Consider the following 54,349-nt stretch of genomic DNA (forward strand, 5'->3'; position numbering starts at 1 on the left):
ATACTCTTCGGGCAGGATGGCCATGGCCAGCGCGATGCCCGACAGCAGAGCCGGCACCCATTGACCGGTGCGCCAGCCCAGGGTGAGCACCATCACCACGCACAGCACGCCCACCAGACTGGCCAGCACCCGGACCAGTTTGGCGGTTTGTCGCTGCAAAGGTGTATCGGCTTCGCGTACCTGATTCAAGGCCAGCCCAATCTGACCGATCTGGCTGCGCATGCCGGTGGCTGTGACCACCAGTCGGCCGCTGCCGCGCACCACAAATGTGCCGCCGTGCACGCAGGAGGCTGTTGGCGGTTGGGAGGACAAGTCGCTGCCTGCCGGCAATGCCTGCACAGGGCTTTTGTCTACCGCGACCGATTCACCCGTCAACAGGGATTCGTCCATTTGCAGGTTGTTGGCCTGCAGCAGCCAGCCGTCTGCGGCGACCCGGTCGCCTTCGGAGAGCAGCAAACTGTCCCCTGCGACGACTTCGTTGGCCGGAATCTCTTGCATTTGCCCATCGCGCAGCACAGGCATGCGCTTGCGTGAGCTGGCGCAGGGCTTCGATGGCGGCCTCGGAGCGGCCTTCTTGGTAAAAGCTGAGCACCAGCACAGCCAGCACAAACACCGACAGCGTCAGTCCTTCTGCCAGATCACCCAGCAGCACGTACAGCAGCGCCGCGCTGACCAGCAAGGCGAACATGGGCTGGCGCAGCGTGTCGGCCAAGCGTCGCCACACGGTGCGACGTGTGCCCTGCGCCACTTCGTTGGGGCCATCTTCTGCCAGCCGTGTGCGGGCCTGGGCTGTTGTCAGCCCTTGGGCGGTGTTAAGGTGTTCGGGTGGGTGATCGGCTGCCATGGTCATCGGCCAGTTTGAGAGCGCCCACGCCTGCATGTATTGACCGTCGTCAAGGCAAGCCCATGGTGTCGCTCAATGCCTGCCCCAGCCTGATCAAGGAGATCCCATGAACCCCCAAATTCAGGAATTTTTGGACCGTATCCAGCAGCTGGAAACGGCCATTGAGCAAGAGGCCAAAAGCCGTCGCCAGCAGTGGCAGGCCGATTTTGAAGAGCACAAGGTGCGCTTTGAAAAAGAAGTGCTGGCCCAGCAAAAGCGCTTCAAAGAGGGTTTGCTCGGGTATGTGCTCACCGCCGATTGGCGGCATGTGCTGTGTGTGCCCTTCATTTACCCGGTGTTGCTGCCCATGCTGCTGTTCGATGCCTTCATCACGCTCTACCAATGGGTGTGTTTCCCCTTGTGCGGCATCCCCCGGGTCAAGCGCTCGGCGTATTTTGTGTACGACCGCACGCATCTGGCCTATCTGAACTGGCTGGAAAAAATCAACTGCGCGTACTGTTCTTATGGCAATGGCCTGATGGCTTACGGCCGTGAGGTGGTGGCCCTGACCGAAAAATACTGGTGCCCGATCAAGCATGCCCGCCGTAGGATGCAGGCGCATGCGCACTACCACGGCTTTGCCGATTACGGCGACGCCGAAAACTACCGCGCCGAATTGGCCCGTTTGCGTGAGGAACTCCGGCAGATGCGTGCCAGCGAGGCAGCACCCCCTGCCTGACCCCGAGGAATACCTTCGGCTTGTGTCACGTCATCGACACCCTGAGGACGCGCAGGTGAATAAAGTCAGGGCCATGAAAACATTTGCAAACTTGGCCGAATTGGCCGCTTGTATTGGCCAGGATGTGGCGGCGACCGAATGGGTGACCATCACCCAGCAACAGGTCAACCAGTTCGCCGAGGCCACGGGTGATCACCAGTGGATCCACGTCGACGTGGAAAGGGCCCAGCAAGGCCCCTTTGGTGCCCCCATCGCGCATGGCTTTTTGACCTTGTCCTTGTTGTCTCAGTTCTTTGACAAAACCATTCAGGTCACTGCCAAAAGCATGGGCGTCAATTACGGCCTGAACAAGGTCCGTTTCATGGCCCCGGTGCCGGTGGGCAGCCGTTTGCGGGCGCACCTGCATTTGCATTCGGCCACGCCCATCGAGGGCAATGGACTGCAGCTGCAGTGGAACGTGACGGTCGAGCGCGAGGGCAGCGACAAACCAGTGTGCGCTGCCGAGTCGCTGGTGCGCATTTACGCCTGAGCACTCGGGCTTGGCGCAGGGCTGGCCCCGGCAAAGCCATGTTGCCGCCAGGCTTCGAACACGGTCACAGCCACCGCATTGGACAGGTTCAGGCTGCGCTGGCCTTCGCGCATGGGCAGCTTGATGCGCTGTGCCGGTGCAAACTGTTCGCGCAGCTCGGTTGACAGGCCCCGCGTTTCCGAGCCAAAGACCAGCCAGTCGCCTGGTGCAAAAGCCACACCGTGGGCAGCGCGGCTGCCACGTGTGGTCAGGGCAAACATGCGTTCGGGGTTGGGTTTTTCCTGGGCCAGAAATGAGGCCCAGTCTGCATGGCGGCGCAAATCGGCGTACTCGTGGTAGTCCAGGCCTGCGCGGCGCATGTGTTTGTCGTCCATCGAAAAGCCCAGGGGCTCGATCAGGTGCAGCGTGCAGCCGGTATTGGCCGCGAGGCGGATGACGTTGCCGGTGTTCGGCGGGATTTCGGGCTCAACCAAGACGATATGGAACATGGCCGGTATTGTGCCTTGGCCTTCAGGATTCGCCCCCTGTTTCGGTGCGTGCCAGCACCAAGGCGCTGACCTGCGCCGCTCCCGCTGCGCGCAGCACCCCGGCTGCCATGTGCAGGGTGGCGCCACTGGTCATCACGTCGTCGATCAGCACCACCTTCTTGCCCCGTAACTGTGCGGCCCGCAAAGGCTCTACCGCAAAAGCGCCCACCAGATTGGCCAGCCGATCTGCCCGGGGCAAGGTGCGCTGCGAGGGTGTGTCGCGCGTGCGCAGCAGCATGCGGGCGTCGGCTTTGTGTGGGCTGAGTTGGCGGGCCAGCAGCCAAGATGGGTTGTAGCCGCGTTCGGCCAGGCGCTGGGCCGACAGCGGAATCGGCAGCACCCAGTCGGCTGCGTCCAGTGTGTCTTCGGCCAAGGGGGTGCTCAACATCAGGGTGGCCAAGGGTGCGGCCCAGCCGGGTTGCTGCTGAAACTTGAAGCGGGCGATCAGGTCCGACCAGGGCCAGGCATAGGCGGTGGCCGTCAGACACAGGGCCAGAGGAGCCGGTGTTTTCAGGCAAGCACCGCAGCGCTGTTCAGGGTGGGGCAAGGGCAGGGCGCAACTGGGGCAGCGGTGCTCGGGTTGGGCAAAGCGGCTGATGCAGGCCTCACACAACGGCGACTGGGGCCAGCTTTGGCAGATGGCGCAGCGGCTGGGCAGCCAAGCCCAAGCCAGGTCGGGGCGAGGCGACCAGAGCTTTGAGCCTATCCCTTGGAACCATTTGGGCCACATGAAATCAATATACTGCCGCCACCCCCTGACCACAAGGCGAACCTGTCGTTGGCCTGAAGCAGGGGACATCTTTCTCCTTGGCCATGTCTGCACCTGAACGCCCCCCCTCACTCGACCCTGTTGCTGCTGCCCGTTGGTTGGCGCATCCGGTGGGCCAGGCTTCGCCCTGGTTGCACGAAGAAGTGGCCTCCCGCATGCAGGAGCGGCTGGATTTCATCAAGCTGCAGCCCGAGCGCTGGGTCCATTGGGAGCCATTGCGAGGCGGCTTGTTGGCGCAGCGGGCTTTGCAAAAGCGCTATCCAAAAGCCCAGACCTGGCTCTGCAGCGAGCGGGAGGGGGTGGCCCTGGCTGCGCAAAAGGCGGTTCAGGGGCGTTGGTGGCAGGCCGAGCGTTGGTGGGGACCCCGCGTCGAGCGGGGCTTGCCGCCGCACGGTCAGGCCCAGATGGTGTGGGCCAACATGCTGCTGCACACGTGTGCGCAACCTCAACAAATGCTGAAAAACTGGCACAACACCTTGGCTGTGGACGGTTTTTTGATGTTTTCGTGTTTGGGACCCGACAGCCTGCGGGAGTTGCGCGATGCCTATGCTCGGCAGGGCTGGCCCGAGCCCGCCCACGAGTTCACCGACATGCACGATTGGGGGGACATGCTGGTCGAGGCGGGGTTTGCCGAGCCGGTCATGGACATGGAGCGCATCACACTGACCTATGAGTCACCGCAGCGCATGCTCGACGACTTGCGGGCTTGGGGGCGCAATCTGAACGTCAATCGCTTTGCGGGTTTGCGGGGGCGCCTCTGGCGAGCACAGCTCGATCAGGCCTTGCTGTCACTGGCTCGGCCTGAGGCGGGTGGGCGTTTGTCGCTCAATTTCGAGATTGTGTATGGCCATGCGCTCAAACCCCGGCCACGCGCTGCCGTGAGTGCCCAAACGGAAATCGGTCTGGATCAGATGCGCCAAATGCTGCGCAGCGGCAAACCCATATCCGACAAAGTTTGAGTTGAATCAAAACCCCCGTTTATCTCGGGTAAAATCCGTCGGGTTTTAGCCAGAATGCTTGCCTCAAGAGTGTTAGGTTATTGAAAGTTGACGCGTGTCAAATCCAGCTTACCAGTTTGCACAAGAGTCCGGACCGGCCATTCAGTGGCAGTTGCGACGCAATTGTTCGGTAACACCTGCCCAGTTGGGTTGGCTTTACCTGTCTTTGTGTGTCGTGTCCTTGGGCATCGGTGTGTTCTTCTGGGTGCAAGGGGCCACTTTGGTTCTTGCGTTCGCAGGACTGGAAATTGCGTTGGTCGGTTTGGCCTTTTTGGCCTATGCCCGGCATGCGACCGATGGCGAGTGGATTTCACTGCAGGGCACCAGCCTGGTGGTGGAAAAAGAATCAGCCGGGCGCCGCGAGCGTGCAGAGTTTTCGCGTCAGTGGGTGAGGGTTGAGCCCAAATCCGGCGATCACAGCCTGATCGAGTTGTCAGGCCAGGGTCGTTCGATCGAGGTGGGGCGCTTTGTGCGACCCGAGTTGCGCCAAGTTTTGGCGCGAGAAATCAGAAGGGCATTGCGTTCAGCGTGATGTCCGGTGATGAACAGGGCCTGGCCTGGTTTGTCAATGGTGTGAGTTCAACAGAGTCTTGGAAGTTAGTGAGAACCATGAAGAATATTTCCAACCAATTGGCTTCGCTGCTGTCGCGCGCGGGCATTTTTGCAGGCGCTTGGGTGGCTACCGCTGCACTTGCTGTCAATGACTTGCCAGGCGGCCCTGCTGTCAACCAACTCAATTTGCATCCGCCGGTCACCAAAATTGCCGAAGAGCAGCAATGGCTGCATTGGTTCATGTTGATCATCTGCACCGTGATCTTCATTGCCGTGTTTGCGGTCATGTTCTATTCCATCTGGAAGCACCGCAAGTCGGTGGGCCACAAACCTGCCACCTTCACCGAGTCCATCACGGTCGAAGTGATCTGGACGGCTGTGCCTTTCCTGATCGTGATCCTGATGGCCTTGCCGGCCACCAAAGTGCTGGTAGCCCAAAAAGACACCACCAACGCCGATCTGACGGTCAAAGTCACTGGCTACCAGTGGAAATGGGGCTATGACTACATCAAGGGCCAGGGCGAAGGTCTGAGCTACATCTCCACACTCGATTCGTCGCAGCGTGCCATGTCCGACGCTGGTAAGCCGCAAGGCGACAACTACCTGCTCAAGGTTGACAACCCACTGGTGGTGCCTGTCGGTCAGAAAGTGCGCGTGATCACCACCGCCAACGATGTGATCCACGCATTTGCAGTGCCGGCCTTCGGTATCAAACAAGATGCGATCCCTGGCTTCGTGCGCGACACTTGGTTCCGCGCCGAAAAAACAGGTGATTTCTATGGACAGTGCCAAGAGCTGTGCGGCAAAGAGCACGCCTACATGCCGATCCACGTGAAGGTCTTGTCGGCTGCTGACTACGCTGCCTGGGTCGACACCGAGAAGAAAAAGCAAGCGGCCAAAGCCGATGACCCAGCCAAAGTCTGGGCGCTGGACGACCTCTCCAAGCGCGGTGAAAAGGTTTATGCGGCCAACTGCGCGGCCTGCCACCAGGCCAACGGCAAAGGTGCGGGTGCCATCAAGGCTGTGGACGGCTCTGCGGTCGTGCTCGATGCCGACAAGTCCAAGCAAATCGCGGTGATGCTGAACGGTCAAAACAACGGCGCCATGCCCGCATGGAAACAGCTGTCGGACACCGAAATCGCCGCTGTGATCACTTACACCAAGAACAACTGGTCCAACAAGACCGGGCAAATCGTGCAGCCGGCTGAAGTTCTGGCCGCTCGCAAATAAGCCGTACCGTATCCCAATCAAAGGAAATCAAGATGAGTGCCGTTCTAGACCATCACGATCACGCCCATGACGACCACGGTCACGCGCCTGCGGGCTGGCGTCGCTGGGTGTATGCCACCAACCACAAAGACATTGGTACCTTGTACCTGTTGTTCAGCTTTGCCATGCTCATGGTCGGCGGCGTCTTGGCGCTGGGTATCCGCGCCGAGTTGTTCCAGCCTGGCTTGCAAATCGTGAACCCTGAGTTGTTCAACCAGTTCACCACCATGCACGGCATCATCATGGTGTTCGGTGCCATCATGCCGGCCTTTGTGGGCTTTGCGAACTGGATGCTGCCGCTGCAAATCGGCGCGTCCGACATGGCCTTTGCCCGCATGAACAACTTCAGCTTCTGGCTGATGATTCCGGCCGCCTTGATGTTGGTGGGCTCATTCTTCATGCCTGGCGGCGCACCCGCAGCCGGCTGGACTTTGTACGCGCCTTTGACCCTGCAAATGGGGCCATCGATGGACGCGGGTATTTTTGCCATGCACATCCTGGGCGCTTCGTCCATCATGGGCTCGATCAACATCATCGTCACCATTCTCAACATGCGCGCTCCTGGCATGACTTTGATGAAGATGCCCATGTTCGCTTGGACATGGTTGATCACCGCTTACTTGCTGATTGCTGTGATGCCTGTGTTGGCTGGCGCGATCACCATGACCCTGACCGACCGCCACTTTGGCACCAGTTTCTTCAACCCCGCTGGTGGTGGTGACCCGGTCATGTACCAGCACATCTTCTGGTTCTTCGGTCACCCCGAGGTGTACATCATGATCTTGCCGGCCTTCGGCATCATCAGCCAGATCGTGCCTGCATTCGCTCGCAAGAAACTGTTCGGCTACGCCTCCATGGTCTACGCCACATCGTCGATCGCCATTTTGTCGTTCATCGTGTGGGCTCACCACATGTTCACCACCGGCATGCCAGTGACGGGTCAGTTGTTCTTCATGTACGCCACGATGCTGATCGCCGTGCCCACGGCAGTCAAGATCTTCAACTGGATCGCGACCATGTGGCGTGGCTCCATGACCTTTGAAACCCCGATGCTGTTTGCGGTGGGCTTCATTTTCGTGTTCACCATGGGCGGTTTCACCGGCCTGATTTTGGCCATGGCGCCGATCGACATCCAGTTGCAAGACACTTATTACGTGGTGGCCCACTTCCACTATGTGCTGGTGGCGGGTTCGCTGTTTGCGCTGTTCGCCGGTGTTTACTACTGGATTCCCAAGTGGACGGGCGTGATGTACCACGAGACACGCGGCAAGATCCATTTCTGGTGGTCACTGATCTCCTTCAACGTCACGTTCTTTCCGATGCACTTCTTGGGCTTGGCCGGTATGCCCCGTCGTTATGCCGACTACCCCATGCAGTTCACCGACTTCAACATGATCGCCTCGGTGGGTGCCTTCTTCTTTGGCTTTGCACAGGTTTACTTCTTCCTGTTCATCGTTTTGCCTGCCATGATGGGCAAGGGCGAAAAAGCACCGCAAAAGCCTTGGGAAGCTGCGGAAGGTTTGGAGTGGGAAGTGCCATCGCCTGCACCTTTTCACACCTTTGAGAACCCTCCGAAGCTGGATGCCACCGCGACCCGCGTGATCGGTTGATGCCCATGGCCCTGACCCCTGAACAAAGAAAAAGCAATGTCCGCCTGGGCCTGATCCTGGCCTCGGTGGCACTGACGGTGCTGTTGGGATTCGTGGCCAAGTTGCTGTTGTTGAATTCTTGAAAGACCCTCAATGAACCTGCGTGGTGAAAATCTGAAGATGGTGGGCAAGCTGGCGGTGGTGACCGCGGGCATGTTCTGCTTCGGTTACGCGCTGGTCCCCATTTACAAGGCCATTTGCGAAATCACAGGCATCAACATCTTGTCGATATCCGAGACCCAGGTCCCGGGCAACGCCAAGGCGGGCAAAGCCGCTGAGGTGTTGCGCAACAGCCAGGTCGATACCAGCAGAACCATCACCGTCGAGTTCGACGCCAATGTGCGCGGCCCCTGGGAGTTCAAGCCGGAAAAACGTTCCATGCAGGTTCACCCTGGCGAACTCAGCACCGTGATGTACGAGTTCCAGAATGTGCAAAACCGCCGCATGGCCGCTCAGGCCATTCCCAGCTATGCACCGCGCAACGCGGCCAACCACTTCAACAAGCTCGAGTGTTTCTGTTTCAACCAGTACACCCTGGAGCCCGGCGAGAAAAAATCCTGGCCCGTCGCCTTTGTGATCGACCCCAAGTTGTCCAAAGACGTGACCACCATCACGCTGTCCTACACCTTCTTTGAGGTGGGCGGCAAAACGCCGGCGGCTCCGACAGCGCCATTGGCCGCTGCCGTTCAGCCCTTGCCCCTCAAGACAGGTCTGGGATCATGAGCCAGCCAGAGGTGCCCGTGTCCAAAACGCCCTGGTTGCGCACCATTCAGGCCGTTCTTTGGTCCTTTGTCGGTCTTCGCAAGAATTCCGAGTACCAGCAAGACATTGAAAAGCTCAACCCGTTCCACATCATCGGTGTGGCCATTGGTGCGGCATTGTTGTTTGTTCTGGGGCTGATTGCCCTGGTCAATTGGGTTGTGGTTCAGCCCACCGGCCTTTAACCGCCAAAGATAAGATTTCGATAGAAGAGAGAGCAGGAGTTCCCATGAGTTCAGCAGCACACGGCAGCACGCCTTATTACTACGTACCGCACGAGTCACGTCACCCTGTGATGTCGGCCATTGGCTTGTTTTTCGTCATCCTGGGCGCAGGCCAGTGGATCAACGGCGCTGAATGGGGCATGTATTGCCTGTTCTTCGGCCTGGCTTGGTGGTTGATCGTCCTGTACCAGTGGTTCTCTGAGGCCGTGCACGAAAGTGAAACCGGCATGTACGGCCGCAAAATCGATCTGTCCTACCGCTGGAGCATGACCTGGTTCATCTTCTCGGAAGTGATGTTCTTTGGCGCTTTCTTCACCGCACTGTGGTGGGCCCGTTCGCATTCGATTCCTGCGCTCGGCAGCCTGGAAAACGCATTGCTTTGGCCTGACTTCAAAGCCGCTTGGCCCAGCGTGGTGGCCGGTGCGACCACTTCGCCAGCCGGTTTTGTCGAGCCCTTCCAAACCATGGGCCCCTTCTGGTTGCCGACCATCAACACCGCTTTGCTTTTGACTTCGGGCGTGACGCTGACCATTGCTCACCATGCTCTGCAAGTGGGCAATCGCAGCAAAACCATCATGTTCATGTGGATGACAGTGATTTTGGGCTTGGTTTTCTTGTTCGTTCAAGGTTATGAATACGCCCATGCTTGGGGTGACCTGAACCTCAAGTTGTCATCCGGCATTTATGGCTCCACCTTCTACATGTTGACCGGCTTTCACGGTTTCCACGTGTTCGTGGGCATGTTGATGCTCTTGTTCATCACCTTGCGCTTGCAAAAAGGCCACTTCACCAAAGACCGTCACTTCGGCTTTGAAGGCGCGGCCTGGTACTGGCACTTTGTGGACGTGGTGTGGCTGGGCCTGTACATCCTGGTGTATTGGATGTAAGCCTGCCACCGGCCAACAAAAAAGCGCCTCAGGGCGCTTTTTTGTTGGGGGAAATCGGGTGCCCAGCGCTGGATCAGATCCCCTGCGCGGTCTGCCAAATGCAGAAAAAATCAGGCCCCGGGCGGAATGCCTGTTGGCTGGATCCAGCCCATCTTCCAGGACAACAGCACGCAAAGGAAGAGGACAATGGACAAACCGACACGGAAAGCCAGCGCGGTGGCCATCGTGCCTTTTTTGGGCGCTTGGCCCTCCACGGGCGGGGCGCTGCCCCGCATCATGTACATCAGGGCCGAGCCCAGACTGAGCAATATGGCGACAAACGCGATGGCGACAAGAATTTTCATACGCACATTATCCAATGACTGACAAATCCCTTCACTGGAAAAGATGGCTGGTCCTGGCGGTGGCTGCCTTGGGTGTCGCCAGCACGATTTCGCTGGGCCTCTGGCAGCTCGGCCGTGCCAGCGAGAAAACCGCTTTGCAGGACGCGCGAACGCAGCAGGCGGCCAAAGCGACGCTGGATGGCCGAAGCCTGAGTGGTGGGTCTGAAAACGTGGCACAACGCCTCGATTTGATTCACCGCCGCATGGCCTTGACCGGACGTTGGCTGCCTGCCTACACGGTGTACCTGGACAACCGGCAGATGAACGCCAAGCCAGGTTTTTTTGTGCTCACGCCGTTGCAGATCGACGGATCGGGTGATGTCTTGTTGGTGCAGCGCGGCTGGGCGCAGCGCTCGTTCACTGACCGCACCGCATTGCCCCCTGTGCAAACACCAGAGGGCGCCGTTCAAGTGCAAGGGCATTTGGCCCCATGGCCATCAAGGCTCTATGACTTTGGCGGTGCCGAGACAGGCCCGATACGGCAAAATCTCGACCTGACTGCTTACCGGCAAGAAACGGGTTTGAAGGTGCTTGAAGTCACCTTGCTGCAGTCGGGCGGGCCCTCCGAAGGTCTGCTGCGCGAATGGCCCGTGGTGGCCAGTGGGGTTGAAAAACACCACGGTTACGCATTTCAATGGTTTGGCCTGAGTGGTCTGATCGCATTACTTTATGTCTGGTTCCAAATTGTCCAACCCCGCCGCCAAAAACGATCTGCCTGACAGCCCCCTGGCCATGACGGTGCACGACATGCCCAGCCCGGGCGCCTTGGTGCAAGCCGATGCCCAGCGCACGCGAATGGGCCGCTGGAAAATGATCGCCATGCTGTTGGTGTGCGCCTCTCCAGTCATTGCCTCTTATTTCACCTACTACGTGCTTCGCCCAGAAGGCCGTCGTGTGTATGGCGAGTTGATCCAGCCGCAAAAAGACATGCCGCAGATCAGCGCCCAAAACCTGCAAGGTGAGCCGGTGACGCTGGCCAGCCTCAAAGGCCAGTGGTTGCTGGTGACAGTGGCGTCGGGCGATTGCGACGAGCGCTGCCAGCAAAACTTGTATTTCCAGCGGCAGTTGCGTGAAATTTTGGGCCGTGAAAAGGACCGACTTGACCGTGTTTGGTTGGTTATTGACGACGCCCCTGTTGCCCCCGGCCTCTTGCCCGCTTTGAACATGGCGCACGTGCTGCGCCTGGATGCGGCCACGGTGCAAAGCTGGATTAGCCCGGCCCAGGGCCAGAAGTTGCAGGACCATCTGTACGTGGTCGATCCGATGGGCAACTTCATGATGCGTTTCCCGGCCAACATGGACGTGCCCGGTGCCTCCAAAGCCAAGCGCGATCTGGATCGTTTGCTCAAGGCGTCTTCGTCTTGGGACCAGGCGGGACGCTGAAGCATGACCGAAGTGGACCTGTACAACCTCGAACCCATTTTGGAGTTGATGGCCGTTGGCTTGGCCGTGGCTTGTTTGCCATTGGGCTGGTGGCTGTGGCGGCAGCGCAGCGCCTCGCCATCGGGGCGGCTCAAGGCCCTGACCCTGATCACGCTGTTTCTGACCTTTGATCTGGTGCTGTTCGGGGCCTTCACCCGCCTGACCGACTCTGGCCTGGGATGCCCGGATTGGCCGGGGTGCTATGGCAGCGCCACGCCGATCGGGGCCAAGGTCGAAATCACGGCGGCCCAAACGGCCATGCCCAGCGGACCGGTCACGCACAGCAAGGCCTGGATCGAGATGGTGCACCGCTATCTGGCCACTGGGGTGGGTGTTCTGATCCTGACGTTGGCCGCCATGACCTGGTGGCTGCGCCGTCAAAGCCGGGAGGTCAGTCCCTGGTTGCCCACTGTGACCTTGCTTTGGGTCTGCATGCAAGGGGCGTTCGGCGCCCTCACGGTGACCATGAAGCTCTTTCCGGCCATCGTCACCTTGCACCTGATGGGCGGCATCGGCTTGTTGGTTTTGTTGATGGCGCAAGCCGTGCGCTATGACGGCGCAGGCGCACAACCCTTGCCATCGCCCTTGCGCTGGGCTTTGTGGGCCGGCTTTGTTTTGCTGGGGATTCAAATTGCCTTGGGTGGCTGGGTCAGCACCAATTACGCCGTATTGGCGTGCCCCGATTTCCCCACCTGTCATGGCCAGTGGGTGCCCGAGATGAATTGGCAAGGCTTTGGCCTCTGGCGAGAGCTGGGGTACACCCCAAGCGGTGAGCTCTTGCCATTTTCGGCGTTGGCGTCGATCCATTTTGTGCACCGCTCGGCCGCTTGGCTGGTCTTGGCGGTGCTGCTGTGGGTGGGCTGGCGTTTGCGGGTACAGCCTGGCTTGGCTGTGGCTGGGCGTTGGTTGCTGGGTCTGTGTGCCTTGCAGTTCGCCACCGGCTTGAGCAATGTGGTGCTGGGCTGGCCCTTGCTGGCCGCTGTCATGCACACCGGGGGGGCTGCTGCCATGGCCTTGACCCTGACCTGGGCCTTGAGTGTCAGCCGGGCTGATAATTCAGGGCCTTCTCTTCTTTCCAAAAAGCTAGCCGAATGACCGTCGCCACTGCCCGTTTGCCTCTGACTGCCTGGCAACAGTATCACGCGCTGACCAAACCGCGTGTGGTTCAGTTGATCGTTTTTTGTGCCCTGATCGGCATGGTGCTGGCTGTGCCCGGCGTGCCCAGCGTGGCCGAGCTGAAACTGGGTCTGTGGGCCTGCATCGGCATCTGGTTGGTGGCGGGCGCGGCTGCGGCCTTCAACTGCCTGGTTGAAAAAACCATCGACGCCAAAATGAAGCGCACCGCCTGGCGACCCACCGCCAAGGGTGAACTCAGTGACCAGCAGGCCTTGCTGTTTTCGGGCGTGCTTTGCGCCTTGGGCTCGGCCGTGTTGTACGTGCTGGTCAACCCACTCACCATGTGGCTCACCTTTGCCACCTTTGTGGGCTACGCCATCATCTACACCGTCATCTTGAAACCGCTCACACCACAGAACATTGTGATTGGCGGGGCCAGCGGTGCCATGCCGCCTGTGCTGGGCTGGGCGGCCATGACCGGGCAGGTCGGACCGGAAGCCTTGATCCTGTTCCTGATCATTTTTCTGTGGACGCCGCCGCACTTCTGGGCGCTGGCGCTCTACCGCGTCGAGGACTACCGCAAATCGGGCCTGCCCATGCTGCCTGTGACGCACGGCAACGAGTTCACGCGGCTGCAAATCCTGCTGTACACCATCGTGCTCATGGCGTCCTGCTTGATGCCCTTTGTCTACGGCATGAGCTCCTGGCTTTACTTGGCCGCTGCGGTGGTGCTGAGCATCGGCTTCATTGGCTATGCGGTGGCCCTGTACCGCGCTTACTCTGACGAGTTGGCCCGCAAGACTTTCCGTTTTTCCTTGATCCACTTGAGCGCTTTGTTTGCCGCCTTGCTGCTGGACCATTACATTTTTTAAGGCTAGACCATGACGCGCAGAGTTTTTGCAAAAGCCGCTTGGCTGCTGGCTGTGTCCGTTGCCGTGGGGTCTTTGGCCGGTTGTGGTCAAGACAAACCCGCTTTTCGGGGGGTGGACATCACCGGGGCCGATTACGCCCAAGGCTTTGAGCTGCGTGACCAAAACGGCCAAGTGCGCACGCTCCAAGATTTTGCGGGCAAGGCGGTGGTGGTCTTTTTTGGCTACACCCAATGCCCCGATGTGTGTCCTACCGCTTTGCAGGAAATGGCCCAAGCCAAGCAGTTACTGGGTCCCGACGCTGACAAGCTGCAAGGCGTCTTCATCACCGTTGATCCGGAACGCGATACCCCAGAGTTGCTCAAGGCTTACATGGCCAACTTTGGTCCGGACTTTGTGGGCTTGCATCCCACGCCTGAGCAACTGCCCAAAGTGACCAAAGACTTCAAGATCTATTTCAAAAAGGTCGAGGGCAAAACCCCCACGAGTTACACCATGGACCACTCTGCGGGCAGTTTCACCTTTGACCCCCAAGGCCGCATCCGCTTGTACAACCGCCACGCCAGTGGAGCCGAGGCGCTGGCCACCGATGTGAAGATTTTGCTCAGCGGCAAGTGATTCCGGGCTCCAAGGCCCAAAGCTGAACACGCCGCTTCGGGGGCCGATTCAGGGCTTCAATTCAACTCGATTTTCTGGCTGCGGATGATGTCGCCCAGCGCTTTCGTGTCGGACGCAATCCGGTTGCGCAAACCTTCAGGCGATGAGCCCACGACTTGCCAGCCTTGCTGGAACAAACGCGCACGCATTTCCGGCTCACGCACGATCTCGCTGACCAAGGCCGACAGTTGGCTGGCCACTGCCGCAGGCATCGAGGCCGGTGCGGCCAACGCATTCCAGATTTCCAGCTGGTAGTCCTTCACCCCGATCTCCGACAGGCTGGGCACCTCGGCGGCCACGGGGCTGCGCCCGGTGCTCGATGCGCCAATGGCACGCAGTTTGCCGCCACGCACTTGCGCCGCCGACAGTGCGGGTGGCAGCAAGGCCAGTTGCACCTGGCCACCGAGCATGGCGGTGATGATCTGCGGGTTACCGGGATAGGGCACATGCACGGGCGCAATGCCGGCTTTGGTCTTGAGCAGCTCCATGCCCAGGTGCGCCACGGTGCCGACACCGGGTGAGGCGTAGCTGAGTTTGTCTCCCGCTTTTTGGGCTTGGCTCAGCCACTCGGCTGCGGTTTGGCCAGGCGCCACTCCGGGTCCTGACGCGGGCACAGTCAGGACCAAAGGCGCTTTGCCGATCAGGCTGATGGGTGCGAGGTCTTTGAGTGGGTCATAAGGCACCTTGGGGTTCAGGATGCGGGCAATGGTCATGTTGCCATTGATCATCAGGCCCAAGGTGTGGCCGTCGGTGGACTTGGCCACGAAGTCGGCGGCGATGTTGCCGCCTGCGCCCACTTTGTTCTCGACGATCACGTTGTGGCCCAAGACTTTGGCCAGCGGTTCAGCCAAAGCCCGGGCTGTCAGATCGGGGCTGGAGCCGGCCGGGAAACCCACCACCAAGCGCACAGTTTGCGTGGGCCATGCTTTGGCGGCGTTGGCCGAAGGATTGGCCCAAGACGGCGTCAGACCCCAAGCCACAGCAGCAGCGAGGGCTTGGGCCAAATGGCGGCGAGAAAAACCAGCGGGAGAGCGAGCAGTCATGGTGGTGTCCTAAAAATCACAGCCCAGACTTTAGCGCACTGCCGGCGAAAAAATACCCGGGCGATGCCGGGTATCCGAATCAAAGGCGGCCCACAAGGCCTGTGGTCAAGCAAACTCGACCAGCGCCTTTTTCATCTTCTTCATGGCCGCGACTTCGATCTGGCGGATGCGCTCGGCGCTCACGCCGTACTCGTCGGCCAGGTCGTGCAGCGTCATGCCGCCCGAGCCGTTGTCATTCACTTTGAGCCAGCGCTCTTCCACGATGCGGCGGCTGCGCTCGTCGAGCACATTCAGCGCAGTGGCGAGTCCATCGCTGGCCAGCACGTCGCGCTGGTGCGCTTCGATCATGGCGGTGGGCTCGTGGTTCACATCGGCCAAGTAAGCGATGGGGCCAAAGGCCTGTTCGCCATCGTCTGAGGGGGCCGGATCCAGCAGCACATCGCCGCCAGACATGCGCATTTCCATCTCACGCACTTCCTCGCGCTTGACGTTCAGGCTGTTCGCCATCGCATCCACTTGGTCGGGCGTCAGGGTATCGCGGTGCGTGCCTTCGTCGGCATCGGACTTGTAGCCTTGCTTCATTGAGCGCAGGTTGAAAAACAATTTGCGCTGGGCTTTGGTGGTGGCCAACTTGACCATGCGCCAGTTTTTCAGGATGTACTCGTGGATTTCGGCCTTGATCCAATGCAGCGCGTAGCTCACCAGACGCACGCCCTGGTCGGGGTCAAAGCGTTTGACCGCTTTCATCAGGCCCACATTGCCTTCCTGGATCAGGTCGCCGTGGGGCAGGCCGTAGCCCAGGTACTGGCGCGACACCGATACCACCAGTCGCAAGTGCGAGAGCACCAGCTTGCGGGCGGCTTCGAGGTCGTCGTTGGCCTTGAGCTGGCGGGCGGCCTCTTGCTCTTCCTCCAGGGTGAGCAGGGGCATGCGGTTGACCGCAGAAATGTAGGCGTCCAAGTGGCCGAGCGAGGGCACGACCGCCCAGGGGTTGCTCAGCGCGATGGCTGTGGCGGGCGAACCAGTTTGAATGTTCATACCAGAACTCCTTTCAGAATACCCCAATATTAGCACTCTCTGGTCAAGAGTGCTAAAGGGTGGCGTCCCAGGGCCTAGGGTCCTCGGGTTTTCCCTGATTTTGTGGGGGGCTGCCGGGCGCGTCTGTGCGCTGGTCAACGGCGCAGGCTGGGCTGTTCAGCTCAGCAGGGCCTGGGCAAACTCGCGGGCGTTGAAGGTTTCCAGGTCTTCCAGCTTCTCGCCCACGCCAATGAAGTACACGGGAATGGGCTTTTCGCGGGCGATGGCGCACAGCACCCCGCCCTTGGCGGTGCCGTCCAGCTTGGTCACGATCAGGCCGGTGAGGCCCAGGGTGTCGTCAAAGGCCTTGACCTGGGCCAGGGCGTTTTGGCCGGTGTTGCCATCGATCACCAGCAGCACCTCGTGCGGTGCGGTGCCGTCGGCCTTTTGCACCACCCGTTTGATTTTTTTCAGCTCTTCCATCAGATGCAGCTGGGTGGGCAGGCGTCCGGCCGTGTCCACCAGCACCACATCTCGGCCCCGCGCGCGGCCTGCGCTCACGGCGTCAAAGCTCACGGCGGCCGGGTCGCCGCCTTGCTGGCTGATGATCTCGACCGTGTTGCGGTCGGCCCAAACGGCGAGCTGCTCTTTGGCCGCGGCGCGGAAGGTGTCGGCCGCGGCCAGCAGCACGCTCAGGCCCTCGTCCGCCAGGTGCTTGGTCAGTTTGCCAATGGAGGTGGTTTTGCCCGCCCCGTTGACGCCGGCCACCATGATCACGGTGGGGTGGTGGTCGCCAATGGCCAGAGGCTTTTGCAAGGGTTGCAGCAGCTCGGTGATGGCATCGGCCAACAAGGTTTTGACTTGCGATGGCTCGGTGGCCTTGGCTTCTTTCACCCGCCGTTTGAGGTCTTGCAGCAAATGCTCGGTCGCTTTCACGCCGGTATCGGCCATCAGCAAGGCGGTTTCCAGCTCTTCATAGAGTTCGTCATCGATGCGCGTGCCGGTGAAGACGGTGGTGATGCTGGCGCCCGTTTTGCGCAGGCCGGCCTTCAGGCGGTCGAGCCAGCCCTGGCGGGCGGTGGGGGCGTCAGGGGTTGCTGCTGTCGGACTGGGTGGGGGCGCTAAGGGGGTGTTGGCAGGCGCTGTTGGCTTGCCGGCCAGGGGTGCTGAAACAGGGGGTGGAGCAGCGTGTGGTGCAAGCGCTGGAGCCGATGGGACCTCGGCAGGTGGGGATTTTTTTTTGAAGAAACTGAACATGGCGTGGATTTCAAGGATCATGCATTCTATGAAACCGAACTTTCTCTTGGGACTTTCCTGGGCAGCAGCCCTGCTGGCCAGCAGCTTCAGCGCCACGGGGCAGGCCCCGCAAGGCCAGGGCAGCGCCCAACCCACTGGCCAGACCCCAGCGGTCAGCGTGGCCCAGGTGCAGACCTTCACCTTGGCCAATGGCATGAGCTTGTGGGTCAAGCCCGATCGCCGCGCCCCCACCGCGGTGCACATGGTGTGGCTGCGCGTGGGCTCCATGGACGAGGTGGACGGCACCAGCGGCGTGGCCCACGTGCTCGAGCACATGTTGTTCAAAGGCACGCCCACCTTGGCTGTGGGTGAGTTTTCAAGGCGCGTGGCCGCTTTGGGCGGGCGCGAAAACGCCTTCACCGCCAAGGATTACACCGGCTATTACCAGCAAATCCCATCGAATCAACTCGAAGCCGTGATGCGTCTGGAGTCGGACCGCTTTGCCAACAACCAGTGGCCCGATGCCGAATTCGCCAAAGAGCTGGAGGTGGTGAAAGAAGAGCGCCGCCTGCGCACCGACGACAACCCCCGGGCCCAGTTGCACGAAATGCTCTCGGCCACGGCCTTGTCGGCCTCGCCTTACCGCCGCCCCATTGTCGGCTGGATGAGCGACTTGGAGGCCATGACGGCGCAAGACGCCCGCGATTTTTACCGCAAGTGGTACACCCCGGCCAACGCGGTGGTGGTGGTGGCGGGCGATGTGGACCCGCTGCAAGTCAAGGCGCTGGCCGAGACGTATTACGGCACCATCCCGAGCAGGGCAGTGCCTGAGCGCAAGCCCCGGGAAGAGCCTGCGCAGCAAGGTCTGCGCCGTTTCGAATTCAAAGCCCCGGCCGAGCAGTCGTATGTGGCACTGGCCTTCAAGGTACCGCGCCTGGCCAGCCTGGCGGTCTCGCCCGAACACGACGATGCCCTGGCCTTGACGGTGCTGGCCGCCGTGCTCGATGGTTACAGTGGCGCCCGACTGGACCGTGCGCTGACCCAAGGCGACAACCGCTTGGCCGACAGCGTGGGGGCCTACAACGGCCTCATGGGCCGGGGCCCGCAGTTCTTTTATCTGGAAGGTGTGCCGGCCAAGGGCCAAAGCCCCGAGGCGCTGGAAGCGGCCTTGCGTGCCCAGGTGCAACGCGTGGCGACGGAAGGTGTCAACGAGGCCGAGCTGCAGCGCGTCAAAACCCAATGGGTGGCCAGCGAAATCTACAAGCTGGACTCCGTCTTCAACCAGGCCCGCGAGTTGGGCGTGGCTTGGACGCTGGGCTTGCCGCCGGACCACGGCACGCAGTTGATCGCCCGGCTGCGGCAGGTCACGCCTGCCCAGGTGCAGGCCGTGGCGCAAAAGTATTTTGGAGACGACAGCCTCACCGTGGCCACTTTGCGGCCGCAGCCTCTGTCGGGCCAGCCCCGGGCGCGCCGTGCCCTGCCCGGTGCACGCCATTAAAGCGCTGTGCCATTCAAGCGCCTTGTCATGAAAGCCCAAACCCCCATGTCCCTGATCCTTTCCTTGAACGCATTGGCTTGGAGGCGCTCGACCTTGGCGCTGGCCTGTTGGGCTGCGGCCAGCTGGGCACAGGCCTCATTGCCCATCCAGCACTGGACCCAGCCCAGCGGTGCACGCGTGTATTTGGTCGAAAGCCACGCCATCCCCATGGTCGATGTGCAGATCGACATCGATGCCGGCAGCCGCCGCGACCCGGCAGCGAAGGCGGGCCTGGCCTCGGTCATGGCCGGGCAAATGGCCAACGGCACACGTGCCGAGCCACCAGTGCAAGGGAAGGGCCAAGGCCTTTACCCCCAGGCCATGGACGAAAACCAGATCGGTGAGGCCTGGGCCGACCTGGGCGCCAGCTTTGGGGTCAGTGCAGGCGGTGACCGCATGAGCTTTGGCCTGCGCAGCCTGAATTACCCCGACTTGCTGGACAAAGCCGTGGCCTTGGCGGCGCGGCAAATGGCGCACCCCGCTTTCCCAGAGGCCATGTGGCTGCGCGACCGCGAACGCCTCAGCGCCTCCATCCGTGAATCGCTGACCAAGCCCGGTACGGTGGTGCAGCACCGCTTTGCGCAAGCCGTGTACGGCCCGCACCCCTATGGCCAACGGGTCACGCCCGAGAGCTTGTCGCGCATCGGCGTGCAAGACTTCAAAAACCTGCACGCTCAGGCCCTGCGGGCGTGCCGCGCCACGGTGAGCGTGGTGGGGGCTTTGAGCCGCGCTCAAACCGATGCCTTGGTGCAGCGCCTGCTGGCGCAGTGGCCCCGCGAATCAGGCTGCCAGAGCTTGCCAACCGTGCCCGAAGTGGCCCCTTTGGCCGCCGCGCAAAACCTGAACCTGCCCTTTGACTCGGCCCAGGCCCATGTGCTGATGGGCCAGCCCGGCTACAAACGCACCGACCCCGACTTTTTTGCCCTGTTGGTGGGCAACCACATTTTGGGCGGCGGTGGCTTTGTTTCACGCCTGACCGAGCAGGTGCGCGAAAAACGCGGCCTGAGCTACAGCGTCTACAGCGCATTTGCCCCGGGTCTGCACGCCGGAGCTTTCATGGTGGGCCTGCAAACCCGACCTGATCAGGCCAAGCAAGCTGTGGCCGTGGCCCAAGAGGTGGTGCAGGGCTTTGTGCGCCAAGGCCCCACCGAGGCCGAGCTGCAAGCGGCCAAATCCAACCTGGTGGGCGGCTTTGCGCTGCGCATCGACAGCAACCGCAAGCTGCTGGACAACGTGGCCAATATTGCTTGGAACCGGTTGCCTTTGGACTACCTGAACACTTGGACGCGGCAGATCGAGCGCGTCAGCGCCGCCGATGTGCAACGCGCCATGGCCCGGGTCCTGCAGCCCGAGCGCATGGTCACGGTGGTGGTGGGCGGTCAACCCTGAAGGGCAAGAACAAGATGGGTTTCAAGGCTTTGGCCCTTTACACTCGCAAGCTATGTCCTTTGCCCCATCCAAACGTCCACCGCTGAGCGGCGCGGTCCGTCATGCCGCCGCAAAAAAGCCCAAGAATCCGGTGCCCAAAGGCCCGTCCTCCCATGAGATTCGCATCATCGGTGGGCAATGGCGCCGCACCCGGCTGAAGGTGATGGACAAACCCGGTCTGCGGCCCACGCCCGACCGCGTGCGTGAAACTTTGTTCAACTGGCTGGGCCAGGACCTGAGCGGCTGGCGCTGCGTGGACGCGTTTGCCGGCACCGGCGTGCTGGGGCTGGAGGCCGCCTCGCGCGGCGCGGCCCATGTGCTGATGGTCGAGCAAGACGCCATGCTCGTGCGCGATTTGGAGGGCCATGTCACCCGCCTCAAAGCCAGCATGGTCAGCGTGCAGCGCGGTGATGCGGTGAGCACTTTGGGCCGTTTGCCTGCGGGCAGTGTGGACCTGGTGTTCATCGACCCGCCCTTTGACGGCCCTTGGTTTGAACCGGCCCTCAAAGCCGCCACCCGGGCCGTGCCCGTGGGTGGCTGGATTTACCTGGAAGCGCCGGTGGCCTGGCCTGCCGAGGCGCTGGCGGCTTTGGGCCTGCAGTGCGAGCGCCACCTCAAAGCGGGTGCGGTGCATGCGCACTTGTTGCAACGCACGAGCCCCGTGGCTGGGCCCACCCCATCCGCTACCCCGATCGAAGGAGACACGCCATGAGCCGACCTGCCCACACCGCTGTGACCGCTGTTTACTCCGGCACGTTTGACCCACTGACCTTGGGCCATGAAGACGCGATCCGCCGCGCTGCGCAGATGTTTGACCAGGTCATCATCGCGGTGGCCCGGGCGCACCACAAGAACACGATGTTCACCTTGGACGAGCGGCTGGCGCTGGCGCAAACCGCGTTGGCCGATTGCCCCAATGTGAAGGCCCTGCCTTTTGATGGCTTGATCGTGGAGTTTGTGCGCGCGCAAAACGCCCAGGTCATCGTGCGCGGCCTGCGTTCGGTGACCGATTACGACTACGAAACCCAAATGTCGGGCATGAACCGCCACCTCGCCCCGGAAGTGGACACGGTGTTCTTGCACACCAGCGCGGGCGTGCAGCACATCAGCAGCACCTTGGTGCGCGAAATCGCCAAACTTGGCGGCGATGTCTCGGGCCTGGTGTCCACCCCCGTGCTCAACGCCTTGCAGGGCAAGGTCGCGATCAAGCATTGACAGCGGCCTGAAAACCATCGCGCACGGGGCGCACGCCTACCCATTCACAGCTGCGCGCCTTCGACCAAAAAGCGCACCCGCTTTTGGCCCTGCCACTCGTCGGCGTCCAGCCGGTAAGCCAACTTCACCCGTGCTGGCAGTGGCTCGGTGCGGCCAAACCAGATGCCGTCAACCGGCTGACCCTGGTGCTTCATCTTGAGCGACAGGTGTTTTTCTCCCACCAGCCGTTGAGACACGATCTCGATCTCTTCGCAAAACACGGGCGGCGCAAAGCCCTGGCCCCAGACCTCGTGGTGCAGCATGTCCACCAGATCCACCCGGCGGTATTCGGCGGGCAGCGGCCCATCGGTCTCCAAGCGGCGCTGAAGGGTGGCCGCGTCCAGCCACTCCAGGGCGACTTGGTTGAGCGTTTCTTCGAACACATCCAGGTGCTCTTCGGCCACCGTGCAGCCTGCCGCCATGGCGTGACCGCCAAAGCGAAGCAACACGCCCGGGGCACGTTTGGCCACCAGATCGAGCGCGTCGCGCAAATGAAAGCCCGCAATCGAGCGGCCCGAGCCCTTGAGTTCATGCTCTTTGCCCGGGGCGCTGCTGGCCGCGAACACAAAGGTGGGGCGGTGCAGCTTGTCCTTGATGCGCGAGGCCACGATGCCCACCACACCTTCGTGAAAATCCGGGTCAAACACGCAAATGGCGGGCGGCGGCTCCTCACCTTCGTCGAACAGCGACTCGGCCATCTCCATGGCCATCTCGCGCATGTCGCCCTCGATCACGCGGCGTTCGCGGTTGATCGCATCGAGCTGCCGGGCCAGCTCGTCGGCGCGGCCCGTGTCGTCGGTGAGCAGGCACTCGATGCCCAGCGTCATGTCGGCCAGGCGTCCTGCGGCGTTGATGCGCGGGCCCAGGGCAAAGCCAAAGTCAAAGGTGGTGGCCTTGGCAGTTTCGCGGCTGGCCACTCGCATGAGCGCGGCCATGCCGGGTGGCAAAGCGCCCGCCCGAACCCGGCGCAGACCTTGGGCCACCAACCGGCGGTTGTTGGCGTCAAGCCGGACCACATCGGCCACCGTGCCCAAGGCCACCAAGGGCAGCAGGGCGTCCAGCCGGGGCTGGTTGCTGGCGTCGAACACGCCACGCTGGCGCAGCTCGGCGCGCAGGGCCAGCAGCACATAAAACATGACGCCCACACCGGCGATGGATTTGCTGGGGAAGCTGCAGCCGGGCTGGTTGGGGTTGACGATGACCTCGGCCGTGGGCAGTTCACTGCCGGGCAAATGGTGGTCGGTCACCAGCACTTGCAGGCCCAGCGCTTGCGCCGCTTGCACGCCCGCCACACTGGCGATGCCGTTGTCCACCGTGATCAGCACATCGGCGCCTTGGGCGTGCACCCGCTCTGCGATGGGGGGTGTCAGGCCATAGCCGTCCACCACCCGGTCGGGCACCAAATAGCCCACGTTTTGCGCACCCAGCATGCGCAGGCCGCGCACGCCCACGGCGCAGGCGGTGGCCCCGTCGCAGTCGTAGTCGGCCACGATGCACAGGCGTTTGTTCTGAGCCATGGCATCGGCCAAGAGTTTGGCGGCTTCTGTGGTGCCCAGCATCTCGGCCGGGGACAGCAGCAGGTTCAGGGCGTCGTCAAGTTCGTCTTTGGACAGCACGCCCCGGGCGGCATACAGCCGGGCCAGCAGAGGGTGGATGCCCGCTTGTTCCAGCGCCCAGGCGCTGCGGGGAGGGACATCTCGGGTGAGCAAATTCATGGGGAGATCAGGCGGTGAGCAGGGCTTGAAGTGTCGCTGCAGGGGAAGATTTTTGAAACAGTCGGGTGATCCGCTGGTGCCAGGCCGCTGGCGCGGCCGTGTAAGTGTGGGCCGTGTGTTCGCTGCACAGGCTGAGCGTGCCTTGGCCCGTGGCCTTGACGTGTTGCAACAAGTCGGCCACGGCCGTGGCATCGAGCTGCTGCCAAGCTTGTCGCCAAGTCTGCAGATCGCCATTCAAGGCGCTGGACCGCAGGGCGTCCGACACGGTCAAGGGCTGGGCTGCGGCGGGTGGGGGGGCAGGCAGCTTGCCTGCGCCATGCAGCCAAAAGGCGTTGACGGTGTGCTGTCTGCGGGCCTCGCGGGCGTCGTTCACGGGATGGTTGTAGAGCAGCATCTGCATCTCGCTTTGCAGGCGTTGCAGGGGGCGGGCAGCGGGGTGCTGGGGCATCCAGTCTTTCACGTTCTGGCCGATCACCCGGTCGAGCGAGGCGGTGGGCAGATTGGCCAGCAGCGCCCCTTGGGCGTGCCAGCGCAAGGCGCTGTGCCAGGTCACCTGCAAGCCGTCTTCTTGCAAAAACGGCTGCATGGCTTGCAGCAATTGCTGCGATTCATCGTCGCTCAAGCGCAAATGCGCGGGGTCGGCCATCACCACTTGGTCCATGCCGATCTGCCAGTGGCAGGGGGTCATCCAGGCTTGGGGGGCTGCGCTGTGCTGGCCTTGCAGCGCTAGGTGCCAAGCGGCCCAGGGCAGGGTGGGGGCGTCAAGCGGCCAGCCCAGGGCCTGGGCTTTCAGGCGCTCGTGCGGCAGGTGCAGCGGTGGGGTTTCAGGTTCTTGGAGCACCTGCTGGCGTTGCATCAGCGGCAGCAGGGCTTGCAAATGGGGCCACTGCAAACCGGCCCAAACCTCGGGGCCGATGAGGGCGTGGCTGGCGGCGAAGGGAATGATCAGGTGCATGGGGCCTGATTGTCGCAGGCCACCCGATGACCTTGAACCGCTGGACTTGGGGGGTCTTCAGGCGGCGTTCATGCCGAAGATCACCGCCCAAACCGCGCGCTTGTTTTGTCAATCCAGTTGGGCAACCCGTCTTCGAGGCTTTTGGCGGCGTGCCGGGGGCGATGGGGTTCTATTCACAGTTTTTGGTCCGTGGGGGTTGGACGGCCGGAGGTCAAGGCCACTGGGCTGAGCGTCAAGCCCAGTCATCTCCAGCGTCCCCAAAAATGTCGCCCACATCTTCAGCTGAAGCCTGTGGCGACACCAGACCGGGTAAGTCTTCCTCTGCGGCGTGGCCCAAAGAGGATGCGGCGTTGGACTCGGGCGAGGACTTGGACTGCCCCATGAGGCTTTGCATGCCCTGAAACAACAAGCCCCCCGCCACCACGCCTGCCGCGGTGGTCGCCATTTGGGTCATCATGCCGCCGCCCCAAGCGCTGGTGGGTGCGGCTTGGGCGGGCATGGCCGCTGGGCGTGCGACCGTGGGTGCGCGGGTGGCGAAAGGGGCTGTAGGGCTTGGCATGGTCGGTGCGGCTGTTTCCGCACCCCGGCCCCAGCCCTGCGCACCTGTCATCCAAGACCCCTGGGTGGCCGGTGCAGGCACTGGGGCGGCCTGGTTTTTTTGGAGTTCGGCCAATTGCGCCAACTGCTGCATGCATTGCGTCTCCAATTGCTGGATACGGGATTGGGCCGCCTCCAGCGCCAAACCCAAACCCATGGCCCGCTGCACCAGCAAATAAGCGGCATCGGCTTGGGCACTGACCGCTTCACGGATCAGCTGGTCTGCCGTGGTGTCTTTCGGGTCGGCTCGGGTCTGGCGCAAAGCGCTCAAAAATTGCTGCAACTGGTCACGTTCTGAGGCGTTCATCGGGTCACCTTTGGGGCCAAGGAAGGCCCATTATGGGTAAACCCAGTGGACCAGGTGCAGGCTGGATTTGAATCCGCAGACTCAAGAGGGCATGCGGGGTTTTGTGGCAGAGGCACCTGGTCGCGATGGGCCTGTCATCCCAACCGGCCAGGGCCAGGGCTTCAAAGGCACAATGACAGCCAACTCAAAAAAACCGGAGACCCGATGAAAGAGACCCCGTATGCCTGGGTGGTGGTGTGGGCCACCTTTGTGTGCCTGGCCGTGATCTTTGGGGTGTCGTATTCGTTTGCAGCGTTCTTTGAGTCGTTTGCGGCCGAGTTTTCTGCGCAGCGGGCCGATGTGTCCTGGATTTTTGGCCTGTCGGGCTTTGTTTATTTTGTGTTGGGCGCAGGCGGCGGCGTCTTGGCCGACCGCTTTGGCCCGCGCAAGGTGTGCTCGGCCGGCATGGTGCTGATCGCCTCGGGTTTGCTGGCCACCAGCTGGGCCACGTCCTTGCTGGCGGTGTATCTGAGCTATGGTTTGCTGGTGGGATTGGGCATTGCCTTGGTCTACACCCCATCGATTGCCAGCGTGCAGCCTTGGTTCACCACCCGCCGGGGGCTGGCCGGGGGCTTGGCCAGCTCGGGCGTGGGGGCGGGCACCTTGCTGGTGCCTGTGCTGGTGGCCATGGCGATTGGTCCCATGCCGTGGCGCCAAGCCATGCAGTGGCTGGCCTTGGGGGTGCTGGTGCTGGGCTTGCTGGCAGCGGGTTTGCTGCGGCGCGCGCCGGCAGCTCAGTCGCCGGGGGCGGGCGGTTCCGCCACGGGTCTGACTTTGCGCGAAACCCTGCACAGCCCAAGTTTTCGCTGGCTGTACCTGGCCACCGTGCTGGCCTCACCGGTGATGTTCATCCCGTTTGCGCACGTGTCAGCTTCGGCCCGAGATTTGGGCCTGGGCGAGGCCTTTGCGGTCGGCTTGGTGGGCTTGATCGGTGTGGGCAGTCTGATTGGGCGCTTTGCCATTGGCCTGCTGGCCGACCGGCTCGGCCGGGCGCAGACGCTGGTGCTGATGCAGCTGTCCATGGGCGCGTCGTATGCGCTGTGGGGGCTGGCCGGGGGGCAGGGGCTGCTGCTGGTGTTTGCCCTGTGGTTTGGGCTCAGTTATGGCAGCATCGTGTCGCTCTTGCCCGCCATTTGCATGGATTACTTTGGTGGCCGGTCGGTGGCCAGTGTGGTGGGCACGCTCTACAGCGGCGCGGCCCTGGGCAATTTGCTGGGGCCCGTGCTGGCCGGAGCGGCGTTTGACTGGAGCGGGCATTATCTGGGTGTGATGGCGGTGTGCGGCGCTCTGTCGCTCATGGCCACCTGGGCCTCAGGGCAGATGAAACGCAGCGGCCATGTGAAGTATTGAGCCAAGAAAGACTGACCTCATGAACAACGATTTGCACGCGCTGCGGCGCATCCTCCAAAGTTGCCACACCATCGCCGTGGTGGGCTTGTCTGCCGAATGGCACCGCCCCAGTTACTTTGCGGCCAAGTATATGCAGACGCACGGCTTCAGGATCGTGCCGGTCAATCCCCGCTATGCGGGCAGCCAAGTGTTGGGCGAGACTTGCTACGCCAGTTTGGGCGACATCCCTTTCCCGGTCGACATGGTCGATGTGTTTCGCCGCAGCGAAGATGTGCTGCCGATCGCCGAGCAAGCCGTGCAGATCGGCGCGCGGTGCCTGTGGCAACAGTTGGGGGTGGCCAACGCGCCAGCCCAAGCGCTGGCCCTGCAGGCGGGGCTGGATTCGGTGAGCAACCGCTGCGTCAAGATCGAACACGCCCGCTTGTTTGGAGGCCTGAACTGGGTGGGCGTGAACACCGGCATCATCTCGGCGCGGCGGCTGGTGTGAGGGCCGACACCATGGGCCCTTGCCATTTTTGAACCGACTTTTCATACCGACTGCCATGACCGACCGCCAATTTCACCCTGAGACCCTGGCCATCCACGCCGGACAGATTCCCGATGCGGCCACGGGGGCCCGCGCCCTGCCGATTTACCAGACCAGCAGCTTTGTGTTTGACAGCGCAGAGCACGCGGCATCGCTCTTCAACTTGCAAACCTTTGGCAATGTCTATTCGCGCCTGAGCAACCCCACCGTGGCTGTGCTGGAAGAGCGCGTGGCCGCGCTCGAAGGCGGGCGCGCCGCGGTGGCCAGTGCCTCGGGCATGGCGGCCGAGACGATGGCGCTGATGACCATCTTGCAGTCGGGCGACCATGTGGTGGCGGCAGGGGCTTTGTACGGTGGCTCGGTCACCCTGCTGGCCGTGAGCCTGGCCAAGTTCGGCATCGAGACCACCTTTGTGGACGCGACAAAGCCCGAGGCCTTTGCCGCCGCCATGCGCCCCAACACCCGGGCGGTGTATGCCGAAAGCCTGGGCAACCCCAGCATGGTGGTGCTGGACATTGCGGCCGTGGCCGAAGTGGCCCATGCGCATGGCGTTCCGCTCATCATCGACAACACCGTGCCCAGCCCGATGTTGTGCAACCCGCTGGCGCTGGGGGCTGACATCGTGGTGCATTCGGCCACCAAATACCTGGCCGGCCACGGCACCACGCTGGGCGGCGTGGTGGTCGAAGGGGGGAAATTCCCTTGGGACAACGGCAAGTTCCCCGGCATGACCGAGCCCTCGCAGGGCTACCACGGCGTCAAGTTTTACGAGACCTTTGGTGACTTTGGTTTTGCCATGCGCTGCCGCATGGAAAGCCTGCGCGTGTTTGGCGCAGCGCTCAGCCCCATGAGCGCCTGGCAAATCCTGCAAGGTGTGGAAACACTGCCCTTGCGCATGCAAAAACACTGTGACAACGCTTTGGGCGTGGCGAAGTTCTTGCAGGCCGACCCGCGTGTGGCCTGGGTGAACTATCCCGGCTTGCCCGACCACCCACAGCACGCCCTGATGCAACGCCAGATGCGCGGCGCCTCAGGCCTGTTGGCTTTTGGTGTGAAAGGCGGGCTGGCGCAAGGCGTGACCTTCATCGAGTCGGCCCAGTTCATGAGCCACCTGGTCAACATTGGCGACACCCGCACCCTGATCAGCCACCCGGCCAGCACCACGCACCGCCAACTCGACGAGGCCCAGCAACTGGCGGCCGGCGTGCCGCCCGACATGGTGCGTATTTCTGTGGGCCTGGAAAATCTGGACGACATCTTGTGGGACATCGACCAGGCGCTGGACAAAGCCAGCCGCTGAGGCGGGCCGTTGCGGCGGCCCCCTGGCGGGGCCGTCGGGTCCATTCGTCACAATAGAGGCCTATGGCTTTTTTCAAAAACATCCCCTATGAGCTGGTGCTGGGCTGGCGCTACACGCGCGCAGGCCGCGCCACCCGGCGAAACGGTTTCATTTCCTTCATTTCTGGGGTGTCCATGATGGGCATTGGTCTGGGGGTGGCGGCGCTCATCATCGTGCTGAGCGTGATGAACGGCTTCCAAAAAGAAGTGCGCGACCGCATGCTGGGGGTGGTGTCGCACATCGAGGTTTATGCCGCCGATGGCGCGGCCGTGGCCGACTTGCCCGCCTTGCTGGCCCGCCTGAAGGCGCACCCGCAGGTGCTGGGCGCGGCACCCTTCATCACCGCACAGGCCTTGCTGGCCAGAGGCGAGGACATGAAGGGCGTGCTGGTGCGTGGCATCGATCCGGCGCTCGAGCCCGAGGTCAGTGATTTGTCCAGCGACACCCAAGCCGGAGTGCTGCAGCGCCTGAAGCCTGGCGAGTTCAGCTTGGTGCTGGGGCGCGATTTGGCCAACAACCTGGGCTTGCAAAGCGGCGACCCGGTGACCCTGGTGTCGCCGTCTGGCCAGGTCACCCCTGCGGGTGTTGTGCCGCGCATGAAGCAAATGGGCGTGGTGGGCACCTTCTCGTCGGGCCATTACGAATACGACTCGGCGCTGGCACTGATGCAGGTCGAGGACGCCGCCCGCATGTTCCGGCTGGAGGGCCCGAGTGGCGTGCGCTTGAAGCTGCGCGATTTGCACCAAGCACGAGAAGTCGCGCGCGACTTGCAACTGGACTTGGGGCCAAGCTTTTTCGTGCGCGACTGGACCCAGCAGAACAAAACCTGGTTTGCCGCTGTGCAGGTCGAAAAACGCATGATGTTCATCATCCTCACGCTCATCGTGGCGGTGGCGGCTTTCAATTTGGTCAGCACGCTGGTCATGACGGTGACCGACAAACGCGCCGACATTGCGATCTTGCGCACGCTGGGGGCCAGCCCGCGCAGCATCATGGGTATTTTTGTGGTGCAAGGCGCCACGGTGGGCGTGATCGGCACGGTCAGTGGTTTGGCGCTGGGTCTGCTGGTGGCCTTCAACATCGACGTGATCGTGCCCGCCTTGGAGACGCTGTTCAACGCCAGCTTTTTGCCGCGCGACATTTACCTGATCAGCCGCATGCCCAGCGAGCCCTTGGCCAGGGACATCCTGCCTGTGGCCATCATCTCCCTGGTGTTGGCTTTTGTGGCCACGCTCTACCCCAGCTGGCGTGCCAGCCAGGTCAATCCGGCGGAGGCGCTGCGCTATGAATGACATGAAAAACCCGCTGGTGCTCCAGGCCCAGGGCCTGACCAAGCGTTTCACCGAAGGCCGATTGGATGTGACCGTGCTGCAAGGCGTGGACCTGGACGTGCAGGCGGGCCAGACGTTGGCCATCGTGGGCGCTTCGGGCTCGGGCAAAAGCACCTTGCTGCATTTGCTCGGCGGCCTCGATGCCCCGACCCAAGGCAAGGTGCAGCTCAAGGGCCAGTTGCTCTCGGCCCTGAGCGCGGCCGAGCAAGGCCAGTGGCGCAACCGTTATCTGGGATTTGTCTACCAGTTCCACCATTTGCTGCCCGAGTTCAGCGCGCTCGACAACGTGGCCATGCCCCTGTGGATTCGGCGTCAAGACCGCGCCGAAGCCGCTGCTGTGGCCACTGTGTGGCTGCAGCGCGTGGGCCTGGGCGAGCGATTGCACCACAGGCCCTCTGAATTGTCGGGTGGCGAGCGCCAGCGTGTGGCCCTGGCCCGTGCCTTGGTCAACGACCCGGCCTGCGTGTTGGCCGACGAGCCCACCGGCAACCTGGACCGCGAAACGGCGGACGGCGTGTTCGCGCTCATGCTCCAACTGGCGCGCGAGCGCGGCACCGCCTTTGTGGTGGTCACCCACGACCAGGCGCTGGCCGCCCGTTGTGATCGACAGCTGCACTTGGTCAAGGGTGTGCTGCAAGCGCCACTCTGAGCCCACACCGCGGTATGTGGATCGACACCCATTGCCACCTCGACGCGGCCGAGTTTGATGCCGACCGCGATGCGGTGCGGCAAGCGGCCCGCCAGGCGGGTGTGGCGCTTTGTGTGATCCCGGCGGTGCACCGAGCGCATTGGGCCGATGTGGCGCAGTTGGCCAAGCGGCATGCGGACGCCTACGCCCTGGGCATCCACCCGCTGTATGTGCCGCAGGCGCAAGAAGCCGACCTGCTGGCGCTGGAGCATGCATTGATCGAGCGCCGCGATGACCCGCGCCTCGTGGCCGTGGGCGAGATTGGGCTGGACTTTTTTGTGCCCGAACTGTGCACGCCGGACATGCGCGAGCGCCAATGGTTTTTTTACACCGCGCAACTGAAGCTGGCCCAAGAGCACGGCCTGCCCGTGTTGTTGCATGTGCGCCGCTCGGCCGACCTCTTGCTCAAGGGTTTGCGCCAGTGCCCGGTGGCGTCCGGCATTGCGCACGCTTTCAACGGCAGCACCCAACAGGCGCAGGCCTTTGTGGACATGGGTTTCGCGCTGGGCTTTGGGGGCACCTTGACCTACGAGCGCTCTTTGCAGTTGCGCCGCCTGGCTTGCGAGCTGCCCTTGAGCGCCATCGTGCTGGAAACCGATGCCCCCGACATCCCGCCGCAATGGCTCTACCAAACCGCCGAGCAGCGCGCGCAGGGCGCCGCCCAAGGCCGCAACAGCCCGGCAGAGTTGCCCCGCATCGCCCAAGTGCTCGCAGGCTTGCGCCAACTGCCGCTCACCGATCTGGCCACCGCCTCCAGCGCCAATGCCTGCCATGTGTTGCCCAAGCTCTCTGCTCTGTACCATCACGCCCCATGACCCGAAAAAAATCCTCTGCTCCCCCTGTCGAACTGCCCGAAGTCAATTTTTCCGAAGACGGCGAGATCCGTTACCTGCACCTGGGCACCGAGTGGATTCAGGGCTCCATGTTTTTGGACCGGCCCTTTGACATCGAGCTGGAATATGTGCAGCGCATGTTTGGTTGGTTGTTGTTTTTCCCGCTCTCGGAAGTCAAGGGGGCGCATGCCATGCAGCTGGGCCTGGGTGCCGGCACCATCACCAAGTTTTGCTACAAAAAACTCAAGATGACCTGCACCGCCGTGGAGCTCAACCCTGGCGTTTTGCACGCATGCCGGGGCTGGTTTCGCCTGCCACCGGACGACGAGCGCTTGCGCGTGGTGTTGGCCGATGCGTCTTTGGAAATTCAGAAGGACGAATGGCGCGGCACCGTGGACGCGCTGCAGGTGGACCTCTACGACGAAGAAGCGGCCGCCCCAGTGCTGGACACGCCCGACTTTTACCGCCATTGCCGCGAATTGCTCAGCCCACAAGGGTGCATGACGGTGAACCTGTTTGGCCGATCCTCGAGTTACGCCGAAAGTGTGGAGAAAATTTGCGCGGCTTTTGGCGAAGACGCTGTTTGGGCCTTCAAGCCCACGCGCGAGGGCAATGCCATCGTGCTGGCACAGCGCACCGCCAGCCGGCCCTCCAGGAATGCGCTGCTGCAAGCGGCCAGCGCCATCGAAGACCAATGGGGACTGCCCGCCTCCAAGTGGCTCAAGGTGTTCAAGCCCATCACCCCATGAGTGCGCGCCTGCTGCGTGGAGGGGTGGAGGGTTAAAAGCAAGGGTAAACCATGAGGTTGAATGTCTACCCGCATAGGTGTAACCCACATCCAGCTTGTGGGTATGTTCGCGCAGAATGGGCCCAACTCAAAGCAGAGGAGATATCTCGTGAACATCAAGAGTCAAAAAGACTTTTTTTCCGGTTTGTTCTACACCGTTGCAGGCTCGGCCTTCGCGTATGGAGCCACCAACTACAGCGTGGGCACGGGTGCCCGCATGGGGCCGGGCTACTTCCCGCTGCTCTTGGGCGTCTTGCTGGCCCTGATTGGGGCCTTCGTCATGTTCAAAGCCTTGACGGTGGAGACACAGGACGGCGACAAGATCGGCTCCTGGGCTTGGAAGCCTTTGTTCTTCATCATTGCCGGTAACGTGTTGTTCGGCATTTTGCTGGGGGGTCTGCCCAGCTTGGGCGTGCCGGCCATGGGTTTGATCGTGGCGATTTTTGGCACCACCTTGGTGGTCAGCCTGGCAGGGGACACCTTCAAACTCAAGGAGGTTTTAACCCTCGCCACGGTCCTGTCCATCGGCAGCTATGGTGCTTTCGTGATGCTGCTCAAATTGCAGTTCCCGGTCTGGCCCACATTCATCACCGGTTGAGGAGAAATAATTCATGGAACTGTTTGACAACCTCGCCCTTGGTTTTGGGGTGGCTTTCACCTTTCAAAACCTGATTTACGCGTTCATTGGCTGTTTGCTGGGCACTTTGATCGGTGTCTTGCCCGGTGTGGGCCCTGTGGCTACTATCGCGATGCTGTTGCCCGCTACCTATGCTCTGCCGCCTGTGGCTGCGCTGATCATGCTGGCCGGCATTTATTACGGTGCGCAATACGGTGGCTCGACCACCGCGATTTTGGTCAACCTGCCCGGGGAGGCCTCATCGGTCGTGACCATGATCGACGGCTACCAGATGGCGCGCAAAGGCCGGGCCGGCCCGGCTTTGGCAGCAGCCGGTTTGGGTTCATTTTTTGCCGGCTGCGTCGGCACTCTGATCTTGGCAGCTTTTGCAGCACCCCTGACAGAGGTGGCCTTTAAGTTCGGTCCTGCCGAGTATTTCTCGCTCATGGTGTTGGGCCTGATCGGTGCTGTGGTGCTGGCTTCGGGCTCTCTGATCAAGGCCGTGGGCATGATTGTTCTGGGTTTGCTGATGGGCCTCATCGGCACCGACGTGAACTCGGGTGTGGCCCGTTTCAGCTTCGACATCCCTGAATTGACCGATGGCGTGGGCTTCATCGTGATCGCCATGGGCGTGTTTGGCTATGGCGAGATCATCTCCAACCTGTCCAAGCCAGAGGAAGACCGCGAAGTCTTCACCGCCAAAGTGACCGGCCTGATGCCCAACGCCGAAGACTTCAAAAACATGGTGCCTGCCGTGTTGCGCGGCACCGCTTTGGGTTCAGCCTTGGGCATCTTGCCCGGCGGTGGTGCACTGCTGGCGGCTTTTGCGGCCTACACCATCGAGAAGAAAACCAAGCTCCGTCCTGGCGAAGTGCCTTTCGGCCAGGGCAACATCCGTGGTGTGGCTTCCCCCGAGTCGGCCAACAACTCGGCCTCGCAGACTTCCTTCATCCCCTTGCTGACCCTGGGCATTCCGCCCAACGCCGTGATGGCCTTGATGGTGGGTGCGATGACCATCCACAACATCCAGCCGGGGCCTCAGGTCATGACCAGCAACCCCGAATTGTTCTGGGGTCTGATCGCTTCGATGTGGATCGGCAACGCCATGCTGATCATCTTGAACCTGCCCTTGATCGGCATCTGGATCAAGTTGCTGTCGGTGCCTTACCGCTGGTTGTTCCCAGCCATTGTCTTGTTCTGCGCGATTGGCGTGTACTCGACCAACAACAACACCTGGGACATCTGGATGGTGGCCATGTTCGGTGTGATTGGCTACGGCTTCATCAAACTCGGCATGGAGCCTGCGCCCTTGCTGCTGGGTTTCATCTTGGGCCCGATGATGGAAGAAAACCTGCGCCGTGCCATGTTGTTGTCGCGTGGTGACTGGAGCGTTTTCGTCACACGTCCCTTGTCGGCGGGTTTGTTGGCGGCGGCTGTGTTGCTGCTGGTCATCGTGACCTTGCCGTCCATCAAGTCCAAACGCGAAGAGGCTTTCGTCGAGGATTGAAGTTCTTCCTTGATCTGACTTTTGACAACGGCCTCCTCGGAGGCCGTTGTCTTTGATGCCCTGCCCATCGCGCACAAGCATCGTGGGCATGTCACTTGAGCGCAGCGCCGCTGCGCGACGTCTGAGAAAATCGCACGATTATGGTTGGGCAATTGGGCCTTCAGAGGAGAGCTTTCATGGAAAGAAAAAATTGGCTGCGCACTCTTTGCGCTGCAGCGGCTTTGGCGTTCGCTTGGGGCGGTGCGCAAGCCCAAAATTACCCGTCCAAGCCTGTGCGTTTGATCGTGCCCTTCCCAGCCGGTGGCGCGACCGACCTGTTTGCCCGCACGCTGTCGCAAAAGCTCAGCGAAAAAATGGGCACCACCTTGGTGGTTGAAAACCGTCCCGGTGCCGGCGGCACTTTGGGCTCTGACCTGGCCGCCAAGGCCAGTCCCGATGGCTACACCTTGCTCCTGTCCACCTCGAGCACACACTCGATTGGCCCCAACCTGAACCCGCGCATGCCCTATGACGCGGTGAAAGACTTCACCCCCATCAGCCAAGTGGGCAATGCGCCCAGCATCATGCTGGTGCCCAACAGCTCCCCGGCCAAGACCGTCAAGGAGTGGATCGATTACGCCCAAAAGAACCCCGGCCGTCTGAACTACGCCTCGAGTGGCAACGGCACCATCGTGCAGTTGTCGGCGGAGTTGTTCAAGGCCCAGGCCAATTTGTTCGTGGTGCACATCCCCTACAAGGGCACCGCCTTGGCCATTCCCGATTTGGTCAGTGGCAAAGTCGATGTCTTGTTTGACAGCCTGCCCACCGGCTTGCCCCATGTGCGCGACGGCCGTTTGCGTGCTTTGGGCGTGACCACCCTCAAACCCACCGCCTTGGCGCCCGGCGTACAACCCATTGCCGATGTTTTGCCGGGTTATGAGTCCAACACCTGGTTTGGCCTGTTTGGCCCCAAAGGTTTGCCACCTGAAGTGGTCAGCCGCGTGAACACAGCGGCCAACCAAGTGCTGCAAGACCCGGAGGTCATCGACAAGCTGCAACGCTTGGGCATTGAGCCCGTGGGCGGCACACCCGCTCAGTTCACCACCATGCTGGCCAAAGAGTCGGCCAAGTGGAAAAAGATCATCACCGAGCGCAAGATCACTTTGGATTGACATGAATTTCGATTACCAGTTCCCCTACAACAGCACCCGCTTGCCGCTGTTTGCGCGCAATGTGGTGTCGACCTCGCACCCCTTGGCCGCACAGGCTGGCCTGCGCATGATGCTCAAGGGCGGCAACGCGGTCGATGCGGCCATCGCTGCGGCCGCAGTCATCACCCTGACCGAGCCGGTCAGCTGCGGTTTGGGCTCGGATGCATTTGCCATCCTTTGGGACGGCAAAGCGCTGCACGGCCTCAACGCGTCCGGCCCGGCCCCCGCCACTTGGACGCCCGATTACTTTCACCGCAAATACGGTGCCGAGACCAAAACACCGCCCAAGCGCGGCTTTGATTCGGTCACCGTGCCCGGTGCGGTGGCTGGATGGGTGGCTTTGAGTGACCGGTTTGGCAAGCTGCCTTTTGCCGACTTGCTGGAGCCCGCCATCGAGGTGGCCGAGCGCGGTTATTTGATTCCGGTGGTGGTGCAGCAAAAGTGGGCCGCGGCCACGCCCGAGTTGCAGTCGCAACCGGGTTTTGCGCAAAGCTTTTTGCCCTGGGGCCGAGCGCCGCAGGTGGGCGAGCTGTTCCAGTTCAAGAATGCGGCGCGGGGCCTCAAAGCCATAGCTTCCACCAAAGGCCAGGCGCTGTATGGCGGCGAGATTGCCGAAGCCATTGAGCGTTTTGCCAAAGACAACGGCGGCAGCATCACCGCCAAAGACCTGGCCGATTTCAAGCCAGAGTGGGTCAAACCCATGGCGCAAGACTACCGGGGCTACACCCTGCACGAGATCCCGCCCAACGGGCAGGGCATCGCCGCGCTGATCGCCTTAGGTATCTTGTCCAACTTTGATCTGGCCGGCCACAAGGTGGACAGCGCCGACTCGCAGCACTTGCAAATCGAGGCCATGAAGCTGGCTTTTGCCGATGTGTACCGCTACGTGGCCGACCCGCGCTTCATGGAGCTGCCGCCCGAGCAAATGCTCGACCCGGCCTATCTGGCCAGCCGCGCCAAGCTGATCGACATGAAAAAGGCGCAAGACTTCAAAGCGGGCAACCCGGTCAAGGGCGGCACCATTTACCTCACGGCCGCCGATGAAAACGGCATGATGATCAGTTTCATCCAGAGCAATTTCATGGGCTTTGGTTCGGGCGTGGTCGAGCCCACTTACGGCATCAGCCTGCAAAACCGGGGCCATGGTTTCAGCACCGATTTGCAGGGACAAAACCCCGCCAATTTGGTAATGCCCGGCAAGCGCCCCTTCCAGACCATCATCCCGGCATTCCTGACCAAAGACGGCCAGCCGGTCATGAGCTACGGCGTGATGGGGGGCAATATGCAGCCCCAAGGCCATATGCAAACCCTGGTGCGCATGCTCGACTACGGCCAGAACCCGCAAGCGGCCTGCGACGCACCGCGCTGGCGTTTCAACACCGGCCTGAACATCAACGTCGAGGCCGCGATGAATGGCACCACCGTGCAAGAGTTGACGACACGCGGTCACCAGCTCGACATCATCAACGATTCTTACCAGGACTTTGGTGCAGGCCAGTTCATTTGGCGCATGGGCGACCCGGCGGTGCAGGGCTATCAGGCCGCCAGCGACCCGCGTCGCGATGGGCAGGCGGTGGGCTTTTGAAGGTGGTGAGCGCAGCGCAGCAACTGAGCACGGGACTTGTGCTGGCAATGGCTGGCTCCATCGCGTTCAGCGGCAAGGCCATCATCGTCAAGCTGGCCTACCGCTATGGCGTGGATGCGGTCACGCTGATCATGTACCGCATGCTGTTTGCGCTGCCTGGGTTTGTGCTCATGGCTTGGTGGGCCGGGCGTGGCAAAGCGGCCTTGACCCGGCGTGATGTGCTGGGCGTGGTGGGCCTGGGCTTTTGTGGTTACTACTTGTCGAGTTTTCTGGACTTTTGGGGGCTGGAGTACATCAGCGCTTCGCTGGAGCGATTGATCCTTTACCTCAACCCCACCTTGGTCCTGGTGTTGGGTTGGGTCCTGTTCAAAAAGCGCATCACGCACCGTCAAGGCGTGGCCATGGCCATCAGTTATGCCGGCGTGCTGCTGGTGTTCGGACACGAGGTGACCTTGGCTGGATCGCATGCTGCGCTGGGGGCTTTTTTGGTTTTTCTGAGTGCCGTGACTTACGCCCTTTATCTGACCTACAGCGGTCAGATGGTGCAGCGCTTGGGTGCTTTGCGCTTGGCAGGCCTGGCCACCACCGTGGCGTGCTTTTTCTGCATTCTCCAGTTTGTTGTGCTCAGGCCCATCGCCAGTGCACAGGTGCCCGACCCGGTGCTGTGGCTGTCTTTGTTGAACGCCATGGCCTGCACTGTGCTGCCGGTGCTTTTGGTCATGATGGCGATTGAGCGCATCGGTCCGGGGCTCACGGCCCAAACCGGCATGATTGGCCCCATGTCCACTCTGCTGATGGGTGTGTGGCTGCTGGACGAACCATTTAACATCTGGATCATTGCCGGGACCGCCTTGGTCCTGAGCGGTGTGTTTTGGGTCACACGGCCAGCGGGCCGCACAACATCAACTTCAGGAGATTGACATGGACTTGGGCATTGCAGGCAAATGGGCTTTGGTGGGTGGCGCAAGCAAAGGCTTGGGCTGGGGTTGCGCACGGGCACTGGCGCTCGAGGGCGTCAATGTGGTCATGGTGGCGCGTGGCGCAGATGTCCTGACCAAAGCCGTGGATGACTTGCGCGCCGAGACGGGCGGCCAAGTCCAGTTGATCGGTGTGGCGGTGGACATCACCACCGAAGCCGGACGCGAGGCCATCTGGAACGTGGCCGGTGGCCCGGGCAAAGACTACGACATCGTGGTCACCAACGCCGGTGGCCCGCCCCCAGGCGACTTCCGCGATTGGGACCGTGAGGCCTGGCTCAAAGCCATCGACGGCAACATGCTCACACCGATTGAACTCATCAAAGCCACCGTCGACCGCATGGCCGCACGCGGCTTTGGCCGCATCGTCAACATCACCTCCAGCGCCGTCAAAGCGCCCATCGACGTGCTGGGCTTGTCGAACGGTGCCCGCAGCGGCCTCACGGGTTTTGTGGCCGGCGCTTCGCGCAGCGCCATCGCGGCCAAAGGCGTGACCATCAACAACCTGCTGCCCGGTAAATTCGACACCGACCGCATCCGCTCGACCTTGCCCGCCATGGCTCAAAAAGTCGGCAAGACAGTGGAGGAGTTGCGCGTGATCCAACAAGCCCAAATCCCTGCCGGCCGCTACGGCAACCCGCAAGAATTCGGTGCGATCTGCGCTTTCCTGTGCAGCCAGCATGCGGCCTACATGACGGGTCAGAACGTGTTGGCCGATGGCGGCTCTTACGCCGGGACCTTCTGACTGGGCTTAAGTCACCTGCGCGATGACACCCAAATCCCGCCAATGATCAGCGCGAATGCCAGCGCGTGAAACAGTTGCGGCAACTCGCCCAAAAAGGCGGCTGAGAAGATGGCGGCGAACAGGGGGGTGAGGTTGGCAAAAAAGCCCGCCACCGCAGGCCCCGCTTGCTGGATGCCCAGGCCCCAGCAGCGGTAGGCCAGCACGGCCGGTCCTATAGAGACAAAAGCCAGCGCACTGACCAGCGGCCAGCCCCAGGTGATGTGGGCATCGGTCAGGCCCCATTCCATCCCTGCAAACAGGCCCGACCAAACCAGGCCAAACACCACTTGGGCCAGCAAAAATGCGGCCCAGTCGTTGCGGATGGCTTCGGGCTCGTCCCTGCGGCTGAGCAGCCAGCTGTACCAAGACCAGCAGGCCGTGGCCAGCAGGATGAACAAATCACCCGCCACCAAACGCACCGCCATGAGCTGCGCCCAGTCGCCCCTCGACAGCACCACCAGCACACCCAAAATGGACAGCGCTGCGCCGTAGACCTGGGCGCGGCGAACCGGTGCCTGAAAGAACAGCGCCCCAATGGCCAGCATCCACACCGGACCGCTGGCGGCCACCAGGGTCACGTTCAGCGGCGTGGATGTTTGCAGGGCCAGGTATTGCAGAGCGTTGTAGCAGCCCACGCCCAGCAAACTGAGCAGCGCAAAACGCCGCCAGTGTGACCACAGGCCACTGCCGCGGCGCAAAACCCAGGCTGCCAGGGGCAACAGGATCACAAAGGCCACGGCCCAGCGCAAGAGATTGAGCGTGATCGGGGGCACCAGGGTATTGACCATGCGGCCAATGACCGCATTGCCAGCCCACAGCAGCGGGGGCACGGTCAGCATCAGGGCGGTGCCGGGTGAGAGTTTTTGGGACATGCGGCACTGTATCGGCATTCGGGTTTTCCCGCTGTCGCCGACCTGTCCCCACCCCGAACACAGGGACGTGATTCGTGGCAAAGTCACGCATCGTTTGCTTTCAATCATTCAGGAGAATTCCATGAGCCTTCAAGTCCAGATCGACCAACACGGCGGTCCCGATGTCATGAAACTGGTCGATGTCACGGTGGGTGAACCCGGCCCCGGTGAGATCCGTATCCGTCACAAGGCGATTGGCCTGAACTTCATCGACGTGTACCAGCGCAGCGGTCTGTACCAGCTGCCCATGCCGCTCAAGCTGGGCATGGAAGCCTCGGGCGTGGTCGAAGCCGTGGGCGAGGGTGTCACGCACCTGAAAGTCGGTGACCGCGCTGCCTACGCCAGCCAGCCGCCTGGCAGCTACTGCGAAGTGCGTGTGATGCCCGCCAAGTGCGTGTGCAAGTTGCCCGATGCGATCTCGTTCGAGACCGGTGCGGCCATGATGCTCAAGGGTTTGACAGCGCAATACCTGCTCAAGCGCACCCAGCCCCAGGGCGGTTTGAAAGCCGGTGACTTTGTGCTGTTCCACGCGGCGGCAGGTGGTGTGGGCTTGATCGCTTGCCAGTGGGCCAAGTCTCTGGGCCTGCGCCTGATCGGCACGGCCGGCAGTGACGCCAAGTGCGCTTTGGCCAAAGCCAATGGCGCGGAGTTTTGCATCAACTATTCGACCGAAGACTTTCAGGCCAAGGTCAAAGAGATCACGGGTGGCGCGGGTGTGAAAGTGGTGTACGACTCGGTGGGCAAAGACACCTGGGACAAATCGCTCGATTGCCTGGCACCTTTTGGCTTGATGGCCAGTTTTGGCAATGCATCAGGCGCGGTCGCCCCTTTTGCGCCGGGCATCCTGGGCAACAAGGGCTCGATCTATGTCACGCGTCAAACCTTGTTCAACCACATCACCACGCGCGAAAACACCCAAGCCATGGCCGATGAGTTGTTCGACGCCGTCATCAGCGGCCGTGTGAAGATCCACATTGAGCAGACCTTCCCCCTCGCGCAGATTCAGGAAGCGCACAAAGCGCTGGAATCCCGCAAGACCACGGGTTGCACCATCATCACTTTGTAAAGCGGCGTGGGTGCTTCGGCACCGAACGCACGGCCACCCTGGCCGAAACGAAAAAACCGCTGACCTGGGAGGGTCAGCGGTTTTTTTTTCGTGGGTTCGGGGTCAGGCTGCCAGCTTGGCCTTGGGGGCGATGGTTTCGAGCGCACCGCGCAAGATCTGCAGGGTGCGGGGCACTTGGTGCCACTTGTCCAAGCCGAACAGGCCCATGCGGAAAGTGCGGAAGTCAGCCGGTTCGTCACACTGAAGCGGCACGCCTGCAGCGGTTTGCAGGCCCAGTGCCAGAAACTTCTTGCTGCTCTGGATGTCCGGGTCGGTGGTGTAGCTCACCACCACGCCTGGCGCTTCAAATCCGGGAGCCGCCACGCTGGGGAAGCCGTGCTCCAGAAGCAAAGAGCGCACTTGGCGACCCAAGGCCATTTGTTCTTCGCGCACCTTGGCAAAGCCGTAGGCTTCGGTTTCCAGCATGGCTTCTTGCAGGCGCAGCAGCGCATCGGTGGGCAAGGTGGTGTGGTACATGTGGGCACCACTTTCGTAGGTTTCCATGACTTGCAACCACTTTTTGAGGTCCATCGCAAAGGTGGTGCTGGTGGTGCTGTCAATCGCTTGCCGGGCACGCTCGCTCATCATGACCATGGCGCAGCAAGGCGAGCTGCTCCAGCCTTTTTGCGGCGCGCTGATCAAGATGTCAACGCCCGTGGCTTTCATGTCCACCCACATCGCACCAGAGGCGATGCAGTCCAACACCAGCAAGCCGCCCACGGCATGCACCGCATCGGCCACGGCCTTGAGGTAATCGTCGGGCAGGATCATGCCGGCGGCTGTCTCGACGTGCGGGGCGAACACCAAGGCGGGTTTTTCTGCCGCAATGGCGGCGGTCACTTCGGCGATCGGGGCCGGTGCCCAGGCCGCTTGCGCGCCTTCGGCGATGCGGCGCGCCTTGAGCACGCTGTGGCTCTTGGGGATCTGGCCCATGTCAAAAATCTGTGTCCAACGGAAGCTGAACCAGCCGTTGCGGATCACCATCACGTGCTGGTCGGTGGCGAACTGGCGTGCCACCGACTCCATGCCGAAGGTGCCGCTGCCGGGCACCAGCGCGACCGAGTGGGCGCCGTAAACGGTTTTGAGCATGCGCGAGATGTCGGTCATCACGCCGCCAAAGCGCTTGGACATGTGGTTCAGGGCGCGGTCGGTGTAGACCACCGAAAACTCAAGCAGGCCATCGGGGTCGATGTGGGGCAGCAATCCGGGCATGGGGATCTCCGTGTTTTTCAATCAGGAGGTGGAGCTTAACCGAGTTGGCAGTTTTGTGGGTTCGGCTCAGCGCCCGCGCCGCACACGCAAGATTTCGTCCAGGATCAGCAAGGCCGCGCCCACACTGATGCCGGCATCGGCCACGTTGAAGGCCGGGAAGTGCCAGGCACCCCAGTAAAAGTCCAGAAAGTCGACCACGTAGCCGTGCAGCAGGCGGTCGATCACGTTGCCGATGGCGCCACCCAAGATGAGCGAGATGGCCAGGCTGAAGAGTTTTTGGCCCGCGTGCGAGCGCAGCATCCAGACCATGAAGATGGCCGCAAAAACACCGATGCCGGTGAAAAACCAACGCTGCCAACCGCCGGCACCGGCCAAAAACGAGAAGGCGGCACCGTGGTTGTGCACCCGCACCAGGTTGAAAAACGAGGTGATGGGCGTGCTGTCGCCCAACTGGAAAGCCCCCAGCACCAGTACTTTGGTGAACTGGTCTACCAGCATCACCAAGAGGGCAATCCCCAGCCAAAGCGCCATGCCCTGGCTTTTGCTGGCGTGGCTTTTGCCGATTTTTTTGTTGCTGGCCATGGGTTTGCCTTCTCTTTTTTTGAGGCGTTCAGGCGACGAGGCGGCTTTCGCCCGCGCCGTGCAGGTTGCTCACGCAGCGCCCGCAAATCGTGGGGTGGGCAGCATCGTGGCCCACGTCGTCCGCGTAGTGCCAGCAGCGTTCGCATTTGGTGGCCTGGCTGGCGCTCACTTGCACCGCCAGAGTTTCGCCCGCCAGCAAAGTCACTTTGGAGGTGATGAACACGAACTTGATGTCCGCGCCCAGGCTGGTCAACAGCGCATGGTCGTCGGCGCCCGCGGTCAGCGCGATCTCGGCCTGCAAAGAGGCACCCACCTGGCCTGCGGTACGCAGGTTTTCGATGTCCTTGTTCACCAGATCGCGGATGTCGCGGATGCGGGCCCACTTGGCAAGCAGTTGGGCATCGGCCCGCCCGAAGTCGGTGAAGGTTTCCAAGAAGATGGATTCGGAGGTGCCGAAAGTCTTCCACGCCTCTTCGGCCGTGAACGACAGGAAAGGCGCCATCCAGCGCAGCATGCCATGGGTGATGCGGTAGAGCGCGGTTTGCGCGCTGCGGCGGGCCAGGCTCTTGGGCGCTGTGGTGTACAGGCGGTCTTTGAGCACGTCCAGGTAAAACGCGCCCAGGTCTTCCGAGCAATAGATTTGCAGCTTGGAGACCACAGGGTGGAACTCGTACGCATCAAAGTGGGCGCGGATGTCGGCCTGCAGCTGGGCGGCGCGGGCCAGGGCAAAGCGGTCGATCTCGAGCAGTTGCTCGTCGGGCACCGTGTCGGTCGCCGGGTCGAAGTCGCTCACATTGGCCAGCAAAAAGCGCAGCGTGTTGCGGATGCGGCGGTAACTGTCCACCACGCGAGCCAAAATCTTGTCGTCGATGTTGAGGTCGCCCGAGTAGTCGGTGGAGGCCACCCACAGGCGCACGATTTCAGCGCCCATCTTGGAGGTGATGGTTTGTGGCTCCACGGTGTTGCCCAAGCTCTTGCTCATCTTGCGGCCTTGGCCGTCGGTGGCAAAGCCGTGGGTCAGCAGTCCCCGGTAGGGCGCGCGGTCGTACAGCGCGCAACCCAGCAGCAGCGAGCTGTGGAACCAGCCGCGGTGCTGGTCGTGGCCTTCCAGGTACAAATCCGCCTCGGGGCTTGAATGGTCGGGTGAGTTGTGGAAAGGCGGCACACCGTAAGCGTCTTTGTGGCTGCCGCGCAGCACATGCTGGAAAGTGGAGCCGGAGTCAAACCAGACTTCCAGAATGTCGGTGCTCTTGGTGTAGCTGGGCGCATCGGCTGCGCCCAAAATTTCTTCCACCGTCACGCGGCTCCAGGCTTCGATGCCGCCTTTTTCAACAATGTCCGCAGCTTGGTCCAAGATGGCCATGGTGCGCGGGTGCAGCTCGCCGCTGTCTTTGTGCAAAAAGAAGGGCACGGGCACACCCCATGAGCGCTGGCGCGAGATGCACCAGTCCGGGCGGTTGGCGATCATGTCGCGCAGGCGGGTTTTGCCGTTTTCTGGATAGAACTGGGTCTGCTCGATGGCGTCGAGTGCCAGCTGGCGCAGGGTCTTGGGCGCCTTGTCTTGGGTGAACACGCCAACGCCTTCGTCCATGCGCACAAACCACTGGGCAGCGGCACGGTAGATGACGGGTGTTTTGTGACGCCAGCAGTGGGGGTAGCTGTGGGTGATGGTCACGGTGGACAACAAGCGGCCTGCGCCACGCAGCGCGTCCAGCACGACAGGAATGGCTTTCCAGATGTGCAGACCGCCAAACAGCGGAAAGTCTTCGGCATAGGTGCCGTTGCCTTGGACAGGGTTCAGGATGTCGTCGTACTTCAGGCCGTTGGCGATGCAGGAGTTGAAGTCGTCCACGCCGTAAGCGGGCGAGGAATGCACGAGGCCCGTGCCGTCGCTGTCGCTGACGTATTCGGCCAGGTACACGGGCGACAGGCGCTTGTAGCCCGCGTCCACGTCATGCAGCGGGTGTCGGAAGTTCAGGCCGCCCAGCGCCGTGCCTTTGGCGGTGGCCAGCACCGTGCCGCCTTGCAGGCCAAAGCGTTCCAGGCATTTGTCCACCAGCGACTCGGCCAGCACCAGGCAGCCCTTGTCCGTTTGCACCAAGGCATAGGTCAGCTCAGGGTGGGCGTTCAGGGCCTGGTTGGCGGGGATGGTCCAGGCGGTGGTGGTCCAGATCACAGCAAAGCCGGTGGGGCCCACGGGGGTGTTGGGCAAAGCAGACAGGCCAAATGCCGCAGCCAGTTGGGTTGCGTCATCGGTTTCAAAGGCCACATCCAGCGTGTCGCTTTGCTTGTCTTGGTATTCGATCTCGAACTCGGCCAGCGAAGAGCCGCAGTCAAAGCACCAGTAAACGGGCTTGAGGCCCCGGTACACAAAGCCGCGTTCGATCACGCGTTTGAAGGCGCGGATCTCGCCGGCTTCGTTGGCGAAGTCCATGGTGCGGTAAGGACGCTCCCAGTCGCCCAGCACGCCCAGGCGCTTGAAGTCTTCGCGTTGCTGGCCGATTTGCTCGGTGGCAAAGGCGCGGCTTTTGGCCTGCATGTCGTCTCTAGAGAGCTTGCGGCCGTGCAGTTTTTCGATGGCGTTTTCAATCGGCAGACCGTGGCAGTCCCAGCCGGGGATGTATTGCGCGTCAAAGCCCGCCAGTTGCTTGGACTTGACGATCATGTCTTTGAGCACTTTGTTGAGGGCGTGGCCGATGTGCAGTTTGCCGTTGGCATACGGTGGGCCATCGTGCAGCACGAACAGCGGAGCGCCTTGCCGGGCAGCACGCAGTTTTTTGTACAGACCGCCGTCGTTCCACTCACTCACCCAGCCCGGCTCGCGCTTGGGCAGATCGCCGCGCATGGGGAAGGGGGTGTCCATCATGTTGATGTGGGTGTCGGGGTTCTGGGTTTTATCGGTCATGGTGCGTCAAGTCGAGAGGGCTTCGACAAGCTCAGCCCGAGCGGCGGGCCGTTCGGAGAGATAGGGGCAAGAGGTGGGCCGTTTTTTCGTTCGCCCTGAGCCTGTCGAAGGGCAGCAAACGAGGGCCGGAGCGTCAAATTCGGTCGCGGGTGGTTTGGCGGCTGGTTTCACCATGGCGAGAAGCAAACCACGCCTGCGCGACCTCACAGTCTTTGGCGATGCCCTGTGTCAGGGCGGCCAGACCGTCGTATTGGAGTTCGTCGTGTAATTTATGCAGCAAGTCCACACGGATGATTTTACCGTAGCCCCCTTCGCTGCCCAGTTCGGCGGGCCAGTCGAAGGCATGGGTCTCCAGCAGCACCCGCCCGCCGTTGACGTCATGGGGGTCGAGCGAAGGGCGGATGCCCAAATTGGCCACGCCCTTCAAGGGCTGACCGGCCAGGCCATGCACCTGCACCACAAAGATGCCGCTGGCCGCAGGCTTCCAGTGCGAAAAACGCAAATTCAGGGTGCGAAAGCCGTCGCCTGCACCTTCGGCGCTGGCGGCCAGCTCGCGCCCGAGCTTGCGCCCATGCACCACATGGCCGCTGATGCTGTAGGGGCGACCCAGCAGGGTCTGCACCGCTGGCAGGTCACCTCGGTTCAGCGCTTCGCGCACGGCCGAGCTGGACACGCGCAGACCGCGCACTTCATAGCTGTTCATGCGGGCCACATCAAAGCCCAGGCGTTGGCCTGTGGCGTCGAGCATGGCGTAGTCGCCCGCGCGTTGGGCCCCAAAGCGGAAATCGTCGCCCACGAGCACATAGCGCACGCCCAGCCCTTGGATCAGCACGTGCTGGATAAAGTCTTCAGGCGACTGGCTGGCCAGTTGGGCACCGAAGGGCACCACCACCACCTGATCGACACCGCAGCGCTCGAGTTCCTGCAGTTTGTCTCGCAAGGTGGCAATGCGGGCGGGGGCCAGTTCAGGCTTGTTCAGGGCCTTGGCAAAGTAGTCGCGCGGGTGCGGCTCGAAAGTCATCACGCAGCTGGGCACCCCCCGGTGCGCGGCCTCGCTGCGCAACAAAGCCAGCATGGCCTGATGCCCACGGTGCACGCCGTCGAAGTTGCCAATGGTCAGGGCGCAAGCGGGGGCCAGGTCGGGGTGGTGGAAGCCTCGGAAAACCTTCATGTCGCTGCTCATGTCCTGCCTGTGCACTGGCCCAAGCGCCAGCTTTCACGGTTTTGTCAATGTAAGAGGGTATATTGTGACTGAGCCCGATCCCTTTGGCCGCGGCATCTGCCGCACCCAGCCGGATCGAGACGGAACTTTTCGTGTCAGTGGTTTTTCAAACTGTTGGATGGAGGCGTCTGTGAAGGTTTTGAAACTCTCGGCCCAAGGCTTGCCGCAATCGTGGATCACACTGGAGCAGGCGGTCACCCACTACGCGGCAGACGAGGTGCGTTGGGAGGCGGGACAGCAAGTGGCCGTTTTTCACGGCGGTCACAACGCGCTCACAGGCCAGCAATCCATCATCCACGTCAACAGCATCATCGGCACACAGGGCGTGCCCCGCATCAACCCGTTTGAGATGCGCTCGGGCCTGACCAATCCCAAGCTGTTCGTGCGCGATCGCAATGTCTGCGCCTATTGCGGCGGGCATTTTCACGAGTCGGTGCTGACGCGCGAACACATCGTGCCCCTGTGCCAAAACGGCCCCGACCACTGGATGAACGTGGTCACGGCTTGTCGCTCCTGCAACCACCGCAAAAGCAGCCGCACCCCCGAGCAGGCCCGCATGCCTTTGTTGTATGCCCCGTATGTGCCCAGCCTGTGGGAAGACTTCATTTTGCGCAACCGCCGCATCCTGAGCGACCAGATGGCGTTTTTGATGGCACACGTACCGAAAAATTCCCGTTTGATGGTCTGAGCGGGCCACCAAGCGACGCAACTTGCGCGGATGGGCAAAGCGTCGCATCATGACTTCCTGAAAACAAAAGAATCCAAATGGTCTGACTTGCCTCCAAAGCAGTTCTTGGCCCTTTGGGACCTCAGGGAGACCGGTCATGCCTCAGCTTTTGCCATCCACCCCCCTATGCACAGCTGCGCCCATGGCCCCGCGCACGCCCGGCGCCATTCTGAGCCGACGCGCCAGTGTGTCGGCGCTGCTCCTGTCGCCTTGGCTGATGCCCGGTCTTGGGGCCCAAACCCTTGGGCCGGTTCCGGCTGTGGGGGGGGGCGCCGTGCAAGGCTTGCAATTGGCCACGCTTTGGCCTCTGGGGCGATCCCCGGAAGGCTTTTGGGTGAGTGAAAAATTTGATGGTGTGCGGGCCGTCTGGGATGGTCAGCTGTTGCGCTTTCGCAGTGGTCGGACGATCGCTGCCCCGGCCTGGTTTTTGTCGGCCTTGCCCCGCGTGGCCTTGGATGGTGAGTTGTGGCTGGCCCACGGGGCGTTTGACCGGCTCTCCGGTGTGGTGCGCCAAACCGAGCCCGACGACGAGGCCTGGCGCGCGGTGAAGTACCTCGTGTTTGACGCGCCTGGTCACACCGCCCCGTTTGCCCGGCGGGTGGCTTTTTTGCAGTCCACCGTGGCCGAGGCGCAGCTGCCCTGGCTGATACCGGTGGCGCAGCGCGAGGTGAAAGACGCTCGGGTTTTGGATACTCTTTTGCGTGACACAGTGCGCCAAGGTGGGGAGGGCTTGATGTTGCACCGGGCCGATGCCCTGTGGCAGCCGGGCCGCACCGAAGCTCTGTTCAAGCTCAAGCCCGAGTTCGACGAAGAGGGGCTGGTGGTGGGGCATCAAGCGGGCAAAGGGCGCTTGTGGGGGATGACCGGGGCTTTGCTGGTGCAAATGCCCTCGGGCCAGCGCTTTGCCCTGGGCGCGGGCCTGAGCGATGCACAACGCCGCAAGCCACCGCCAGTGGGGGCCACGGTCACCTACCGCTATCGCGAACGCACCCCCTCGGGCTTGCCGCGTTTTGCTTCTTTTTTACGGGTGCGTGAGGCGGAGTGAGGATGAAAAAGGGCCCCTTTCGGGGCCCTTTTGTTTGGCTGAACATTCGGACGATTCTGGCCGTGAGCCGCAAGGCGAAAGGGCGGCGCGTTTCGGGCTCAGAGGCGCTTGGCTTTGCCGCATCGCCCGACCCGCGCCGCCCTTGCGCCTTGCTCAGGTTCGAAGACCCTTGCCCTTATGCGAACACGCCCGCCGTTTCTTGCATGCGGGCCGACACCTCGCCGAGCTGGTGCAGGGTGTCGCCAAATGTCATGTCCAGTTGGGTCAATTTCTTGAAGTAATGGCTCACGATGTATTCGTCCGTCACGGCAATGCCGCCGTGCAGCTGCACCGCTTGCTGGCCAATGAAGCGCATGGACACGCCCAGTTGGTACTTGGCACGGGCGAGGGCCCGGCGGCGTTCTTCGGCGGGGGCATGCAGCTTCAGGCTGGCGTAGTAGCTCATCGAGCGGCCCAACTCCAGCTGCATTTTCATGTCGGCCACGCGGTGGCGCAGGGCCTGGAAGCTGGCAATGGCCACGCCAAACTGTTTGCGCGTGTTCATGTAGTCCACGGTGATGGCCACCGTCTTGTCCATCACGCCCACGGCTTCGGCGCAGGCGCAGGCGATGCCCACGTCCACCGCTTCTTCCAAAGCGCTCAGGCCGTTCAGGGTGATCAAGTGCGCCGGCGCTTGCTGGAGCACCACTTCGGCGGCGCGTGAGCCGTCTTGCGTGATGTAGGCCTGGGTGCTGACCCCGCTGGCGCTGCGCTCGACCAAGAACAGGGCCATTTGGCCATTCACGGTGGCAGGCACCACGAAGGCGTCGGCCTGGTCGCCCACGGCCACCACGCTCTTGGTGCCGCTCACGGACCATGCGCCGCCCGACTCGCTGGCCAGGGTGGCGCAGCGACCCAATTGGTAACGGGCACCGCGCTCTTGATGCGCCAGCACGACGATGGCTTCGCCTGCAGCCATGCGCGGCAGCCAGGCCGCTTGCAGCTCGGCCGGGGCATGGGTTTGCAGGGTGGCGCTGCTGATCAGTGTCTGGATCAGGGGTTCGAGCACGATGCCGCGTCCGAGTTCTTCCATGGTGACCATGGCTTCGGTGGGGCCCATGCCCATGCCGCCGTTGTTCTCGCTCACATACAGGCCCGTCAGGCCCAGTTCGGCCAGCTCGCCATAGGCCGCGCGGTCAAAACCGCCGGCTGCCACGATGGCTCGGCGGCGATCGAAGTCGTAGCCTTTGTCCACCCATTTGCGCACCGCGTCGCGCAGTTGTTCTTGGTCGTCAGAAAAATCGAAATCCATTTTGAAATCCTTTGGGGTCAGCCGAGCACGGTTTGGGCGACGATGTTGCGTTGCACTTCGTTGCTGCCGCCGTAGATGGTGGTCTTGCGCATGTTGAAGTAGTTGGCAGCCAGGGGGGCGTTCGACAAGGTGCCGCCCGGAAAGTGGCCTTGCCAGCCTGCGTCCATCGCTTCGAAGATGTAGGGCAGAGCGAAGGGGCCCGCGGCCTGCATCATCAACTCGGTGTAGCGCTGCTGGATTTCGCTGCCCTTGATCTTGAGCAGGCCCGCAATGTCCAGCGAGTTCTTGCCCGACTTTTCGGCCGACAGCACGCGCAGCACCAGCATCTCCAGGGCCACGATGTCCACTTCGAGCTTGGCGATTTCGTCGCGAAAGCGCAGGTCGTCGTACACGCCTTCGGCTTTGGCGATGCGCTTCAAGCGCTCGAGCTCACGTTTTGCGCGGTTCACGTCGGCGATGTTGGTGCGCTCGTGGGCCAAGAGGTGCTTGGCGTAGTTCCAGCCCTTGTTTTCTTCACCGATCAGGTTTTCGGCGGGCACTTCGACGTTGTCAAACCAGACCTCGTTGACCTCGCATTCACCGTCGAGCAACTTGATGGGGCGCACGGTGATGCCGGGCGACTTCATGTCGATCAAGAGGAAAGAAATGCCGGTTTGCGGCTTGCCTTCGGTGCTGGTGCGCACCAAGCAAAAAATCCATTCGCCGTATTGGCCCAAGGTGGTCCAGGTCTTCTGGCCATTGACGATGTACTTGTCACCCACGCGCTCGGCGCGTGTTTTGAGCGATGCCAGGTCCGAGCCGGAGCCGGGTTCGCTGTAGCCCTGGCTCCACCAGACTTCACCGCTGGCGATGCCGGGCAAAAAGCGTTGCTGCTGCTCGGCATTGCCAAACGCCATGATCACGGGCGCCACCATCACCGGGCCAAAGGGCACGACGCGCGGCGCGCCTGCCAGGGCGCATTCTTCTTCGAACAGGTGCTTTTGCACGGCGGTCCAGCCCGGGCCGCCAAATTGCGTGGGCCAACCCCAACCCAACCAGCCTTTTTTGCCCAGAATTTTGGCCCAGCGCTGCATGTCCTCGCGTGTCAGCCGCATGGCGTTGTGCACTTTCTGTGAAATGTCGGCGGGCAAGTTGTCCTTGACCCAGGTGCGAATTTCGTCGCGGAATGCGAGCTCTTCGGGGGTGAATGCCAAATCCATGGGGTTTTCTCTCAAAATCAAACGACCGTGCTTTTTATCACGCGCAGGCCGATCCGGCTTGTCCTTGGTGCGACAAATACCGGGGATGAGGTCGGGCTGCAGGGATAATTCGGCCCTTCATGAGAAACATCGTCATTCTGATTTCAGGCTCGGGCTCGAACATGGCCGCCATTGTGCGAGCGGCTGAGCAAGGCCGATGGGCCGAGCGGCTGAACGCCCGGGTGGCTGCCGTGCTGAGCAACCGGGCCGATGCCCAAGGCCTGGCTTTGGCCCAAGACCATGGCATCGCGACCCAGGTGCTCGACCACAAGCGCTTTGCCAGCCGTGAAGCGTTTGATGTGGCCCTGATGGCCGAGATCGACCGGCACGCGCCCGCTTTGCTGGTGCTCGCGGGGTTCATGCGCATCTTGACCCCCGGTTTTGTGGCGCATTACGCAGGACGCATGCTCAACATCCATCCGTCTTTGTTGCCCGCATTCCCGGGGCTGAACACCCACCAGCGTGCGATCGATGCCGGTTGCCGTTTTGCCGGGGCGACCGTGCACCAGGTCACGGCCGAGCTGGACCACGGGGGCATTCTGGCGCAGGCGGTGGTGCCGGTGTTGCCGGGCGACACGGCCGACAGCCTTGGGTCACGGGTGCTGTCGCAAGAGCACTTGATGTATCCGCGGGCCGTGGCTGAATTCCTGCGTGCCTTGCCGGCCTAGGCCTTGGGGGAATCAAGGCTTCCCCCGAGCAGAGCCTGTTCAGTCCCCAATGCGGGTAAACCGCGGCTGAACTTGCCCGTTGAACTCGCCCACCTCGGCAAACATGGCAGCGGGCCGGACCCACAGGCCTTGTTCCCCATACAACGCTTGGTAGAGCGTCATGGGCTGCAGGTCTTCGCTGTGGCGCACGGTGCCCAGCACGCGGTATTGGCCGCCTTTGTAGTGTCGGTACAAGCCTTGGGGCGTTTCGATCAGGGGTGGCAGTAGTTCTGACATGTCTTTCCTGTGATGTGTGTCTGACCAAGGGTCGGGGATGGGACAATGCACCCCTATGCATCCAAAAGCCCTTTTAGACGCCTGCGCCGATCTGGTCAGGCTGGTTCTCCAATTTGAACATCCTGCCGACGCCGTGGTGTCGCGCTATTTTCGCGAACACCGCTCTTTGGGCCCCCGTGAACGCGCCACCTTGGCCGAAACCGCGTTTGCCGTGTTGCGCAAAAAGTTGTTGTTTGAGCAGTTGGCCCGCTCAGGTTCGGGTGCGAAAGAACGCAAATTGGCGATTTTGGGCTTTTTTGGTCCGCGCGATTTTCTGGCCTCTGCGCTCAACGACACCGAGAAGAAATGGCTGGCCACTTGCGACGCCATTCCAGCCGATGCCCTGATGGCCCCTCACCGCCACAACCTGCCCGAGTGGATGGCGCAGGCGCTGCAGGCCCAGTTGGGCGAAGATTTTTGGGCCTTGGCCGAGAACCTTCAACAGGCTGGAACACTCGATCTGCGGGTGAACATGTTTCAAGCCAAACGCAGCGACATCCAAAAAGAGCTGGCACAAGCGGGCATCGCTTGCGAGCCCACGCCTTACTCGCCTTGGGGCCTGCGCCTGCAAGGCAAACCTGCTTTGCAAAAGACCGATGCCTTCACCCGAGGCGCCATCGAGGTGCAAGACGAGGGCTCGCAGCTGCTGGCCTTGTTGGTCGACGCCCACCGGGGCGAGATGGTGGTGGATTTTTGTGCGGGCGCAGGCGGCAAAACGTTGGCGCTGGGCGCGGCCATGCGCAGCACAGGCCGTTTGTACGCGTTTGACGTGTCAGGTCATCGTCTCGATGCGCTCAAACCCCGCATGGCCCGCAGCGGCCTGTCGAATGTGCACCCGGCGGCCATTGCGCACGAGCGCGATGAGCGCGTGAAACGCCTGGCTGGCAAGATCGACCGCGTGCTGGTCGATGCGCCTTGCTCGGGCCTGGGTACTTTGCGCCGTAACCCGGACTTGAAATGGCGACAAAAGCCCCAAACTGTGCAGGAGTTGACCGAAAAGCAGCAAGCCATCTTGCAAAGCGCCTCGCGCATGGTCAAGTCCGGCGGCCGTTTGGTGTATGCCACTTGCAGCGTGTTGCCCGAGGAAAACGAAGGGATCGCGCAAGCCTTCAGCACCGCCAACCCGTACTTTGTCCCCTTGAACGTGGCACAAGAGCTCGACAGGCTCAAAGTGCCCCACGCAGCCAGTTTGTGCTCACCGGCCCCATCGGGCGATGCCCACCCCGATGCCCCGCCAGCCGGCACATTCTTGAGGCTGTGGCCTCATCGCCATGCCACGGATGGATTTTTTGCCGCAGCCTGGGTCAGAAAGTAGATTTTCTGACTCATTCTGTTTGAATTCTGTCGAAACAGCTGTCTTTTTGAGGCAGGAAAACTTAAAATTGACAAATTGCCTGAAATCAGGCTTCAGTAGAAAGACGAACACATGTTGTTGCCTGATTGGGATTTTCTGGATGCCATGATTCATTGGATGGGCTATGGCCTGTTTGACTTGGCTTGGTGGCAAATGGTGTTGGTCACCTTGGGTCTGACCCACATCACCATCGCCAGTGTCACCATTTTTCTGCACCGTCATCAGGCCCACCGCGCTTTGGACCTGCACGCCATTCCTTCGCACTTTTTCCGTTTCTGGCTGTGGTTGACCACGGGCCAGGTGACCAAAGAGTGGGCGGCCATTCACCGCAAGCACCACGCCAAATGCGAGCAAGCCGAAGACCCGCACAGTCCCCATGTGCACGGCATCAAAACGGTGTTGTTCACCGGTGCTGAGCTTTACCGCAAGGAATCGAAGAACCTGGACACCATCAAGCGGTTCGGCCACGGCACACCCGACGACTGGATCGAGCGCAACCTGTACACCCGCTTTTCGTGGCAAGGCGTGGCCCTGATGCTGGTCATCGACGTGGCTTTGTTTGGTTTCCTGGGCCTGACGGTCTGGGCGGTTCAAATGGCCTGGATCCCGATCACGGCGGCCGGCATCATCAACGGCGCTGCCCATTACTGGGGCTACCGCAACTTCGAGGCGCACGACGCCAGCACCAACATCTCGCCTTGGGGCATCCTGATCGGTGGCGAAGAGTTGCACAACAACCACCACACCTACCCCACCTCGGCCAAGTTGTCGGTCAAGCCTTACGAGTTCGACATCGGCTGGTTGTACATCCGGGTGCTCGAAACCCTGGGCATGGCCACCGTCAAGAAAACACCGCCCCGTCTGGCCTATGGCGACATCCGCCCTGTGGCCGACGAGAAGACTCTCGAGGCACTGATCGCCAACCGTTACGAGGTGATGGCCGGCTATGCACGCAATGTGA

56 protein-coding genes and 1 pseudogene (2 of these 57 cut by a window edge) are annotated in these 54,349 nt (G+C 61.9%); 38 read left to right on the forward strand and 19 right to left on the reverse strand.

Going from position 1 to position 54,349, the window contains the following annotated elements:
• Positions 1 to 522, reverse strand: the start of a protein-coding gene (locus LHAB_RS07660) for a cation-translocating P-type ATPase (protein ID WP_090045153.1). The gene continues 1,851 nt to the left of window position 1, outside the view; only the first 522 of its 2,373 coding nucleotides appear in the window; the start codon lies at positions 520 to 522; its stop codon lies off the left edge, out of view.
• A 193-nt stretch (positions 523 to 715) separates the two neighbouring features.
• Positions 716 to 880 (reverse strand): annotated as a pseudogene (locus LHAB_RS14745) (cation-transporting P-type ATPase); the annotation flags it as partial.
• A 70-nt stretch (positions 881 to 950) separates the two neighbouring features.
• On the opposite strand from LHAB_RS14745, the gene LHAB_RS07670 reads away from it, so the two are divergent.
• Both LHAB_RS07670 and LHAB_RS07675 read left to right on the forward strand, forming a co-directional pair.
• Entirely contained in the window at positions 951 to 1,562 is a 612-nt protein-coding gene (locus LHAB_RS07670; protein WP_090045156.1) for a hypothetical protein, read from the forward strand.
• 73 nt (positions 1,563 to 1,635) lie between these two features.
• Positions 1,636 to 2,091: a MaoC family dehydratase gene (locus LHAB_RS07675; RefSeq protein WP_090045158.1), complete on the forward strand. Its 456-nt coding sequence runs from the start codon at positions 1,636 to 1,638 to the stop codon at positions 2,089 to 2,091.
• Here LHAB_RS07675 and trmL read toward each other — a convergent pair.
• The gene (trmL, locus tag LHAB_RS07680) at positions 2,082 to 2,579 is read right to left on the reverse strand and encodes a tRNA (uridine(34)/cytosine(34)/5-carboxymethylaminomethyluridine(34)-2'-O)-methyltransferase TrmL (RefSeq protein ID WP_090045159.1); all 498 of its coding nucleotides are present in this window, start codon (positions 2,577 to 2,579) and stop codon (positions 2,082 to 2,084) included. The genes LHAB_RS07675 and trmL overlap by 10 nt on opposite strands.
• Positions 2,580 to 2,601: 22 nt before the next feature.
• Positions 2,602 to 3,348, reverse strand: a complete 747-nt coding sequence (locus LHAB_RS07685) for a ComF family protein (protein WP_090045161.1) — start codon at positions 3,346 to 3,348, stop codon at positions 2,602 to 2,604.
• A gap of 83 nt (positions 3,349 to 3,431) precedes the next feature.
• On the opposite strand from LHAB_RS07685, the gene LHAB_RS07690 reads away from it, so the two are divergent.
• The 8 genes from LHAB_RS07690 to LHAB_RS07720 all read left to right on the forward strand — a co-directional run bounded on the left by LHAB_RS07690 (position 3,432) and on the right by LHAB_RS07720 (position 9,725).
• Positions 3,432 to 4,346 (forward strand): biotin synthase, encoded by a 915-nt coding sequence (locus tag LHAB_RS07690; RefSeq protein WP_090045162.1) that lies wholly within the window; start codon positions 3,432 to 3,434, stop codon positions 4,344 to 4,346.
• A gap of 94 nt (positions 4,347 to 4,440) precedes the next feature.
• Positions 4,441 to 4,917: a DUF2244 domain-containing protein gene (locus LHAB_RS07695; protein ID WP_090045164.1), complete on the forward strand. Its 477-nt coding sequence runs from the start codon at positions 4,441 to 4,443 to the stop codon at positions 4,915 to 4,917.
• A gap of 77 nt (positions 4,918 to 4,994) precedes the next feature.
• A complete protein-coding gene (coxB, locus tag LHAB_RS07700) occupies positions 4,995 to 6,167 on the forward strand; it encodes a cytochrome c oxidase subunit II (protein ID WP_090047790.1) in 1,173 nt (390 codons plus the stop codon).
• A gap of 32 nt (positions 6,168 to 6,199) precedes the next feature.
• On the forward strand, positions 6,200 to 7,816 hold the full coding sequence (gene ctaD / locus LHAB_RS07705) for a cytochrome c oxidase subunit I (RefSeq protein WP_090045165.1): 1,617 nt from the start codon (positions 6,200 to 6,202) through the stop codon (positions 7,814 to 7,816).
• A gap of 5 nt (positions 7,817 to 7,821) precedes the next feature.
• Positions 7,822 to 7,938, forward strand: coding sequence for a cytochrome oxidase small assembly protein (locus tag LHAB_RS14750; RefSeq protein WP_228763383.1), 117 nt, complete (start codon positions 7,822 to 7,824; stop codon positions 7,936 to 7,938).
• 10 nt (positions 7,939 to 7,948) lie between these two features.
• Entirely contained in the window at positions 7,949 to 8,578 is a 630-nt protein-coding gene (locus tag LHAB_RS07710; protein ID WP_090045167.1) for a cytochrome c oxidase assembly protein, read from the forward strand.
• Positions 8,575 to 8,799: a DUF2970 domain-containing protein gene (locus tag LHAB_RS07715; protein ID WP_090045168.1), complete on the forward strand. Its 225-nt coding sequence runs from the start codon at positions 8,575 to 8,577 to the stop codon at positions 8,797 to 8,799. Before LHAB_RS07710 ends, LHAB_RS07715 begins: the two co-directional genes overlap by 4 nt.
• 44 nt (positions 8,800 to 8,843) lie before the next feature.
• Positions 8,844 to 9,725, forward strand: a complete 882-nt coding sequence (locus LHAB_RS07720; protein WP_090045169.1) for a cytochrome c oxidase subunit 3 — start codon at positions 8,844 to 8,846, stop codon at positions 9,723 to 9,725.
• A gap of 110 nt (positions 9,726 to 9,835) precedes the next feature.
• Here LHAB_RS07720 and LHAB_RS07725 read toward each other — a convergent pair whose 3' ends face one another.
• Positions 9,836 to 10,069: a twin transmembrane helix small protein gene (locus LHAB_RS07725; RefSeq protein ID WP_194943124.1), complete on the reverse strand. Its 234-nt coding sequence runs from the start codon at positions 10,067 to 10,069 to the stop codon at positions 9,836 to 9,838.
• 14 nt (positions 10,070 to 10,083) lie between these two features.
• Between LHAB_RS07725 and LHAB_RS07730 the strand changes: the two genes are divergently transcribed.
• From LHAB_RS07730 to LHAB_RS07750, 5 genes are read left to right on the forward strand one after another with little or no spacing between them, the layout of a single operon-like run.
• Positions 10,084 to 10,827 (forward strand): SURF1 family protein, encoded by a 744-nt coding sequence (locus tag LHAB_RS07730; RefSeq protein ID WP_090045172.1) that lies wholly within the window; start codon positions 10,084 to 10,086, stop codon positions 10,825 to 10,827.
• Positions 10,778 to 11,491: an SCO family protein gene (locus LHAB_RS07735; protein ID WP_090045174.1), complete on the forward strand. Its 714-nt coding sequence runs from the start codon at positions 10,778 to 10,780 to the stop codon at positions 11,489 to 11,491. Before LHAB_RS07730 ends, LHAB_RS07735 begins: the two co-directional genes overlap by 50 nt.
• Positions 11,492 to 11,494: 3 nt before the next feature.
• Entirely contained in the window at positions 11,495 to 12,625 is a 1,131-nt protein-coding gene (locus LHAB_RS07740; protein WP_090045175.1) for a COX15/CtaA family protein, read from the forward strand.
• Positions 12,622 to 13,518, forward strand: a complete 897-nt coding sequence (gene cyoE, locus LHAB_RS07745) for a heme o synthase (RefSeq protein WP_090045177.1) — start codon at positions 12,622 to 12,624, stop codon at positions 13,516 to 13,518. Before LHAB_RS07740 ends, cyoE begins: the two co-directional genes overlap by 4 nt.
• 9 nt (positions 13,519 to 13,527) lie before the next feature.
• On the forward strand, positions 13,528 to 14,133 hold the full coding sequence (locus tag LHAB_RS07750; RefSeq protein WP_090045178.1) for an SCO family protein: 606 nt from the start codon (positions 13,528 to 13,530) through the stop codon (positions 14,131 to 14,133).
• Between the two features lie 56 nt (positions 14,134 to 14,189).
• On the opposite strand, the gene LHAB_RS07755 is transcribed toward LHAB_RS07750, so the two are convergent.
• From LHAB_RS07755 to ftsY, 3 genes are all read right to left on the reverse strand, one after another.
• Entirely contained in the window at positions 14,190 to 15,215 is a 1,026-nt protein-coding gene (locus LHAB_RS07755) for a Bug family tripartite tricarboxylate transporter substrate binding protein (RefSeq protein ID WP_090045180.1), read from the reverse strand.
• A 105-nt stretch (positions 15,216 to 15,320) separates the two neighbouring features.
• On the reverse strand, positions 15,321 to 16,253 hold the full coding sequence (rpoH, locus tag LHAB_RS07760) for an RNA polymerase sigma factor RpoH (RefSeq protein WP_090045181.1): 933 nt from the start codon (positions 16,251 to 16,253) through the stop codon (positions 15,321 to 15,323).
• Positions 16,254 to 16,409: 156 nt separating this feature from the next.
• Entirely contained in the window at positions 16,410 to 17,489 is a 1,080-nt protein-coding gene (gene ftsY, locus LHAB_RS07765) for a signal recognition particle-docking protein FtsY (RefSeq protein WP_090047792.1), read from the reverse strand.
• Positions 17,490 to 17,517: 28 nt separating this feature from the next.
• Here ftsY and LHAB_RS07770 point away from each other — a divergent pair, with 28 nt between their 5' ends.
• From LHAB_RS07770 to coaD, 4 genes are read left to right on the forward strand one after another with little or no spacing between them, the layout of a single operon-like run.
• A complete protein-coding gene (locus tag LHAB_RS07770; protein ID WP_090045183.1) occupies positions 17,518 to 18,966 on the forward strand; it encodes a M16 family metallopeptidase in 1,449 nt (482 codons plus the stop codon).
• Positions 18,967 to 18,993: 27 nt separating this feature from the next.
• Positions 18,994 to 20,394 (forward strand): M16 family metallopeptidase, encoded by a 1,401-nt coding sequence (locus LHAB_RS07775; protein ID WP_090045184.1) that lies wholly within the window; start codon positions 18,994 to 18,996, stop codon positions 20,392 to 20,394.
• Positions 20,395 to 20,446: 52 nt separating this feature from the next.
• The gene (gene rsmD, locus LHAB_RS07780; protein WP_090045186.1) at positions 20,447 to 21,145 is read left to right on the forward strand and encodes a 16S rRNA (guanine(966)-N(2))-methyltransferase RsmD; all 699 of its coding nucleotides are present in this window, start codon (positions 20,447 to 20,449) and stop codon (positions 21,143 to 21,145) included.
• Complete coding sequence (coaD, locus tag LHAB_RS07785) at positions 21,142 to 21,648, forward strand: pantetheine-phosphate adenylyltransferase (RefSeq protein WP_090045187.1); 507 nt, start codon at positions 21,142 to 21,144, stop codon at positions 21,646 to 21,648. The genes rsmD and coaD overlap by 4 nt, the downstream gene beginning before the upstream one ends.
• A 44-nt stretch (positions 21,649 to 21,692) precedes the next feature.
• On the opposite strand, the gene recJ is transcribed toward coaD, so the two are convergent.
• The 3 genes from recJ to LHAB_RS07800 all read right to left on the reverse strand — a co-directional run bounded on the left by recJ (position 21,693) and on the right by LHAB_RS07800 (position 25,261).
• On the reverse strand, positions 21,693 to 23,402 hold the full coding sequence (gene recJ, locus LHAB_RS07790; RefSeq protein ID WP_090045189.1) for a single-stranded-DNA-specific exonuclease RecJ: 1,710 nt from the start codon (positions 23,400 to 23,402) through the stop codon (positions 21,693 to 21,695).
• A gap of 7 nt (positions 23,403 to 23,409) precedes the next feature.
• Positions 23,410 to 24,357, reverse strand: coding sequence for a hypothetical protein (locus LHAB_RS07795; protein WP_090045190.1), 948 nt, complete (start codon positions 24,355 to 24,357; stop codon positions 23,410 to 23,412).
• 232 nt (positions 24,358 to 24,589) lie between these two features.
• Entirely contained in the window at positions 24,590 to 25,261 is a 672-nt protein-coding gene (locus LHAB_RS07800) for a DUF2076 family protein (RefSeq protein ID WP_090045192.1), read from the reverse strand.
• Positions 25,262 to 25,465: 204 nt separating this feature from the next.
• Between LHAB_RS07800 and LHAB_RS07805 the strand changes: the two genes are divergently transcribed.
• The 13 genes from LHAB_RS07805 to LHAB_RS07865 all read left to right on the forward strand — a co-directional run bounded on the left by LHAB_RS07805 (position 25,466) and on the right by LHAB_RS07865 (position 38,774).
• Positions 25,466 to 26,650, forward strand: coding sequence for an MFS transporter (locus LHAB_RS07805; RefSeq protein ID WP_090045193.1), 1,185 nt, complete (start codon positions 25,466 to 25,468; stop codon positions 26,648 to 26,650).
• A 19-nt stretch (positions 26,651 to 26,669) separates the two neighbouring features.
• The gene (locus LHAB_RS07810) at positions 26,670 to 27,137 is read left to right on the forward strand and encodes a CoA-binding protein (RefSeq protein WP_090045195.1); all 468 of its coding nucleotides are present in this window, start codon (positions 26,670 to 26,672) and stop codon (positions 27,135 to 27,137) included.
• Between the two features lie 55 nt (positions 27,138 to 27,192).
• Positions 27,193 to 28,476, forward strand: coding sequence for an O-acetylhomoserine aminocarboxypropyltransferase/cysteine synthase family protein (locus LHAB_RS07815; RefSeq protein WP_090045196.1), 1,284 nt, complete (start codon positions 27,193 to 27,195; stop codon positions 28,474 to 28,476).
• Positions 28,477 to 28,538: 62 nt separating this feature from the next.
• Complete coding sequence (locus LHAB_RS07820; RefSeq protein WP_090045198.1) at positions 28,539 to 29,807, forward strand: lipoprotein-releasing ABC transporter permease subunit; 1,269 nt, start codon at positions 28,539 to 28,541, stop codon at positions 29,805 to 29,807.
• A 1-nt stretch (position 29,808) separates the two neighbouring features.
• A complete protein-coding gene (lolD, locus tag LHAB_RS07825) occupies positions 29,809 to 30,495 on the forward strand; it encodes a lipoprotein-releasing ABC transporter ATP-binding protein LolD (protein WP_369814129.1) in 687 nt (228 codons plus the stop codon).
• Positions 30,496 to 30,509: 14 nt separating this feature from the next.
• Positions 30,510 to 31,349: a TatD family hydrolase gene (locus LHAB_RS07830; protein WP_090045201.1), complete on the forward strand. Its 840-nt coding sequence runs from the start codon at positions 30,510 to 30,512 to the stop codon at positions 31,347 to 31,349.
• Positions 31,346 to 32,116 (forward strand): class I SAM-dependent methyltransferase, encoded by a 771-nt coding sequence (locus tag LHAB_RS07835; protein ID WP_090045202.1) that lies wholly within the window; start codon positions 31,346 to 31,348, stop codon positions 32,114 to 32,116. The genes LHAB_RS07830 and LHAB_RS07835 overlap by 4 nt, the downstream gene beginning before the upstream one ends.
• Positions 32,117 to 32,263: 147 nt before the next feature.
• Entirely contained in the window at positions 32,264 to 32,752 is a 489-nt protein-coding gene (locus tag LHAB_RS07840; protein ID WP_090045204.1) for a tripartite tricarboxylate transporter TctB family protein, read from the forward strand.
• A gap of 13 nt (positions 32,753 to 32,765) precedes the next feature.
• The gene (locus LHAB_RS07845; RefSeq protein WP_090045205.1) at positions 32,766 to 34,277 is read left to right on the forward strand and encodes a tripartite tricarboxylate transporter permease; all 1,512 of its coding nucleotides are present in this window, start codon (positions 32,766 to 32,768) and stop codon (positions 34,275 to 34,277) included.
• Positions 34,278 to 34,453: 176 nt separating this feature from the next.
• The gene (locus LHAB_RS07850) at positions 34,454 to 35,428 is read left to right on the forward strand and encodes a Bug family tripartite tricarboxylate transporter substrate binding protein (RefSeq protein ID WP_090045207.1); all 975 of its coding nucleotides are present in this window, start codon (positions 34,454 to 34,456) and stop codon (positions 35,426 to 35,428) included.
• A 1-nt stretch (position 35,429) separates the two neighbouring features.
• A complete protein-coding gene (locus LHAB_RS07855; protein WP_090045208.1) occupies positions 35,430 to 37,052 on the forward strand; it encodes a gamma-glutamyltransferase family protein in 1,623 nt (540 codons plus the stop codon).
• A 2-nt stretch (positions 37,053 to 37,054) separates the two neighbouring features.
• Positions 37,055 to 37,972: a DMT family transporter gene (locus LHAB_RS07860; RefSeq protein ID WP_255349694.1), complete on the forward strand. Its 918-nt coding sequence runs from the start codon at positions 37,055 to 37,057 to the stop codon at positions 37,970 to 37,972.
• Position 37,973: 1 nt separating this feature from the next.
• Entirely contained in the window at positions 37,974 to 38,774 is an 801-nt protein-coding gene (locus tag LHAB_RS07865) for an SDR family oxidoreductase (protein ID WP_090045210.1), read from the forward strand.
• An 11-nt stretch (positions 38,775 to 38,785) separates the two neighbouring features.
• Here LHAB_RS07865 and LHAB_RS07870 read toward each other — a convergent pair whose 3' ends face one another.
• Entirely contained in the window at positions 38,786 to 39,685 is a 900-nt protein-coding gene (locus LHAB_RS07870; protein WP_090045212.1) for a DMT family transporter, read from the reverse strand.
• 121 nt (positions 39,686 to 39,806) lie between these two features.
• Here LHAB_RS07870 and LHAB_RS07875 point away from each other — a divergent pair, with 121 nt between their 5' ends.
• Positions 39,807 to 40,790: a quinone oxidoreductase family protein gene (locus LHAB_RS07875; RefSeq protein WP_090045213.1), complete on the forward strand. Its 984-nt coding sequence runs from the start codon at positions 39,807 to 39,809 to the stop codon at positions 40,788 to 40,790.
• 102 nt (positions 40,791 to 40,892) lie between these two features.
• Here LHAB_RS07875 and LHAB_RS07880 read toward each other — a convergent pair whose 3' ends face one another.
• The 4 genes from LHAB_RS07880 to LHAB_RS07895 form a co-directional block, all read right to left on the reverse strand.
• Entirely contained in the window at positions 40,893 to 42,041 is a 1,149-nt protein-coding gene (locus tag LHAB_RS07880) for an aminotransferase class V-fold PLP-dependent enzyme (protein WP_090045215.1), read from the reverse strand.
• A gap of 66 nt (positions 42,042 to 42,107) precedes the next feature.
• Complete coding sequence (gene lspA, locus LHAB_RS07885; RefSeq protein WP_090045216.1) at positions 42,108 to 42,623, reverse strand: signal peptidase II; 516 nt, start codon at positions 42,621 to 42,623, stop codon at positions 42,108 to 42,110.
• A gap of 28 nt (positions 42,624 to 42,651) precedes the next feature.
• Positions 42,652 to 45,528: an isoleucine--tRNA ligase gene (ileS, locus tag LHAB_RS07890; RefSeq protein ID WP_090045218.1), complete on the reverse strand. Its 2,877-nt coding sequence runs from the start codon at positions 45,526 to 45,528 to the stop codon at positions 42,652 to 42,654.
• A gap of 133 nt (positions 45,529 to 45,661) precedes the next feature.
• Positions 45,662 to 46,699 (reverse strand): bifunctional riboflavin kinase/FAD synthetase, encoded by a 1,038-nt coding sequence (locus LHAB_RS07895; RefSeq protein ID WP_090047796.1) that lies wholly within the window; start codon positions 46,697 to 46,699, stop codon positions 45,662 to 45,664.
• 181 nt (positions 46,700 to 46,880) lie between these two features.
• On the opposite strand from LHAB_RS07895, the gene LHAB_RS07900 reads away from it, so the two are divergent.
• Together LHAB_RS07900 and LHAB_RS07905 are read left to right on the forward strand one after the other, a co-directional pair.
• Positions 46,881 to 47,438: an HNH endonuclease gene (locus LHAB_RS07900; RefSeq protein ID WP_090047798.1), complete on the forward strand. Its 558-nt coding sequence runs from the start codon at positions 46,881 to 46,883 to the stop codon at positions 47,436 to 47,438.
• Between the two features lie 136 nt (positions 47,439 to 47,574).
• Positions 47,575 to 48,522: a DNA ligase gene (locus tag LHAB_RS07905; protein ID WP_228763385.1), complete on the forward strand. Its 948-nt coding sequence runs from the start codon at positions 47,575 to 47,577 to the stop codon at positions 48,520 to 48,522.
• Positions 48,523 to 48,697: 175 nt separating this feature from the next.
• Here the strand turns inward: LHAB_RS07905 and LHAB_RS07910 are convergent, their stop codons facing one another.
• Both LHAB_RS07910 and LHAB_RS07915 read right to left on the reverse strand, forming a co-directional pair.
• Complete coding sequence (locus LHAB_RS07910) at positions 48,698 to 49,813, reverse strand: acyl-CoA dehydrogenase family protein (RefSeq protein WP_090045221.1); 1,116 nt, start codon at positions 49,811 to 49,813, stop codon at positions 48,698 to 48,700.
• Between the two features lie 17 nt (positions 49,814 to 49,830).
• Positions 49,831 to 51,012, reverse strand: a complete 1,182-nt coding sequence (locus tag LHAB_RS07915; RefSeq protein WP_090045223.1) for an acyl-CoA dehydrogenase family protein — start codon at positions 51,010 to 51,012, stop codon at positions 49,831 to 49,833.
• 119 nt (positions 51,013 to 51,131) lie between these two features.
• Here LHAB_RS07915 and purN point away from each other — a divergent pair, with 119 nt between their 5' ends.
• Positions 51,132 to 51,719 carry a phosphoribosylglycinamide formyltransferase gene (purN, locus tag LHAB_RS07920; protein ID WP_090045224.1) on the forward strand — a complete coding sequence of 196 codons (588 nt, stop codon included), beginning with the start codon at positions 51,132 to 51,134 and terminating at the stop codon, positions 51,717 to 51,719.
• 39 nt (positions 51,720 to 51,758) lie between these two features.
• On the opposite strand, the gene LHAB_RS07925 is transcribed toward purN, so the two are convergent.
• Complete coding sequence (locus tag LHAB_RS07925) at positions 51,759 to 51,995, reverse strand: DUF1653 domain-containing protein (protein WP_090045226.1); 237 nt, start codon at positions 51,993 to 51,995, stop codon at positions 51,759 to 51,761.
• A gap of 55 nt (positions 51,996 to 52,050) precedes the next feature.
• Here LHAB_RS07925 and LHAB_RS07930 point away from each other — a divergent pair, with 55 nt between their 5' ends.
• Positions 52,051 to 53,349 carry an RsmB/NOP family class I SAM-dependent RNA methyltransferase gene (locus tag LHAB_RS07930; protein WP_090045227.1) on the forward strand — a complete coding sequence of 433 codons (1,299 nt, stop codon included), beginning with the start codon at positions 52,051 to 52,053 and terminating at the stop codon, positions 53,347 to 53,349.
• A gap of 111 nt (positions 53,350 to 53,460) precedes the next feature.
• Positions 53,461 to 54,349, forward strand: the 5' portion of a protein-coding gene (locus LHAB_RS07935) for a DesA family fatty acid desaturase (RefSeq protein ID WP_090045229.1). Its footprint extends 323 nt past the window's final position; the window shows 889 of its 1,212 coding nt (coding positions 1–889); the start codon lies at positions 53,461 to 53,463; its stop codon lies beyond the right edge, outside the window.

This window comes from Limnohabitans sp. 2KL-27 (assembly GCF_001269345.1).
GTDB lineage: Bacteria > Pseudomonadota > Gammaproteobacteria > Burkholderiales > Burkholderiaceae_C > Limnohabitans_A.

What these genes read in the sequence shown, in the direction of transcription:
- ctaD (WP_090045165.1), top strand. Translation starts at nt 6,200, where the DNA reads ATGAGTGCCGTTCTAGACCATCACGATCACGCCCATGACGACCACGGT.
- LHAB_RS07845 (WP_090045205.1), top strand. Translation starts at nt 32,766, where the DNA reads ATGGAACTGTTTGACAACCTCGCCCTTGGTTTTGGGGTGGCTTTCACC.
- LHAB_RS07865 (WP_090045210.1), top strand. Translation starts at nt 37,974, where the DNA reads ATGGACTTGGGCATTGCAGGCAAATGGGCTTTGGTGGGTGGCGCAAGC.
- LHAB_RS07870 (WP_090045212.1), bottom strand. Translation starts at nt 39,685, where the DNA reads ATGTCCCAAAAACTCTCACCCGGCACCGCCCTGATGCTGACCGTGCCC.
- LHAB_RS07915 (WP_090045223.1), bottom strand. Translation starts at nt 51,012, where the DNA reads ATGGATTTGGCATTCACCCCCGAAGAGCTCGCATTCCGCGACGAAATT.
- LHAB_RS07725 (WP_194943124.1), bottom strand. Translation starts at nt 10,069, where the DNA reads ATGAAAATTCTTGTCGCCATCGCGTTTGTCGCCATATTGCTCAGTCTG.
- rpoH (WP_090045181.1), bottom strand. Translation starts at nt 16,253, where the DNA reads ATGAACATTCAAACTGGTTCGCCCGCCACAGCCATCGCGCTGAGCAAC.
- LHAB_RS07800 (WP_090045192.1), bottom strand. Translation starts at nt 25,261, where the DNA reads ATGAACGCCTCAGAACGTGACCAGTTGCAGCAATTTTTGAGCGCTTTG.
- recJ (WP_090045189.1), bottom strand. Translation starts at nt 23,402, where the DNA reads ATGAATTTGCTCACCCGAGATGTCCCTCCCCGCAGCGCCTGGGCGCTG.
- trmL (WP_090045159.1), bottom strand. Translation starts at nt 2,579, where the DNA reads ATGTTCCATATCGTCTTGGTTGAGCCCGAAATCCCGCCGAACACCGGC.
- ftsY (WP_090047792.1), bottom strand. Translation starts at nt 17,489, where the DNA reads ATGTTCAGTTTCTTCAAAAAAAAATCCCCACCTGCCGAGGTCCCATCG.
- LHAB_RS14750 (WP_228763383.1), top strand. Translation starts at nt 7,822, where the DNA reads ATGGCCCTGACCCCTGAACAAAGAAAAAGCAATGTCCGCCTGGGCCTG.
- LHAB_RS07740 (WP_090045175.1), top strand. Translation starts at nt 11,495, where the DNA reads ATGACCGAAGTGGACCTGTACAACCTCGAACCCATTTTGGAGTTGATG.
- LHAB_RS07835 (WP_090045202.1), top strand. Translation starts at nt 31,346, where the DNA reads ATGACCCGAAAAAAATCCTCTGCTCCCCCTGTCGAACTGCCCGAAGTC.
- LHAB_RS07755 (WP_090045180.1), bottom strand. Translation starts at nt 15,215, where the DNA reads ATGACTGCTCGCTCTCCCGCTGGTTTTTCTCGCCGCCATTTGGCCCAA.
- LHAB_RS07855 (WP_090045208.1), top strand. Translation starts at nt 35,430, where the DNA reads ATGAATTTCGATTACCAGTTCCCCTACAACAGCACCCGCTTGCCGCTG.
- ileS (WP_090045218.1), bottom strand. Translation starts at nt 45,528, where the DNA reads ATGACCGATAAAACCCAGAACCCCGACACCCACATCAACATGATGGAC.
- LHAB_RS07690 (WP_090045162.1), top strand. Translation starts at nt 3,432, where the DNA reads ATGTCTGCACCTGAACGCCCCCCCTCACTCGACCCTGTTGCTGCTGCC.
- LHAB_RS07735 (WP_090045174.1), top strand. Translation starts at nt 10,778, where the DNA reads ATGTCTGGTTCCAAATTGTCCAACCCCGCCGCCAAAAACGATCTGCCT.
- LHAB_RS07675 (WP_090045158.1), top strand. Translation starts at nt 1,636, where the DNA reads ATGAAAACATTTGCAAACTTGGCCGAATTGGCCGCTTGTATTGGCCAG.
- LHAB_RS07710 (WP_090045167.1), top strand. Translation starts at nt 7,949, where the DNA reads ATGAACCTGCGTGGTGAAAATCTGAAGATGGTGGGCAAGCTGGCGGTG.
- LHAB_RS07715 (WP_090045168.1), top strand. Translation starts at nt 8,575, where the DNA reads ATGAGCCAGCCAGAGGTGCCCGTGTCCAAAACGCCCTGGTTGCGCACC.
- LHAB_RS07775 (WP_090045184.1), top strand. Translation starts at nt 18,994, where the DNA reads ATGAAAGCCCAAACCCCCATGTCCCTGATCCTTTCCTTGAACGCATTG.
- LHAB_RS07795 (WP_090045190.1), bottom strand. Translation starts at nt 24,357, where the DNA reads ATGCACCTGATCATTCCCTTCGCCGCCAGCCACGCCCTCATCGGCCCC.
- LHAB_RS07895 (WP_090047796.1), bottom strand. Translation starts at nt 46,699, where the DNA reads ATGAAGGTTTTCCGAGGCTTCCACCACCCCGACCTGGCCCCCGCTTGC.
- purN (WP_090045224.1), top strand. Translation starts at nt 51,132, where the DNA reads ATGAGAAACATCGTCATTCTGATTTCAGGCTCGGGCTCGAACATGGCC.
- LHAB_RS07750 (WP_090045178.1), top strand. Translation starts at nt 13,528, where the DNA reads ATGACGCGCAGAGTTTTTGCAAAAGCCGCTTGGCTGCTGGCTGTGTCC.
- cyoE (WP_090045177.1), top strand. Translation starts at nt 12,622, where the DNA reads ATGACCGTCGCCACTGCCCGTTTGCCTCTGACTGCCTGGCAACAGTAT.
- LHAB_RS07905 (WP_228763385.1), top strand. Translation starts at nt 47,575, where the DNA reads ATGCCTCAGCTTTTGCCATCCACCCCCCTATGCACAGCTGCGCCCATG.
- LHAB_RS07925 (WP_090045226.1), bottom strand. Translation starts at nt 51,995, where the DNA reads ATGTCAGAACTACTGCCACCCCTGATCGAAACGCCCCAAGGCTTGTAC.
- LHAB_RS07930 (WP_090045227.1), top strand. Translation starts at nt 52,051, where the DNA reads ATGCATCCAAAAGCCCTTTTAGACGCCTGCGCCGATCTGGTCAGGCTG.
- lolD (WP_369814129.1), top strand. Translation starts at nt 29,809, where the DNA reads ATGAAAAACCCGCTGGTGCTCCAGGCCCAGGGCCTGACCAAGCGTTTC.
- LHAB_RS07770 (WP_090045183.1), top strand. Translation starts at nt 17,518, where the DNA reads ATGAAACCGAACTTTCTCTTGGGACTTTCCTGGGCAGCAGCCCTGCTG.
- lspA (WP_090045216.1), bottom strand. Translation starts at nt 42,623, where the DNA reads ATGGCCAGCAACAAAAAAATCGGCAAAAGCCACGCCAGCAAAAGCCAG.
- LHAB_RS07875 (WP_090045213.1), top strand. Translation starts at nt 39,807, where the DNA reads ATGAGCCTTCAAGTCCAGATCGACCAACACGGCGGTCCCGATGTCATG.
- coaD (WP_090045187.1), top strand. Translation starts at nt 21,142, where the DNA reads ATGAGCCGACCTGCCCACACCGCTGTGACCGCTGTTTACTCCGGCACG.
- LHAB_RS07815 (WP_090045196.1), top strand. Translation starts at nt 27,193, where the DNA reads ATGACCGACCGCCAATTTCACCCTGAGACCCTGGCCATCCACGCCGGA.
- LHAB_RS07805 (WP_090045193.1), top strand. Translation starts at nt 25,466, where the DNA reads ATGAAAGAGACCCCGTATGCCTGGGTGGTGGTGTGGGCCACCTTTGTG.
- LHAB_RS07670 (WP_090045156.1), top strand. Translation starts at nt 951, where the DNA reads ATGAACCCCCAAATTCAGGAATTTTTGGACCGTATCCAGCAGCTGGAA.
- LHAB_RS07820 (WP_090045198.1), top strand. Translation starts at nt 28,539, where the DNA reads ATGGCTTTTTTCAAAAACATCCCCTATGAGCTGGTGCTGGGCTGGCGC.
- coxB (WP_090047790.1), top strand. Translation starts at nt 4,995, where the DNA reads ATGAAGAATATTTCCAACCAATTGGCTTCGCTGCTGTCGCGCGCGGGC.
- LHAB_RS07880 (WP_090045215.1), bottom strand. Translation starts at nt 42,041, where the DNA reads ATGCCCGGATTGCTGCCCCACATCGACCCCGATGGCCTGCTTGAGTTT.
- LHAB_RS07720 (WP_090045169.1), top strand. Translation starts at nt 8,844, where the DNA reads ATGAGTTCAGCAGCACACGGCAGCACGCCTTATTACTACGTACCGCAC.
- rsmD (WP_090045186.1), top strand. Translation starts at nt 20,447, where the DNA reads ATGTCCTTTGCCCCATCCAAACGTCCACCGCTGAGCGGCGCGGTCCGT.
- LHAB_RS07850 (WP_090045207.1), top strand. Translation starts at nt 34,454, where the DNA reads ATGGAAAGAAAAAATTGGCTGCGCACTCTTTGCGCTGCAGCGGCTTTG.
- LHAB_RS07685 (WP_090045161.1), bottom strand. Translation starts at nt 3,348, where the DNA reads ATGTGGCCCAAATGGTTCCAAGGGATAGGCTCAAAGCTCTGGTCGCCT.
- LHAB_RS07830 (WP_090045201.1), top strand. Translation starts at nt 30,510, where the DNA reads ATGTGGATCGACACCCATTGCCACCTCGACGCGGCCGAGTTTGATGCC.
- LHAB_RS07810 (WP_090045195.1), top strand. Translation starts at nt 26,670, where the DNA reads ATGAACAACGATTTGCACGCGCTGCGGCGCATCCTCCAAAGTTGCCAC.
- LHAB_RS07910 (WP_090045221.1), bottom strand. Translation starts at nt 49,813, where the DNA reads ATGGATTTCGATTTTTCTGACGACCAAGAACAACTGCGCGACGCGGTG.
- LHAB_RS07730 (WP_090045172.1), top strand. Translation starts at nt 10,084, where the DNA reads ATGACTGACAAATCCCTTCACTGGAAAAGATGGCTGGTCCTGGCGGTG.